The 57671-nt window shown below is 56.4% G+C and carries 47 protein-coding genes, 1 tRNA gene, 1 pseudogene and 2 riboswitches (2 of these 51 cut by a window edge); of the genes and pseudogenes, 17 read left to right on the top strand and 32 right to left on the bottom strand.

All coding sequences use genetic code 11. The features are described 5' to 3' along the window. Both ACE6ED_RS16860 and ACE6ED_RS16865 read right to left on the bottom strand, forming a co-directional pair. Positions 1–730, bottom strand: the 5' portion of a protein-coding gene (locus ACE6ED_RS16860) for an alpha/beta hydrolase (RefSeq protein WP_410828377.1). It extends 209 nt beyond the left edge of the window; only the first 730 of its 939 coding nucleotides appear in the window; it begins with the start codon at positions 728–730; its stop codon lies off the left edge, out of view. A 242-nt stretch (positions 731–972) separates the two neighbouring features. Then, positions 973–1332 (bottom strand): LPXTG cell wall anchor domain-containing protein, encoded by a 360-nt coding sequence (locus tag ACE6ED_RS16865; RefSeq protein ID WP_410828444.1) that lies wholly within the window; start codon positions 1330–1332, stop codon positions 973–975. On the opposite strand from ACE6ED_RS16865, the gene ACE6ED_RS16870 reads away from it, so the two are divergent. Then, positions 1295–2890 carry a hypothetical protein gene (locus ACE6ED_RS16870; protein WP_410828447.1) on the top strand — a complete coding sequence of 532 codons (1596 nt, stop codon included), beginning with the start codon at positions 1295–1297 and terminating at the stop codon, positions 2888–2890. The two genes, ACE6ED_RS16865 and ACE6ED_RS16870, sit on opposite strands and share 38 nt — an antisense overlap. A 56-nt stretch (positions 2891–2946) precedes the next feature. Here the strand turns inward: ACE6ED_RS16870 and ACE6ED_RS16875 are convergent. After that, a pseudogene (locus tag ACE6ED_RS16875) lies at positions 2947–3630 on the bottom strand (choice-of-anchor A family protein); the annotation flags it as partial. A gap of 175 nt (positions 3631–3805) precedes the next feature. Continuing rightward, positions 3806–3894: riboswitch (cyclic di-GMP riboswitch) on the bottom strand. Between the two features lie 578 nt (positions 3895–4472). Here ACE6ED_RS16875 and ACE6ED_RS16880 point away from each other — a divergent pair. Beyond that, positions 4473–4880, top strand: a complete 408-nt coding sequence (locus tag ACE6ED_RS16880) for a hypothetical protein (RefSeq protein ID WP_410828378.1) — start codon at positions 4473–4475, stop codon at positions 4878–4880. 193 nt (positions 4881–5073) lie between these two features. Here ACE6ED_RS16880 and ACE6ED_RS16885 read toward each other — a convergent pair whose 3' ends face one another. The 5 genes from ACE6ED_RS16885 to ACE6ED_RS16905 all read right to left on the bottom strand — a co-directional run bounded on the left by ACE6ED_RS16885 (position 5074) and on the right by ACE6ED_RS16905 (position 8517). Further along, a complete protein-coding gene (locus ACE6ED_RS16885) occupies positions 5074–5562 on the bottom strand; it encodes an ASCH domain-containing protein (RefSeq protein ID WP_410828379.1) in 489 nt (162 codons plus the stop codon). A 78-nt stretch (positions 5563–5640) separates the two neighbouring features. Then, positions 5641–5808, bottom strand: a complete 168-nt coding sequence (locus ACE6ED_RS16890; RefSeq protein WP_410828380.1) for a hypothetical protein — start codon at positions 5806–5808, stop codon at positions 5641–5643. 99 nt (positions 5809–5907) lie between these two features. Then, the gene (locus ACE6ED_RS16895; protein ID WP_410828381.1) at positions 5908–6129 is read right to left on the bottom strand and encodes a phage holin; all 222 of its coding nucleotides are present in this window, start codon (positions 6127–6129) and stop codon (positions 5908–5910) included. After that, on the bottom strand, positions 6130–6993 hold the full coding sequence (locus ACE6ED_RS16900) for a M15 family metallopeptidase (protein ID WP_410828382.1): 864 nt from the start codon (positions 6991–6993) through the stop codon (positions 6130–6132). It abuts the gene before it with no gap. 189 nt (positions 6994–7182) lie between these two features. Beyond that, positions 7183–8517, bottom strand: a complete 1335-nt coding sequence (locus ACE6ED_RS16905) for a hemolysin family protein (RefSeq protein ID WP_410828383.1) — start codon at positions 8515–8517, stop codon at positions 7183–7185. A 390-nt stretch (positions 8518–8907) separates the two neighbouring features. Between ACE6ED_RS16905 and ACE6ED_RS16910 the strand changes: the two genes are divergently transcribed. Continuing rightward, a complete protein-coding gene (locus ACE6ED_RS16910) occupies positions 8908–9390 on the top strand; it encodes a hypothetical protein (protein ID WP_410828384.1) in 483 nt (160 codons plus the stop codon). Positions 9391–9769: 379 nt separating this feature from the next. Here the strand turns inward: ACE6ED_RS16910 and ACE6ED_RS16915 are convergent, their stop codons facing one another. The 6 genes from ACE6ED_RS16915 to ACE6ED_RS16940 form a co-directional block, all read right to left on the bottom strand. Then, positions 9770–11473 (bottom strand): methyl-accepting chemotaxis protein, encoded by a 1704-nt coding sequence (locus ACE6ED_RS16915; protein ID WP_410828385.1) that lies wholly within the window; start codon positions 11471–11473, stop codon positions 9770–9772. 29 nt (positions 11474–11502) lie between these two features. Then, on the bottom strand, positions 11503–12777 hold the full coding sequence (locus tag ACE6ED_RS16920) for an ABC transporter substrate-binding protein (protein WP_410828386.1): 1275 nt from the start codon (positions 12775–12777) through the stop codon (positions 11503–11505). 442 nt (positions 12778–13219) lie between these two features. Continuing rightward, positions 13220–14287: a hypothetical protein gene (locus tag ACE6ED_RS16925; RefSeq protein ID WP_410828387.1), complete on the bottom strand. Its 1068-nt coding sequence runs from the start codon at positions 14285–14287 to the stop codon at positions 13220–13222. Next, positions 14277–14852, bottom strand: coding sequence for a sigma-70 family RNA polymerase sigma factor (locus ACE6ED_RS16930; RefSeq protein WP_410828388.1), 576 nt, complete (start codon positions 14850–14852; stop codon positions 14277–14279). Before ACE6ED_RS16930 ends, ACE6ED_RS16925 begins: the two co-directional genes overlap by 11 nt. Before the next feature lie 322 nt (positions 14853–15174). Further along, a tRNA-Thr gene (locus ACE6ED_RS16935) sits at positions 15175–15246 on the bottom strand. A 171-nt stretch (positions 15247–15417) separates the two neighbouring features. After that, positions 15418–15726: an MTH1187 family thiamine-binding protein gene (locus ACE6ED_RS16940; protein WP_410828389.1), complete on the bottom strand. Its 309-nt coding sequence runs from the start codon at positions 15724–15726 to the stop codon at positions 15418–15420. Positions 15727–16623: 897 nt separating this feature from the next. Further along, a riboswitch (cobalamin riboswitch) is annotated at positions 16624–16852 on the top strand. 178 nt (positions 16853–17030) lie between these two features. Here ACE6ED_RS16940 and ACE6ED_RS16945 point away from each other — a divergent pair. From ACE6ED_RS16945 to ACE6ED_RS16960, 4 genes are all read left to right on the top strand, one after another. Beyond that, positions 17031–19013, top strand: coding sequence for an anaerobic ribonucleoside triphosphate reductase (locus tag ACE6ED_RS16945; RefSeq protein WP_410828390.1), 1983 nt, complete (start codon positions 17031–17033; stop codon positions 19011–19013). Then, positions 19010–19531 carry an anaerobic ribonucleoside-triphosphate reductase activating protein gene (gene nrdG, locus ACE6ED_RS16950; RefSeq protein ID WP_410828391.1) on the top strand — a complete coding sequence of 174 codons (522 nt, stop codon included), beginning with the start codon at positions 19010–19012 and terminating at the stop codon, positions 19529–19531. The genes ACE6ED_RS16945 and nrdG overlap by 4 nt, the downstream gene beginning before the upstream one ends. A 125-nt stretch (positions 19532–19656) precedes the next feature. Continuing rightward, positions 19657–21990 carry a ribonucleoside-diphosphate reductase subunit alpha gene (locus ACE6ED_RS16955; RefSeq protein WP_410828392.1) on the top strand — a complete coding sequence of 778 codons (2334 nt, stop codon included), beginning with the start codon at positions 19657–19659 and terminating at the stop codon, positions 21988–21990. A gap of 67 nt (positions 21991–22057) precedes the next feature. Further along, positions 22058–23089: a ribonucleotide-diphosphate reductase subunit beta gene (locus ACE6ED_RS16960; RefSeq protein WP_410828393.1), complete on the top strand. Its 1032-nt coding sequence runs from the start codon at positions 22058–22060 to the stop codon at positions 23087–23089. Positions 23090–23422: 333 nt separating this feature from the next. Here ACE6ED_RS16960 and ssuE read toward each other — a convergent pair whose 3' ends face one another. Further along, a complete protein-coding gene (gene ssuE, locus ACE6ED_RS16965) occupies positions 23423–23977 on the bottom strand; it encodes an NADPH-dependent FMN reductase (RefSeq protein WP_410828394.1) in 555 nt (184 codons plus the stop codon). Between the two features lie 285 nt (positions 23978–24262). On the opposite strand from ssuE, the gene ACE6ED_RS16970 reads away from it, so the two are divergent. The 3 genes from ACE6ED_RS16970 (at position 24263) to ACE6ED_RS16980 (ending at position 31930) form a co-directional block, all read left to right on the top strand. Further along, positions 24263–24700 carry a GNAT family N-acetyltransferase gene (locus ACE6ED_RS16970; RefSeq protein WP_410828395.1) on the top strand — a complete coding sequence of 146 codons (438 nt, stop codon included), beginning with the start codon at positions 24263–24265 and terminating at the stop codon, positions 24698–24700. Positions 24701–25037: 337 nt separating this feature from the next. Beyond that, positions 25038–26342 carry a serine--tRNA ligase gene (gene serS / locus ACE6ED_RS16975; protein ID WP_410828396.1) on the top strand — a complete coding sequence of 435 codons (1305 nt, stop codon included), beginning with the start codon at positions 25038–25040 and terminating at the stop codon, positions 26340–26342. A 272-nt stretch (positions 26343–26614) separates the two neighbouring features. Then, a complete protein-coding gene (locus ACE6ED_RS16980; RefSeq protein WP_410828397.1) occupies positions 26615–31930 on the top strand; it encodes a 5'-nucleotidase C-terminal domain-containing protein in 5316 nt (1771 codons plus the stop codon). A 319-nt stretch (positions 31931–32249) separates the two neighbouring features. Here ACE6ED_RS16980 and ACE6ED_RS16985 read toward each other — a convergent pair whose 3' ends face one another. The 5 genes from ACE6ED_RS16985 to ACE6ED_RS17005 all read right to left on the bottom strand — a co-directional run bounded on the left by ACE6ED_RS16985 (position 32250) and on the right by ACE6ED_RS17005 (position 39098). Further along, positions 32250–32891: a histidine phosphatase family protein gene (locus ACE6ED_RS16985; RefSeq protein ID WP_410828398.1), complete on the bottom strand. Its 642-nt coding sequence runs from the start codon at positions 32889–32891 to the stop codon at positions 32250–32252. Beyond that, entirely contained in the window at positions 32888–33739 is an 852-nt protein-coding gene (locus ACE6ED_RS16990; protein ID WP_410828399.1) for an AAC(3) family N-acetyltransferase, read from the bottom strand. Before ACE6ED_RS16990 ends, ACE6ED_RS16985 begins: the two co-directional genes overlap by 4 nt. 151 nt (positions 33740–33890) lie before the next feature. Next, complete coding sequence (locus tag ACE6ED_RS16995) at positions 33891–37118, bottom strand: cellobiose phosphorylase (RefSeq protein ID WP_410828400.1); 3228 nt, start codon at positions 37116–37118, stop codon at positions 33891–33893. A gap of 300 nt (positions 37119–37418) precedes the next feature. Next, positions 37419–38444 carry a LacI family DNA-binding transcriptional regulator gene (locus tag ACE6ED_RS17000; RefSeq protein WP_410828401.1) on the bottom strand — a complete coding sequence of 342 codons (1026 nt, stop codon included), beginning with the start codon at positions 38442–38444 and terminating at the stop codon, positions 37419–37421. Between the two features lie 147 nt (positions 38445–38591). Then, entirely contained in the window at positions 38592–39098 is a 507-nt protein-coding gene (locus ACE6ED_RS17005) for a hypothetical protein (RefSeq protein ID WP_410828402.1), read from the bottom strand. Between the two features lie 358 nt (positions 39099–39456). Between ACE6ED_RS17005 and ACE6ED_RS17010 the strand changes: the two genes are divergently transcribed. Then, a complete protein-coding gene (locus tag ACE6ED_RS17010; protein ID WP_410828403.1) occupies positions 39457–40722 on the top strand; it encodes an HNH endonuclease in 1266 nt (421 codons plus the stop codon). Here ACE6ED_RS17010 and ACE6ED_RS17015 read toward each other — a convergent pair. Continuing rightward, complete coding sequence (locus tag ACE6ED_RS17015; protein WP_410828404.1) at positions 40717–40914, bottom strand: YwbE family protein; 198 nt, start codon at positions 40912–40914, stop codon at positions 40717–40719. The two genes, ACE6ED_RS17010 and ACE6ED_RS17015, sit on opposite strands and share 6 nt — an antisense overlap. Before the next feature lie 72 nt (positions 40915–40986). Here ACE6ED_RS17015 and ACE6ED_RS17020 point away from each other — a divergent pair, with 72 nt between their 5' ends. Next, positions 40987–41289 carry a hypothetical protein gene (locus ACE6ED_RS17020; protein ID WP_410828405.1) on the top strand — a complete coding sequence of 101 codons (303 nt, stop codon included), beginning with the start codon at positions 40987–40989 and terminating at the stop codon, positions 41287–41289. A 45-nt stretch (positions 41290–41334) separates the two neighbouring features. Here the strand turns inward: ACE6ED_RS17020 and sdaAA are convergent, their stop codons facing one another. The 3 genes from sdaAA to ACE6ED_RS17035 form a co-directional block, all read right to left on the bottom strand. Next, on the bottom strand, positions 41335–42210 hold the full coding sequence (gene sdaAA / locus ACE6ED_RS17025; protein WP_410828406.1) for an L-serine ammonia-lyase, iron-sulfur-dependent, subunit alpha: 876 nt from the start codon (positions 42208–42210) through the stop codon (positions 41335–41337). Beyond that, positions 42207–42905, bottom strand: a complete 699-nt coding sequence (gene sdaAB / locus ACE6ED_RS17030; protein ID WP_410828407.1) for an L-serine ammonia-lyase, iron-sulfur-dependent subunit beta — start codon at positions 42903–42905, stop codon at positions 42207–42209. Before sdaAB ends, sdaAA begins: the two co-directional genes overlap by 4 nt. Before the next feature lie 186 nt (positions 42906–43091). Beyond that, positions 43092–43508 (bottom strand): GNAT family N-acetyltransferase, encoded by a 417-nt coding sequence (locus ACE6ED_RS17035; protein ID WP_410828408.1) that lies wholly within the window; start codon positions 43506–43508, stop codon positions 43092–43094. 151 nt (positions 43509–43659) lie between these two features. On the opposite strand from ACE6ED_RS17035, the gene ACE6ED_RS17040 reads away from it, so the two are divergent. Together ACE6ED_RS17040 and ACE6ED_RS17045 are read left to right on the top strand one after the other, a co-directional pair. After that, a complete protein-coding gene (locus ACE6ED_RS17040; protein WP_410828445.1) occupies positions 43660–44559 on the top strand; it encodes an SDR family oxidoreductase in 900 nt (299 codons plus the stop codon). A gap of 51 nt (positions 44560–44610) precedes the next feature. Then, positions 44611–45072, top strand: coding sequence for a hypothetical protein (locus ACE6ED_RS17045; protein ID WP_410828409.1), 462 nt, complete (start codon positions 44611–44613; stop codon positions 45070–45072). Between the two features lie 106 nt (positions 45073–45178). On the opposite strand, the gene ACE6ED_RS17050 is transcribed toward ACE6ED_RS17045, so the two are convergent. From ACE6ED_RS17050 to ACE6ED_RS17060, 3 genes are all read right to left on the bottom strand, one after another. Continuing rightward, a complete protein-coding gene (locus tag ACE6ED_RS17050; RefSeq protein WP_410828410.1) occupies positions 45179–47002 on the bottom strand; it encodes an NAD(P)H-hydrate dehydratase in 1824 nt (607 codons plus the stop codon). 100 nt (positions 47003–47102) lie between these two features. Then, positions 47103–47735 carry an NAD(P)-dependent oxidoreductase gene (locus ACE6ED_RS17055; RefSeq protein ID WP_410828411.1) on the bottom strand — a complete coding sequence of 211 codons (633 nt, stop codon included), beginning with the start codon at positions 47733–47735 and terminating at the stop codon, positions 47103–47105. 266 nt (positions 47736–48001) lie between these two features. Further along, complete coding sequence (locus tag ACE6ED_RS17060) at positions 48002–49213, bottom strand: threonine synthase (protein ID WP_410828412.1); 1212 nt, start codon at positions 49211–49213, stop codon at positions 48002–48004. 289 nt (positions 49214–49502) lie between these two features. Here ACE6ED_RS17060 and ACE6ED_RS17065 point away from each other — a divergent pair, with 289 nt between their 5' ends. Together ACE6ED_RS17065 and ACE6ED_RS17070 are read left to right on the top strand one after the other, a co-directional pair. Next, the gene (locus ACE6ED_RS17065) at positions 49503–49829 is read left to right on the top strand and encodes a hypothetical protein (protein ID WP_410828413.1); all 327 of its coding nucleotides are present in this window, start codon (positions 49503–49505) and stop codon (positions 49827–49829) included. A gap of 276 nt (positions 49830–50105) precedes the next feature. Continuing rightward, positions 50106–51014 (top strand): hypothetical protein, encoded by a 909-nt coding sequence (locus ACE6ED_RS17070; protein WP_410828414.1) that lies wholly within the window; start codon positions 50106–50108, stop codon positions 51012–51014. A gap of 37 nt (positions 51015–51051) precedes the next feature. On the opposite strand, the gene ACE6ED_RS17075 is transcribed toward ACE6ED_RS17070, so the two are convergent. From ACE6ED_RS17075 to ACE6ED_RS17090, 4 genes are all read right to left on the bottom strand, one after another. Beyond that, positions 51052–51258, bottom strand: a complete 207-nt coding sequence (locus tag ACE6ED_RS17075; protein ID WP_410828415.1) for a YezD family protein — start codon at positions 51256–51258, stop codon at positions 51052–51054. A gap of 111 nt (positions 51259–51369) precedes the next feature. Next, the gene (gene cysW, locus ACE6ED_RS17080) at positions 51370–52212 is read right to left on the bottom strand and encodes a sulfate ABC transporter permease subunit CysW (protein ID WP_410828446.1); all 843 of its coding nucleotides are present in this window, start codon (positions 52210–52212) and stop codon (positions 51370–51372) included. A 60-nt stretch (positions 52213–52272) separates the two neighbouring features. Continuing rightward, positions 52273–53115: a sulfate ABC transporter permease subunit CysT gene (gene cysT / locus ACE6ED_RS17085; RefSeq protein WP_410828416.1), complete on the bottom strand. Its 843-nt coding sequence runs from the start codon at positions 53113–53115 to the stop codon at positions 52273–52275. Between the two features lie 32 nt (positions 53116–53147). Further along, positions 53148–54275, bottom strand: a complete 1128-nt coding sequence (locus ACE6ED_RS17090) for a sulfate ABC transporter substrate-binding protein (RefSeq protein WP_410828417.1) — start codon at positions 54273–54275, stop codon at positions 53148–53150. Positions 54276–54731: 456 nt separating this feature from the next. Here ACE6ED_RS17090 and ACE6ED_RS17095 point away from each other — a divergent pair, with 456 nt between their 5' ends. Then, positions 54732–57044 carry an alpha/beta hydrolase gene (locus tag ACE6ED_RS17095; RefSeq protein ID WP_410828418.1) on the top strand — a complete coding sequence of 771 codons (2313 nt, stop codon included), beginning with the start codon at positions 54732–54734 and terminating at the stop codon, positions 57042–57044. Positions 57045–57050: 6 nt separating this feature from the next. On the opposite strand, the gene ACE6ED_RS17100 is transcribed toward ACE6ED_RS17095, so the two are convergent. Further along, positions 57051–57671: the 3' portion of a lactonase family protein gene (locus ACE6ED_RS17100; RefSeq protein WP_410828419.1), read on the bottom strand. The gene runs 435 nt beyond the window's last position; 621 of the gene's 1056 nt are visible here — the last part of the coding sequence; its start codon lies off the right edge, out of view; its stop codon occupies positions 57051–57053.

The raw sequence follows: 57671 nt of genomic DNA on the forward strand, positions 1-57671 counted from the left end.
GCTTGAGTGCGGAAGCTTCACCAAAAAAATACCCCGCCTTTAGCTTGGACACCAGACTGGCGCAGGGAATAAAGGGAAAGCTTGGCAGCTTGTACATCCGCCGCAGCTGGTAGGACAACTCGGATTTGACCGAGGTGTAGGCGCAATCGGATACCACCGCTTTGACCTGGGGCGGCAGCGGTTCGCCCGATGTCATCAGCACCGTGGCTCCTCCCATGGAGACGCCGTGCAGCACAATCCGCACATCCGGCCCCACCCGCTGGATGATGTAGTCAATCCACCGCAAATAATCCTTCCGTTCAGGCCAGCCGAAGCCGATATGCTGCCCTTCGCTGGCGCCATGGGCCCGCGCATCGGGCAAAAGCACGTCGCAGCCCAGCAGGTCGCAGTAGATTTTGGCGTAAGCACCCATATCCTTGCCTTTGCCGGTATAACCATGGGCCAGTATGGCGACCCGCCCCTCCGGGTTTGCAGACTTCGCATAATAGGCGCGCAGTTTGAGGCCGTCGCCGGACAGGACCTCAATCGTCTCCAGCTCCTGTTCCGCAATCCACTTTTGTCCCTCTCCCCAGGACCCTCCCGCTACCGGCAGTTCATTGATCAAATCGGTATTGCCGTTCAAAAACTGCTTTGGTTCCCGTTTGATCGCCAGCCGGTAAAAGTAAAGACCGGCCACTACCACCGGCACAGTGATGACCAGGATGATTAGCAAAACAAATCCTATCGGCATGCCGATCCTCCTTTTCAGTTTCCGCCGTCAGCCGTACGGCCCCAGGTTCTCCCGTCCAGTATAATATTAAACCTTATGGAAGGAAAATTTGCAGCCGCTGGGGCAACCCTCCGCTATGCGTATATCTGCCTCTAAAGCCGTACAACGCCAAAAACCGCAGCAGGGCCGCCTTCAAAAGAGCGGCTTAAGCTCTTCAAAGGCGGCCCTGGCGGAAACTTGGAGAAATCCGGTGTGACCGTATATTATTTGTTTTTGCGGGACAGTCTGGTTCTTATAAAGAGGCCTAATCCCGCCAGTGCAAGACCTGCAGCGTAAAACGGCAGCGGACTGGATTCGCCGGTTTTCGGCAGCTGTTCCAGCTCGGGTCCGCCCAGCGGCAGTTCGTCGCCCGGAAGATCGATTACTTTCGGCGTCGGGCTCGGGCTTGCCTCAGGCCGTACAGTAGGTGACGGTGATGCCGGCTGAACCGGACCCAGAGGGATCGGGTCTTCTTCAATAACTACAGGGTCTTCTTCACCGCCCGGTACAGGGCTAGGACTAGGGCTTGGTGAAGGTATCGGCTGAATGCCGGGGCCAACCGGCACCGGATCTTCATCAATCACGATCGTTCCCGGAACGGTCGATGTTGAAGGCGTAGGCGGCACAAACGGAATCCAAGGTGTCGGAGCCGGAGTTGGCGCTGCACTTGGCGTCGGTGTTGGTGTAGGCTCTACGCTTGGTGTTGGTGTTGGTGTAGGTTCTACGCTAGGCGTTGGTGTCGGACTTGGGCTCGGTGTCGGACTTGGGCTCGGTGTCGGACTTGGGCTCGGTGTCGGACTTACGCTCGGCGTCGGACTTGGGCTTGGGGTCGGACTTGGGCTCGGTGTCGGACTTACGCTCGGTGTCGGACTTACGCTCGGTGTCGGACTTGGGCTTGGCGTCGGACTTGGGCTTGGTGTCGGACTTACGCTTGGCGTCGGACTTGGGCTCGGCGTCGGACTTGGGCTCGGTGTCGGACTTGGGCTCGGTGTCGGACTTGGGCTTGGTGTCGAACTTGGGCTCGGTGTCGGACTTACGCTCGGTGTCGGACTTGGGCTTGGCGTCGGACTCGGGCTCGGTGTCGGACTTACGCTCGGTGTCGGACTTACGCTCGGCGTCGGACCTGGGCTCGGTGTCGGACTTGGGCTCGGGGTCGGACTTGGGCTCGGTGTCGGACTTGGGCTTGGCGTCGGACTCGGGCTCGGTGTCGGACTTGGGCTTGGTGTCGGACTTGGGCTCGGTGTCGGACTTACGCTCGGCGTCGGACTTGGGCTCGGGGTCGGACTTGGGCTTGGTGTCGGACTTGGGCTCGGTGTCGGACTTGGGCTTGGCGTCGGACTTGGGCTCGGGGTCGGACTTGGGCTTGGTGTCGGACTTGGGCTCGGTGTCGGACTTGGGCTTGGCGTCGGACTTGGGCTCGGTGTAGGACTTGGGCTCGGTGTCGGACTTGGGCTTGGCGTCGGACTTGGGCTCGGTGTCGGACTCGGGCTCGGTGTCGGACTTGGTGTCGGACTCGGTTTCTCGCTCGGCGTTGGTGTCGGGCTCGGCTTCTCACTCGGCGTCGGTGTTGGGCTCGGCTTCTCACTCGGCGTTGGCGTCGGGCTCGGCTTCTCACTCGGCGTTGGTGTCGGGCTCGGCTTCTCACTCGGCGTTGGCGTCGGGCTCGGCTTCTCGCTCGGCGTTGGTGTCGGGCTCGGTTCTACACTCGGCGTTGGCGTCGGGCTCGGCTCCTCGCTCGGCGTTGGTGTCGGACTTGGTTCCTCGCTCGGCGTCGGCGTCGGGCTCGGTTTCTCGCTCGGCGTTGGCGTCGGGCTCGGTTCTACACTCGGCGTTGGTGTCGGACTTGGTTCCTCGCTCGGCGTTGGCGTCGGGCTCGGCTCCTCGCTCGGCGTTGGTGTCGGGCTCGGTTCCTCGCTCGGCGTTGGCGTCGGACTTGGTTCCTCGCTCGGCTTTGGCGTCGGGCTCGGTTCTACACTCGGCGTTGGTGTCGGGCTTGGTTCTACACTTGGCGTTGGCGTCGGGCTCGGTTCTACACTTGGTGTAGGTGATGGGCTCGGGCTCGGTGTTGGACTTGGGCTCGGCGATGGGCTTGGGCTTGGCGACGGGCTGGGTTCAGGCTCGCCCGGCGGTTGGCCGCAGTAAGGGTTGTCGTGGAGCTCAGCACCGCCCCGGAACGACTGGGCAATCACCGTGCCGTATACCTCACCCCCGGCATGATGAATGTCCGCTTTTGGCGCAAGAATCGATCCCGGGAAAGAGGTGTATCCGATGTTTAGCGAAGCCGCTTCGTAGAAGTTGAACAGGATCTTGTTGTTTTTTCGCAGCTCCATCTGGAAGCTCCCCATCGACACACTGGATCCGCCGACGTTAATAATCAGCGTGCCTCCGGTCGGAATGTCGAACCTCAGGTTGTTGATTCTAGCCGCCTGTTCGGCCGTCAGATGGACTACATTGAACGGCTTCGGCGCTCTGATCGTCATTGTGCCGTAGTTGTCCTCGACCTCCGTGGTGGGCTTAAGGGCGCCGTAATCCTGCGAACGCTGCGTCAGGAACTGCTCCTCCGCCGCAAAGTCGATCGGAGAATCCTGTCTCGTGCCGCCCATGAAGTTTGCGCTGGGCGCATTGGCGATCAGGCTTTCACCGTATACCGCCGTTCCATGGACCTGACCGGTTTTGAATTGAAGCTGCCGGCCGGCGATCAGCACGTCTCCCGCATTGGTTCCATTGCCGAAGATTCGGCCTACGCCGTAGTTCTCCAGCTTGATATCTCCTCCGGCGGCCAGTCTTCCCTCTACCTGATCATTGCTCTGGGTAAAGCTCTGGAACAAAAATGCATTAAAATTTCCGGCGATGCCCAGAACAGGTGTAGGAATATACGGCATTTTCACCGTATCCGCCGCTGCCGGCCGGCCGATTCCGCCCACTGCAAGGACAAGCGCGAGCGTGAGCGAACACGCGGCTTTCCAACCTTTTTTCAACAGTATCCACCTCCAATGATTGTTATATGAAATTAGGACGGAAAACAGAACACAAAAAAGACTGCCAGAATGGTAGATTCATGGCAGTCGGACGATCATGGCGTTAATCACGCTGTAGACTCCTGGACTTTGCGTCCCGTTCTTTCGAACGGTTTGCTCTTATACATGGATTTACGGGATAGGTTATGAAACGGTCGGTTTACAAGAGGGTTCGCAGACGCGGATAACAAGCAGTGCACGTAGACAGGAGCTGCGGAACAGCGGTTATGTATTCTTGTATAACGGAATGCGTCACCAGGGGGGTGCGCGTTCCAAGGGCCGTTAGCGGCCAGTCGACTCTTCTTCATTCGGCAGACAATTCACTGCAACAAAAAACCGTCAAGGAAATTTATCACTCGTGAACTAAACCTAGTTTACGACCGTCCCGGGCGGTTTGTCAATCTATTCCTTTTTTATACGAGAATTTAATATTGCAGCATCCCAGCCCAGCCGGCCACCGACATCCAGAGCGGAATACTGAGCAGCAGTCCCCAACATAATCCCCGGCCCATCCGTCGCTCTTGTTCCATTGTTGTTCCCTCCCGCAATGAGTAAATCAAATTTTAAATTTACAAATTCAATATATACGAGATAGTCTCTTTAAGTTGTGAATAATATCACATTCATAAATACCATTTTTCTTGCATTGATTATTTTACGGATTCATGGTTAAAATACGAATATACGTTCTCATTGGAGTGAAGAATATGCACAGAGCGGAAGGCGAAGACAGCCAGCTTGTCAAATCGTATGTGCTGCTGCCGCTGATTTTGTCGGCGTTTGAGCGCGATGCGAAACTGATTTCCGTTCATCTCCGGACACCGGATCCCTACCTTGACGTGCTAAGCTCCGCTTCCGCTTTGGCCACCAAAGATCTGGCAGAGGTCCGCAAGTCCATGCGCCGCCGCGGCGTTAAGGTATACGAACAGCAGCGTTTGCCGAATGGGATTGAGGCCCGTTTTCTCTGCCGCGGTTATCATGAACAGATGCTGCTGCTCAACGATCTGATCGTCGCCCAGGGGCTGATCCTGATGCGCAAGTATCTGGGGCTCGACATCTCCGCGTATTCCAGCTACCCGGACCAGTTCCGCATCCCCGCCGGGCAGGATGGTTAACTCCGTAAGACACTGTCGCCCAAAAAAAGAGGCCCTGCCAACCGGCAGGGCCTTCAAAGGTATGCACCATATAACACTGGGGGTGTCTGGTATCTGTACTATACCGGACGAACCTGAAATTAGTCTTATAGAAAGCTGAAAAACACCTTAAAAATCTGTAAAAATTCCGTGCGCAGCGCCAACCGGCATTTCCTTATTGCTGCCGCCCGATTCCCAGGCGCTCTATAATATCAGGTTCCTCCCATTCCCACAGCCCTTGCTTGCCGGACGCCGGAATGGGGCTGGAAAGCGGCTGGATGTCGGACAACTGCCAAGCATAACGTTCTTCCGCGTAATCGCCGAACAAAAGCTGCGGCTCCTCTTCCTCCCAGACCAGCCTGTGCCGGCCGCTGTCCAGGACGGTAAGCCCGTTTAATTCATCCGGGGCCTTCTTCACCCGGTAGCACTCTGTCAGCCGGCAGACCGCAACCACCGCGCCGGAGGGTAACTTTCCGCCCCCTTCACCATACGCCTGCAAAAGCGAACGGAACGGTTCCCGCAAGCAGGCCTGCTTGTCCCGTTTTTTGCCCGCATGAATGGCAAGCCAGCCGCGGTAATGCGTCCGCCAGCCGCGTGTTTCAAACCGCTTGTCGCCCTGCGCAATCAGCGATGCCCATGGCTGAATAATCGTAATTGCCTTCATTTGTTATCCCTTCCTGCTTTTTGCTGCATCCGCTGCTGGAATTCAAAAATGTTCACCGATGTACTATGCAGTCTCGCCCTATTCAAACCAGAAGCTTAGCAGACGTTCGCCGTTATCATAAGTCAGCAGGATGCCTTTGTAAAGGTTGTCCACTTCCCCATATCTGCGCAAAAAAAGAACGGAAATGCCGTCAACGGCACCTCCGCTCCCTTCATCCAGCCGGCACCGGACAATAAGCCAATTCATCCGATCCCGCTCTTACCAGTTATCCGGCAACAGCCTGATAGCTGATCCTACAAGGCATCCGGCTTTTATCCGTCATACGCCTCCGCCAGGTACAGGCGCCTACCCTTTGTTCTTGTCGCTATACCCTTTTCCCAGAGCCGGGTTGCTGATAATACCAAGAACGACGAGTACCCCAAGCAGTGCGTTCACCGCGGCTGTAATCTCTTCGTATTTCTCGGGAGCCAGCTGAAATCCGAACACGGCGCCCACCGTCTGGATCACCAGCAGCAATGCGGCGGTCAAGGATACCCAGAGCCCGTAATTTTTCCACTTATTCCCCATTTACTTCCCCTCCTTTCCGGACGGAGGAAGCAGCCCTGCACTGTGAAGCACTTTGAGAAAGCGGTAAAAATCATAGCTGCCGTCCTCCGGCGTATCGATCCATCCCGCCTTGACTGCGGCCTGCACTGCCGGCTTGGCCCAATCCGGCACAGCTTTCAGGCTGGACTGTTCCTCCAGCCGGTTTGCCTGCTCCTGGACCTTTACTATGATCCGGCCCTGTTCCTCGACGTCCTGCTTCAGCACATCCCTGTTTTTGGCGAGCGCTTCGATCCGGGAACGAAGCTCCCCGACCTCCGTCCGCAGGTTGGCCAGCTCCTGTCTCTCGGCTTGCGACAATTCGTCCGCCTCCTCCTCCATTTGGTTAAGCCGTTTCTCCGCTGCCTCCACCCTTGAACGGGGCGGTTCCTTCCCGGCCCGCAGGTCCGCCGTTGCCAGGCCGAAGTCCATCTGCAGGTGCGGGTAGTCTTTGAATCCGCTCCAGTCGCCGCCCCATTCAAAGCCAAGCGCTTTTGCCTGCCGGACCACCTCCGTCCAATCCGCGGTGCGGTCTCCGTCGCCGTCCCGCCTCCTATCCCACGACACCTGCCGCCCGTCTTGCAGCAGCAGAGCAAAATCCACCGCCAGCCCAAAGTTATGGTAGCTGTAACCGCCGCGGGCATTGGTGACGATCGCCCCCGGCTTGGACCGGCCCTGGGCATATAGCGCATTCTGTTCGGCTATGGTTCGCAGCCCTTGGGTAATGACAATCGGTACACCTTCCGCATAACACCGGTCGATCAGCAATCTGGCCGCGCGCTCTATGACGGGGTGCAGGCCGGCCAGTCTGGCGGCAGACCGGCTCCTGACTTGTTCCAGCGTCAGCAACTGCCGTCCCCCTTTCGCATTGCTTGCCCGGGGACCGGGTGAAGCTGCGCCGATCCCCACAATCCATATGTATTAATAAGGCTTACAGGGTGACTCTATAGTTCGCCCGGACCAAAGGGCAGCGGCTGAGATTTGCGCAAAAAAGGCGCCTTTCCCGGCGCCTTCACTATATAGAATTACTCTCAGCGGTTACCCTTTATCTGTACCCTTGGCTCCCCGTTCCTTATCCTCTCCCGCCGGATACACAGCAAGCTTGCGGATGCGGTGCTGGCCGACTTCACGGACAGCAAACCGCCGGCCGCCATACTCAAACTCCGGCCGTTCCTGAACCGTCGGGATGCGCCGCAGCTGGCCGATTACAAAACCGCTGAGCGTATCATACCGCTCCGCCGGCAGCCGAATCCCGATCACCTCCTGGGCGTCATGGAGGGAAAACGTGCCGCTGAACAGCATGCCTCCGTCCGGAAGCATTTCGTACTCCAGCTCTTCCTCATCATATTCGTCGTAAATCGCGCCGACAATTTCCTCCAGCAGATCCTCCATCGTCACAATCCCGGCGGTTCCGCCGTATTCGTCCACGACGATCGCCATGTGCACCTTGTTTTGCTGGAGTTCCTCGAACAGCTCGTTGGTCTTTTTGGAAACCGGGATAAAATGAGGGGTGCTGACCAGCTGTCTCAGGTCCCATTCGGCGTCCTCCCCGCTTCGGAAGTGACGGATCAGGTCTTTAATATGCAGAACGCCGATAATGTTATCAATGCTCTCCTCATATACTGGAAAACGTGTATACTGCTCCGTATCTGCAAGCATTGCCACTTCGTTCCGGCCTGCGTCAGCCGGGATGGCCAGCAGGTCGGTCCGGTGCGTCATAATGTCCGAAACCGTCATGTTGTCAAAATCAAAAATATTGTTGATCATCAGCTTTTCACTGGCTTGAATCGTGCCACGTTCCGCTCCGGTATCGAGCATCATCCGGATTTCCTCCTCGGACACTTCCTCATCATCGGCATTTGGATCGATGCCGAACAGCCGGACAAGCACATTAGTCGATCCGGTCAGCAGCTTGACGAATGGAGAAGTCACTTTGGACAGCACATGCAGCGTGTTGGCCGAAAACATGGCGATAGGCTCCGCTTTTTTCATCGCGACCCGCTTGGGCACAAGCTCTCCCAGCACCAGCTGGAAATAAGCGAGCAGCAGCGTAATGACGATCAGCGAAATTGTGCTGAGAATCGCGGGCGGCACCGGAACGCCCCAATCAATCAGCAGTGCGGCCAAGCCTCCGGCAAAGCTTTCCCCGGCAAACGCACTGGCAAAAAATCCGGCCAGCGTAATTCCGATCTGAATCGTAGCAAGAAACCGGCTTGGCTCCCCCAGCAGTCCGACCAGCAGCTTGGCCTTGTGGTGCCCCTGCTGCGCCATCAGGCGGATTTTATTATCATTCAGCGAAATCAGCGCAATTTCCGAGGCGGCAAAAAAAGCATTGATCAAAATTAAGATAAAAATAATCAGCAGTTCAAACAACAGTTACACCTCCTGAAAATATCGGCACACATGGCCGTCCCCTGTTAAACCCGCAAAAGAGTCTCCGTACGGCGCTTTCCGCCAATTCCTACTTCTTGAGTATGCACATAGAGGCCGAAACGCAGTCCTTATAAACGCATAAAGGCACAGCCCGTCGTTCCACAAAAAAAAGAAACGCAGGCTATGCCTCGATTGATACAGTATAGGTTTGGTTAAAAGAACAGGGCTTGCAGGGCTTCCTTCGGCAGATCCGGCTGCTGTCGGGTTCCTCCGGTCCGGTTGGCATAGCGTAAAACAACCTCTTTCGCGGTCAGATTGGGAGTTATTATATATATAACCGGGCAAGCGTGTCAAAAAACGACCGGCAATACCATTAAAGGGGATGATGCAATGAAAAAAACGCTTCGGTTTCCTCTTCTTCCGGGAATACTGCTGCTTGCACTCCTGCTAACAAGCTGCTATGACCCCATTGAGAAAGTGCGGATTGACACACCAGCCTATGCATACGGAGACACAATGGAGCAGAAACTGAACGTTGTTCTCCAAGGCATCTATCTGCCTGACGACCAGGATTTTAGAGGCTCTTTAACGATTGGGCGGATGACATTTGACCGCATTTATTTTTATCCGGGTGGAGGTTTGTTGTCCTATGCCGGGAAAGAACGGACGTTTATGGGACAGATCTACTTTGATTATCCCACTCTTCAGTATTCCATTGAGATTACCGATCCGAAGCTTTATGAACTGCTGACCGGAGAGGCTGGAGAGAAAAAATCGAAGCTAACCATCAGTTCTCCGGCCGCCAGCATAGAGGAAGCGCGGGAAATTAATGCTGAATTAAAAGAAAAAAGCCCGCCGCTGGTGAAAGAGTAACCATCCATTCTCGGCGGTTATTATAACAGGAGCCTGGTCCGGATAGGGGTAATCCCTCCCCTTGCCGTAGGTAAAAAACTCCTCCTGCTTGACTCTCCGGGTCAGGTTGTAAACCTACTTGGACTTTCGGGTCCACCTGTAAAACAACCAGACCAGCACAACGACAATCGCCATCAGTGTCAGAATAAGTGTTTTTACCGGGCTGCTTATATACAATATGTTCATATAAATAACTCCACCTCCAACCCCCGGCCTGAATGACAACAGAGGCCCGATGGTTCCGTAAAAAAGAATTTTATTGTTAATTATATAGGATTATCCAATAAAATGCATAAAAGGGAAAGAACCCGGTATCTATACCAGGCTCATTCCCAATTGTTTAAATCTTAAACACAGATACCGTCTGATTCATTTCCTCCGCTCTCTTGGCCAACATGTTGGCCCCGGCGGAAACTTCCTCCATGGATGCCGTAGTCTGCTCGACAACGGCGGCTACCGTTTGAGTCGCATCCGTTGCACGTTCGGAGATTTCCGCTATTTTTTTCATGGATTCCACCATAGAAACGGTTCCTCCGCTTACCGCTTTTGCTTCCATTGCGGCATTATCCACTTCACCGCTTACTTCTTCTACTGCATCGACAATTTCGGAGAACACGGTACCTACTTCATCGACGAGCACCATACCTTCATTCAGGGAATGAACCCCTTCATTCATGGAAACTACCACTTCGTTTGTTCTCAAGGTGATATCGCTGACCAAAGCAGAGATTTTGCCTGTTGCTTGGCTGGCCTGTGCCGCCAATTTTCGCACTTCATGGGCAACGACTGCAAATCCCTGCCCGTGTTCCCCTGCCCGCGCGGCTTCAATAGCCGCATTTAATGAGAGCAAATTTGTTTGGGCCGCTATGTCACTGATCAAGGCCGAAATTTGGCTAATCTCGGCAGATTTTTCTCCTAATATATTCACGACTTCTGCAGATTGGGTCACCTTGCTGTGAACATCCCTGATTTGGGATACAGTTGACGTGATGATGGCTTGACCGTTATGAGCCTTCTCCTGGGCTTGGGTGGAAAGACCGGCTACCTTCCCAAACCGCTCGGTAATTTTTTCAACACTTTTAGAAACGTCTACCGAAATATTCAACGTCTCGGCTATACCCGCAAGCTGTGTTTGCGATCCTTCCGCGACTGAAGTAGCGCTTATAGCGATCTGCTCGGAGGCTGTACTTGTCTGCTCCGCACTTGCCGTCAGCTGCTCTGCTGTGGAGGCTACCAGCAGCGAGTTCTCCACCACCTCTTTTAACAGATTACTCAGCGACTCGCACATGACATTAAAATCCGCCGCCAGTTCTCCAACCTCATCCTTGGACCGTATCTGAAGAGGTTCGACCTGCAGGTTCCCCTTGGTTACCAGCTTCACCTGCTCCACAATTTTTAGTATCGGTTTCGTAAACGATTGGGCCAATAAAAGCGAACCGACGATTCCAAGAATCGTACTGATGAGGGTCAAGGAAATCATTAATATTTTGCCTGACTGGTACGAACGGTTCGATAGGTCTGCCGCATCCGTGGCGTACTGCTCGTTAAGAGCCCTCAGTTGATTAACGTTGTCCAATGCGGTTTGGTAAATGGCTGTATTTCCATGAACGATCATGGTTGCCATGACTTTGTCATTTTCCTCCATCGCTGCGGAAACCACGTTTAAATATCGCAGATACATCGCCCATTGGCCGTAAAAGTTGGTAAACAACTCTTTTTCCTCTACGGTGGAGGTATAACTCTGATATTGGTCTACGCTTTCTTCCATGGACTTGATCGCTTTTGCCAGTTCCTCCTGATCTTTCTTCCGGGCTTCCGGGTCCTCTGCGAGAATCATCCGGACGGTGAGTCTGTCGATTTCCGTAATCTGCTTGTCCATTCCCTGAAGAAGAATAAGCGCAGGCAATGAGCGGTTATTGACATGATCCGAGGCCCGGCCCATTTCCGACATTTTTATGATGCCCATTACACTCGATAGTGACAAAACGATAACCAATACGAGCGCCGCGCCAATCAGTTTTTTCTTTAACGTTAATTTAAACACCGTTTCTCCCCCTATGTCCGATCTCGCTGTTAGCGTTGGGCTTTCCAGTAAATGCGTATTTGACGCAGCAGCTCGGCCGGATCGATCTTACCGCGGATGTAGCTTTGAATAGAAGCACCGGTTATGGCCCAATGATCGGGAGGAAGAGTGGTCATAAACGGCAGCGTTTTTCCTGCAGAAATATACGCCTTGATCGATTTCCCCAAAGGATCGGCAGGTTCTAAAGTATTATTTTTGAACGCAGGGATCGTGTTGGTTTTATTGACCAGAAACTCTTGTCCGGACTTTTCGAATACAAGCCAGTTTAGAAACTTTTTGGCTGCTTCCTGCTGCTCAGGCGTGGTAGCGGTTGAGTCGATGAATATATATTTGGTTACACCCACTGTGATCTTAGAGTTAACCGGATCATTTTCATTGTTGTTTAACGGCAGCGGCAAGAAACCATACTCCCCGTTGGCTTTATCACTGTTTTTGATTCCGTCCCAAGCCCAGTTGCCCATAAACCACAGCCCTACTTTTCCTTCTCCCAAAGCCTTGGCTCCATCTTCCATGGTACTGTTCATAAAGGAATTTTTATTGATGTTGTTTGTTTTGAGCAAATCCAAAGTTTGAACCCATCCGGTCATTACCGCGTTGTGGGACAGATTGATGGAATTACTCTGCATGTCCTTAACCAGCTTGGAAAAACCGCCGGGCTGAGCAGCGTAAGACACCGTTAAAAGATGGGAGCCTAATGACCAATCCATCGGTGAAAGCATAACGGGTTCTGCACCCGACTCCTTAACCTTTGTCATTAACAGGTCCAAACTGTTTCTGCTTTTTATCGAAGAAGGGTCAAAAGAGCCCCCGATCGCCTGATCGAGCACTTTCTTGTTGTAAATTAACCCGTAGCCCTCTACTGCAAAGGGAAAGCCAAGCACGGCTTCATTTTTTTTCATGGCGTCCAGTCCGTTGTCGATTGTTTCCGCCACCCATTTCTCATTACTCAAATCAACAGCTTTATCCAGAAACTGCTGTGCGTCGCCCGGATCGAGCATCGACATGGTTGCTGGACTCCCCGAGCCGTACATCGACATCAGTTTTTGATAACCGGAAGTCCCCGCAGGTGCGGTTATGATCTCTAAAGTGACTCCGGGATGCTCTTGGTTGTATTGTTTCGCCATTTCTTCCATCTGAGCTGTTATTTCGGTTTTGGAATTCAGCAATGAGATTTTGGTTGCTTGCTGTGTTTCCTGGGAAGTCGAACATCCCATCACCATAAATAAACATGCCAGCGAAAGCATCGTTTTCAGCTGTTTTTTCATTACATGTCCCCCCGCATTGTCAGCACATTACCAACGAAATTTTGTACTATTTTATGTACTAAGCCTATCCGCCAACTTCACCAACGTGCACGGTGTTTATGTTTGTCGGTGTATAACAGCTTCCATAAATGAAACTTATTTCCTAGTCTTATTTGCACAAATGCACACTCTTCATTTATCGGCGTAATTCCCGAAAACGTGAGGATGTCTGCTCTTGTAATTGCTGGAAAGCACCAAGATGTTGTCCTCCACCTTCTGTAGGCTAAGAAATTCCACACTAGCTGACAAACGAAAAGAAAGCTTCAGACCAGATGAATCAGCCTGAAGCTTTCTTTGTTTCGTTTATTGCGTTTTATTTAACTGTAGCAAACACCATACACTTTAGCAGTTGTAATGAAGTTTACTGTCTGGCTGGCAGGGGGAACAGCCCCAAAATCTCCTCCTACCAAGGCGTTTCCGTTTTGTGTTCAATCATTTGCAATACTTTGGGTTCAACAGCCTGTTTCAATTGTTCCAGCGTATGATCGTCAACAGCAGCTTCACCATTCGGATCGCCTTGGATTTGTTTTTTTGCCTGCGTAGTTGCGATTATGTCCACAACTTGTTGTTTGGAAATCTTTTTAGATGCAGCGATCTCGACGACCGATGCCCCCTTTGCCAATTCTTGTTTCAAGTCTTCTGGACTCATGTCAAGTAAAGCAAAGAGCTTTTCATCGTTTAAAAAGTCATCCGCATAATAGTCAGGCTTGCCGTTTGTCGTGAAAAAGCCTTCTACGGATGCAGCCGGGCCGCCTCCGATCAGAGAAACGCTGATCGTATTCCCTTCAACGGACGCCTGATAAAACGGTGTTTTTGATCCCTTTTCGGTGTAGTTCAATATAAGTATTTTTTTGTCCGGACTCTGCATCGTCTCCATGCTAAACTCGTACTTACTGGAGCTGCCGTACAGTTTGTTAATGAGATCATCTACTTTCAATTTGATTTCTTGATCGGTTAAGGAGATGACCGGTTTCTTCTGAGGCTCCCAATTTTCTTGGTTCACATGTTCGATTCCACCCGCGGCGTTCAAATCAAGCCGGATCTTTTTGCCGTGAGCTCCCTTTTCCTGCAGCACGATGCTTGTTTGAATGGCTTTTCCCTTACTTGCATTCGCAGGGTCTCCTCCAAGCCGGCTGGCGTCGATGATTTCAAATGACTTGGTTTCCGGATAAGAGCGATACAACTTTTCTAGCGCTACTTGGCCAACCGCATCCATCTTGACTTCTTTGGCTGTCATCGGTGTTCTCGTAAGCATTTCAATCAGGGGAGGTGCCGCGAATGCCGCGGTTGGAATCATAATTGCTGCAGCAACGATGCTGCCGATCAATCGTTTTTTCATTGTTTTTTTGCTCCTTTTCTGTTGGACGTATTGAGAATAAGATTGTTCGATTCGTTTGGAAACAGCCGGGGGACATTCCATCGTCTCTGCCTTTTGGTGCAGGTATTCGCTGATTTGATTTTCAATAGGCATTGTTCTCTTCCTTCCTTTCCAATGGGAGATTTCCCAATTGTTTTCTAAGCAGCTGCAGGCCGGCATGATATCTGGACTTGACTGTACCCAGCGGAATATCGAGTAATGCCGCAATCTCCGCCAGCGTATAGTCGTGGTAAAAGCGGAGGATGATCACCGTTCGCTGTTTATCGGTCAGCTTGTGCATGGCCCTCGATATCTCGGGGTCTGTCCCATCCGTCCCCATCGTAGGCTGATCCCAATGATGCTCTTCCCGGGAAAAGGCACGGATACGTTCAAAAATTCGGAATCTCCTCCAGCTTTTCGTCCGGAATCTTTGCACTTGCCGGATAACCAAGCCGTGCAGCCAGAAGTGGAAAGGACGATTCGGATCGTAGTTAGGAAGCGAGGTCCACATTTGCATGTAGATCTCATTCATAATATCTTCGCGATCCTGCGGATGATCCACCAGAAAAGAGACAGTCCGGTAAACATCCTTATAGGTGGCATCATACAACGTATGAAACGCCTGCTGATCTCCTTCCATCATTTTTGTGAGCACGTCGTACATCGATTCACTTTGCATTCAGAGGGCCCTCCTGAGTAAGCAGCTTACACCCTATATTGTCGCCCGATGGAAAAAGGGTTCGTTTTTGTTTTTTGTTTTTTGTTTTTTGTTGGGAGTCTATGAATTGCGGGAAGGCGAGCAGCGGCATAAAAGCGTGTTGTTCTCCCGCAGACTGCACGGTGAGCTCAAGCAATTAGGCCTTTGCAGGAGAGTTTCAGATAACAAAGTAAACACTTTATTCGAGTATAGGTTAGAAGAATGTTAGAAGTGAGGTCATTTAACAAAAAAAGCGCGGCCTCCGATATCTCGGATAACCGCGCCCTGCTTGACTTTGTGAGGATGCTGGTGAAGGGAATTGAACCCCCGGCCTACGCATTACGAGTGCGTTGCTCTACCCCTGAGCTACACCAGCTTATTATGTTTTTTCCGTCAAACAAAAACTATTATACTCGGTTTGAACAAAAACGCAACCCTTTTTTGCCTGGAATGTTCCTCCGTTTGCGGACTTCCGTTAGTTTCCCCCAGCCCCCTGCGTTATACAGCCTGATAGGCCTGCTCCGCTTCCGCTTGCTTGGCCTCACCTTTACTCCGCCTGCAGCTTCCGCGCAACGGATTCCAGCTTCTGTCGGCTGCTTGAAGGCTGGTCGCGCCGGTCGTCGATCTTCACCGACGTGGACACCCGCTGGGCTCCAGCCGCAAATGGTGATTCATGCAGCGCCTCAATGGCCGCCAGCAGCCGCGGTAAGGGTCCTTCGATAATCGTCCCCATCGAGGTCAATTCGTAGGTGATTCCCTCCACGCTTTCCAGTGCGCGCTGCATATCCGCCACAAACCCGCTTAAACTTGTGCTTCCCGTCCCGATCGGGATCACGCTAACTTCGGCAATCGCCATGCTCGTCTCCTCCTCATATGGACTGAACTGAAGAAGGACAGGTGGAGCTAGCACTGCGGCCAATTCAGAACTTCTAGCCCACTATTATTTTCGGAGTTCAATGGTAGTTCCGGATAGAGTGAACGAAGACATACAGGCGGAACAGGGCTGGCACTGCAGCGAATTTGGGACTTTCGGCCGCTGTTATTTTCGGATTTCTTATATTCTACTCAACGGAGGAAATCCGAAAATAAAGGCGAACGCTCCGCTCCTACAGCTCCAAATTGCCTCCGTGACATCCCTGCCATCCTGTATTCAACAGTTCAATCTTTATGGAACGGAGAACTCAAAAAAATGTGCTACGGCTCCTGTAGCTCCAAATTGCCTCCGTGACATTTCCTTTTTCCTGTCATTCAATAATTCAGCTTATATAACGTAGCACATCATTCCTCGTTTTACTCCACTTACTCGTTTCTCATGCTCCAATTTACCTTCCCCAAAATCAACCGCCCGCCTTCGGGCAGGCCCAGCTATATTGTACCAGTTCGCTGCCGGAGCGACAAACCGGTTACGCCATCGCCAACTCTGTTGTTGGACCTGCTGTATGCACTCTATATATCCGACTTTGTCGGAGATTGTACTCGACACAATCAAACCCTATATTCGACACCGCCCGCATTTCGCAAACGGCTGCAATTTCGACATTTACGTGACAAATCCGGCACGGTCCCACCTCCCATAGAACAGGGATAACTGGGGGTGTGAAACAATTTGGGGATGGCTTGTGGATATTTTGCCCACAGGCTGTGGATAAATTGTGGATGAACTGTGGACTACCCCGGTTTGGCGGTGGATAGACGGTGGATAAAAAAACTGTTTACAAACACTATATCTTGGGTTAAATTTATTTAACGACAACAAAATATAGTGGAAACAGGTGCCAGACCCCTAGATAAAGGGTCCAGGCTTAAAAGGGAAACGCGGTGCAAATCCGCTGCGGTCCCGCCACTGTAACCGGACGGCTTGGGGATAACAGACCGCCCCAAACACGTAATCTGACGGCACAAGCCACTGAAGGATCGCCTTCGGGAAGGCGCCGAACCAGATGCCGGGTAGCCAGGAGACCTGCCTGTTTTGACGACACCGCATATCCATACCTGCGAGGAACAGGAAGGTGTCCGCATGCGACCTACATAAGATGATCACGGTAACTTGATCTCCCGGTGGGGAGATTTGATACGCATACGGGCATGTTCTGCTCCCGGCAGAAGATGCTTTTTTTATGAACAGATGCGGGATTCACTTATCGAGAGGAGAGCTGTAGCATGACGCTGCTGGAGAAATCATGGAGTGGACAAGCCTATACGAACGAGCTGTTGGAGGAAGTCATCCGGCTGGGCCGGGATATTATCGACAGCCGGGATCTGGATCTGCTGCGCGAGAACGCCAACCTGAACGGGGAGAGCTTCTCGGGCAAGCTGAGCAAATTCGGCAGCGAATATGCCAAATGGTACGCACGGAGCTTCGTGATGCCGCCTCAGCTGATTCAAGCCGTTCGCGACAACTTCGTCTATGTCCACGATCTGGACCAGTATGCGATCGGGACGACCAACTGCATTTTTATTCCGTTTGAGAAGCTGCTGCGCGAGGGCTTTAATACGGGTAACGGCAGCGTCCGGCCTCCGAATTCGATTATGACCGCTATGGCGCTGGTCGCCATTATTTTTCAATCCCAGCAGAACGCCCAATACGGCGGCGTATCCGCAAACAAAATCGATTATGATCTCGCCCCTTACGTGACAAAATCGTTCGTCAAATACTTCCGCAAAGGCCTGGAGTATTTTGAAGAAGGACAGGCGGCAGAGGAACTCGGCGACATTTCCATGAGCCGCAAGGACTTGGCGGAGCGCTATCCCAAGTCTTTCCGTTACGCCTCCAAAGAGACGGCTGCCGAGACGCTCCAGGGCGCGGAAAGCATGATCCACAATCTGAACACGATGTCCAGCCGGGCCGGCGGGCAGATTCCGTTCACAAGCATCAATTACGGCACCTGCACTTCGCCGGAAGGCCAGCTGATCATCGATTCGCTGCTGACGGCAACCATGAGCGGGCTTGGCAGCGGCGAAACGCCGATTTTTCCGATTCAGATCTTCAAATGCAAAAGCGGGATCAACCAGCAGCCCGGCGACCCGAACTACGAATTGTTCGTGAAAGCCGCCGAATGCTCGGCGCGCCGGTTGTACCCGAATTTTGCGAACCTGGACGCTCCGCTGAACCTGGCATACTACGATCCGGCCGATCCCGACACGGAATTCGCCACGATGGGCTGCCGTACGCGCGTGCTCGGCGACCGGTTTGGACGCAACCGCTGCTCCGGCAAAGGGAACCTGTCCTTTAATACGCTGAATCTCGTACGTCTCGGGATTGAGCACGGCACGGTGACGGGCCGCCGCTCCGCTCCGGATGAAGCGGGCTTTTACGCCGACCTCGACTACTACATGGACATCGCACTGGACGGGCTGCTGCACCGCTACCGGATCCAGGCCGCTCAAAAAGCGAAGGCGTCCGACTTCATGATGCGCGAAGGCGTCTGGGAAGGCGGCGAGCATCTGGGTCCCGACGATCAGGTTGGCGATCTGCTGAAGCACGGCAGCCTGTCGATCGGATTTATCGGAATCGCCGAATGCATGAAGGCAATGTACGGCCGGCATCACGCCGAAGACGAGACGGTATACGGCAAAGCGCTCGCCATTGTCCGGCATATGCGGGCATACTGCGACCGCAAAAGCGAAGAGCTGGATCTGAATATTACGCTGTTCGCCACGCCTGCGGAAGGATTGTCCGGCAAGTTCACCAAAATCGACCGCAAGGAATACGGATCGATTCCGGGTGTGACCGACCGCGAGTACTACACAAATTCGTTCCATGTCCCGGTCTATCATACGCTGGGAGCCGCGCGGAAAATCAGCCTGGAGGCGCCTTTCCACGACCTGTGCAACGCCGGCGCCATTTCCTACGTCGAGCTGAACGGAAATGCGCGGAGCAACCCGTCGGCTTTTGTCAAAATCATTCGTTACGCGCTTGATCAAGGCATCAGCTATTTCAGCATCAACCATCCGATCGACCGCTGCTCCGCCTGCGGGCATGAAGGGGTTATCGGCTCAAACTGCCCGTCTTGCGGCAAACATGAATCCGAAGTCCATATCCGGCGGCTGCGCCGGGTGACCGGTTACCTGACCGGGGATTACCAGACCCGCTTTAACGCCGCCAAGCAGGCCGAAGTCCGGGACCGGGTCAAACATCTATGAATTTGTGCGGTTATTACCCGGAATCAATTAATGAAGGCGAAGGGCTGCGGGCCGTCATCTTTTTAAGCGGATGCCGGCACCGCTGCCCCGGCTGCTTCAATCCGGAGACCTGGAATTTCCGCTACGGCGAGCCGTTCACGGTGGAACGCCAAGCGGAAATCATCGAAGACATTGCCGCCAATCCGCTGCTGGACGGCATTACGCTGGCCGGGGGAGACCCGTTTTTTTCCGCCGGAGAAGCTGCCGGATTTGTGGACAAGCTGCTGCAAAAAGTGCCCGGCTGCTCCGTCTGGGGTTATACGGGCTATACGTTTGAAGAACTGTCCGCCATGACGGACAAGCCCGAGCGGCAGCTGCTGGAACGCTGCGACGTTTTGATTGACGGCCGGTTTGTTGAAGCGCTGAAGGATACGACCCTCCGTTACCGCGGAAGCTCGAATCAGCGGATCATCGATGTCCGGGCCACGCTCGGCAACGGCACAGACGACATCGTATTATGGGAACCCTCCCCCGTCTAACGGACGGAGGGTATTCCGTTCATCTAATACATCAATTTTTGATATTGCAAATTCACAATAACGCATCATTCTATAATCTCACTGCATCACCCTATAATCTCCCGTCCGGAAAGGAAGCGATCCCTATGCCACAACTCGTAGTCAAACCCGATAACCGTCAGCTTGCTTTTGACGAAACCCGCCTGTCCGTTTATGCCGACCGTGTTCTGAACGGCCTCGACAACCTGAACAAAGAAACGCTGCTGCGGGGTGTGAAGTCCAAGCTGCGCCGGGACGAAGTCAGCGGCGAGGAAATCAGCAATGCGTTCACCATGAGCGCGCTGGAGCTCGTCACCAAAGAAGAACCGAACTGGAAGTTCGCCGCGGCCCGGTCGCTTTTGACTTCGCTTTATAAAAAAGCCGCCGTCAGCCGCCGTTACAAAGCCTATCCCGAAGCACCTTACGGGGATCTGTATCCGCTCATTTCCGAGCTGGTCAAAAAAGGCGTGTACCGCGAAGAACTGCTCTCCTGCTACACCCAAGAGCAGATCAACGAGCTTGGCGCCTGCATTGAACCTTCCCGCGACCTGCTGTTCGACTACATCGGCCTGCTGACGTTGACTGAACGCTACCTGGCGCATGATTTTGACGGCCGGGTGATGGAGCTGCCGCAGGAGCGATATATGGTTATCGCCATGTACCTGATGCACCAGGAACCGGAAGACAAGCGGATGGAGCTGGTCAAAGAAGCGTATTGGGCGATGAGCAATATCTATATGACCGCCGCAACGCCTACCCTGTCCAATGCCGGTAAAAAAGTGGCCGGACAGCTCTCCAGCTGCTTCATCGACACGGTCGACGATTCGCTTGAAGGCATTTTTGATTCCAACACCGACGTAGCCCGTCTGAGCAAAATGGGCGGCGGCATCGGCGTATATCTCGGCAAAATCCGCGCCCGCGGCTCCGACATCCGCGGACATAAAAATACAAGCTCCGGCGTCATCCCCTGGATCCGCCAGCTGAACAACACCGCCGTCAGCGTCGACCAGCTTGGCACACGCAAAGGCGCGGTCGCCGTGTACCTGGATGTTTTCCACAAAGACATCCTGGCGTTCCTCGACCTGAAGCTGAACAACGGCGACGAGCGGATGCGCGCGCATGACGTATTCCACGGCGTCTGCCTGCCCGACCTGTTCATGGAGGCGGTGGAAGCCCGCGGACAATGGAATCTGTTTTGCCCGCATGAAGTGAAAAAAGTGATGGGCTGGAAAGACGCCTCCGGCCGCGCGCTTGGTCTGGAAGACTTCTACGATGAGACGCCAGGCCAAGGCAGCTTCCGCGACAAATACGCCGAAGCGTCGGCGCATCCGGAGCTCTCCCGCATCACGGTGCCGGCAATCGACATCATGAAGCGGATTATGAAATCGCAGCTGGAGACCGGTACGCCGTACATGTTCTACCGCGATACGGTTAACCGGGCGAACCCGAACCGCCATGCGGGTATGGTGTTCTCCTCCAACCTGTGCACCGAAATTATGCAAAATCAGTCGGCAACGGTTGTGGAGCAAGAAGAACTGGTCACAAAGGACGGACAAACCCGGATCGTGATTTCCAAAATCCCCGGCGATTTCGTCGTCTGCAACCTGAACTCCATCCATCTGGCGCGCGCCGTGCCGGACAAAGTGCTGGAGCGCCTGATTCCAATTCAGGTCCGGATGCTCGACAACGTTATCGACATCAACAATATCGAAGTGCTGCAGGCGCAGTACACAAACAGCCAATACCGCGCTGTCGGACTCGGCACCTTCGGCCTGCATCACCTGCTGGCGCTTGAAGGCATCCGCTGGGAATCCGAAGAGGCGGTTAAATATAACGACAATCTGTACGAATACATCAATTACCTGCTCGTCCGCTCCAGCATGGAGTTGTCCCGCGAAAAAGGCCGTTATCCGAAGTTCGCTGGCTCCGATTGGGAGAATGGCGCTTACTTCACAAGCCGCGGCTACACAACCGGCGACCGCGAAGGCGAGTTCGTAACGGCCGGGCAGTGGCGGGAGCTGCAGCAGCAGGTTGCCAAGGACGGAGTCCGCAACGCCTGGATGTTCGCAATCGCGCCAAACGGTTCGACTTCGATTATCGCCGGTTCGACGGCCAGCATTGATCCGCTGTACGAGCTGCTGTCCTACGAGGAGAAGACGACTTACAAAATCGCTAACCCTGCGCCGGACCTGTCCGACAAAACCATCTGGTATTACAAGACGGCGTTCCTGATCGACCAGCACTGGTCCATTGACATGGCTGCAGCCCGTCAGCGCCATGTGGACCAAGGCCAAAGCTTCAACCTGTACGTTCGTCCTGACATTAAAGCAACCGAGTTCCTGGAGCTGCATCTGCATGCCTGGAAAGCCGGCTTGAAATCGACCTACTACGTACGCAGCCGGGCGCTGACGATCGAAGAATGCGAATCGTGCGCAAGCTAACCCGTACGCCATATATACGTAAGCAAGTAGAAGATACGTAAGCAAATCGAAGGAGTGTGAGCTGAACATGCAGCTGCAAAAGATTTTTAACACGGAAGCCCCTAACCAATCGACCCGGATTATCGAAGGTGAATGCTCCGGTATTCTGAACTGGAACGACATCCGGATGCCGCATATGTACAAGCTGTACAAAGTGCTGCTGCTCAACCACTGGATCGCCGACGAAATTCCGATGTCGAAGGATGCGCAGCAGTTCCCCCGGCTGGACCCGGAGGAGCAGCGTACTTTCAAGATCAACATCTCCCTGCTGGCTGTGCTTGACTCGATGCAGACGATGTTTGTAGGCGATGTAAAACGTTATTTTACCGACTCCTCGCTGGAGGCCATTTCCGCGATCATCGGACAGCAGGAGGTTGTGCATAACCAGTCTTATTCCTACGTGCTGTCTTCCATTGTATCCGAAAGCGAACAGAAGGAAATTTTTGAATACTGGAAGCATGATCCGGTGCTGCTCGACCGCAACCGTTTTATCTCGGAGATCTATCAGGAATTCCGCGACGAGCAGTCGCCGCAGACGTTTTTCCGGGCGCTTGTGGCCGACCTGATTTTGGAGGGCATTTTCTTTTACAGCACGTTTGCCTTCTTCTACAACCTGGCCCGCGACCAAAAAATGATGGCAACCAGCCAGATGATCTCCTACATTCAGCGCGACGAGAACCAGCACTGCTATTTCTTTGCAGAAGTGTTCAAGCAGCTGCTTGTCGACTTCCCTGAACTGAACACGCCGGAGAACATGGATTATGTCTACAAAACCATTGACCGTGCGGTGGAGCTGGAAACGAACTGGGCCCACTATACGCTCAGCAACGTACGCGGCATCGACCTGAACGAGCTGTCCGACTACATCAAGTACATCGCCAACAAGCGCTTGCGCCTGATGGGACTCGATAAAGCGTACGACGGCGTGGACGTGAACTGCATGCCTTGGATCAAGCCGTTCTCCGACGAAGCGCTGAACGCGACGAAAACCGACTTCTTTGAAGCCAAGTCCCGCAACTACGGCAAGGTTGGCGACGACAACGGGTTCGACGATCTGTAATACGGCTTTATTCTTTAAAAAAAATGCCGCCCGCGCGGCAAAAAAAGCGTCTTCCGCAGCCTCACGGCTGTTACGGAAGACGCTTTTTGGTTTGGTGCGGGTACGGACCGGTAGCGTACACAGCCGGGGGCAGTTCGGGGCCATGCGGGCTGATTAGGCTGGCTCATGCGGACCGCCCATGCTTATGCCAGCCCCTATGCCGTCTGTCCCTGACGGCTGCTGCTCATGACGACTGCTTACCTGCTCATTGCTAGGCGGGCGGGCTTTGGCGGCAGCTCATGCTTCGCTCTTTGCACCCACGCGGTCCCCTCCGCGGCTTAGCGGCCTTGCCGCCTAGCTCTGCACCTTGCGTGCCGCCTTATGCGCGGTTTCCTCCGCGAATTCGGACAGCGCCGCATCCAGCCGCAGCTTCAGCTCCTCGGCCAGCTCCACTCTGCCATCTTCGCCGCGTACCGCCTGCGAATCGACGGCATACACGCCGCCGAGGATATGGCGTGCACCCAGCACCGACAATACCGGTTTCAGCGCATACTCGATCGTAAGCAGATGCGCCAGGCTGCCGCCCATGAAAAGCGGCAGGACGATTTTGCCGGCCAGTCCTTTTTGCGGCACAAGATCCAGAAACGTCTTCAACACTCCTGTGTAAGAAGCCTTATAGACCGGACTGACTACGATCAGCGCGTCGGCTTCGGCCACAAGTCCGTTAGCTTTCACAATCGGTTCACTTTCGAACCGGGTGCCGATCAAATCCTCGGCCGGCAGCTCCGCCACGTTGATCCGTTCCACCTCATGCCCTTCGCGCCGAAGCGTTTCCTCCGCATATTCGATAACCGCATTGATCCGGGAGACCAGGGAAGGCGTCCCGTTGATAACTACGATTTTTGCCATGTTTTCACCCCACTGTGGATTATGTTTCTCCGCGTACGGGACATGCGCCCGCGCATTATTTTAAATTCGTACTAATCGCATCGTAGCAAAGGGGAATAAATATTGTCAAATATGCAGACTAGCCCGGCCCCGCTTCAAACTTCAATTCCGAGTGAGGTATTTCCCCAGAATCAGCAGGTTTACCCGGATACAGCTAAAGGGCGGGATAATCTGGTTATACCTGTTTTTTACCTCCATACCGTAGAATTTAGCTGATACACTGGGGTCATAAGAAGGAGGCCGGAAATGATTACACTCCAGGCAGTAACCAAACAGAATTGGGGAGAATGTGCAAACTTGCAGCCGAAGCCAGAGCAAAAAAAGTTCATCTCGTCCAACCTGTATTCGATTGCAGAAGCTCAATATCTAGAGGGTTTTGTAACCAGGGCGATTTACAAGGATGACGTAATGATCGGCTTTACTCTGTTCGGGCTGGATCCGGACGACGGAAACTACTGGATTTACCGCTTTATGATCGACAAAAGATTTCAAGGACAAGGCCTTGGTTATCACGCCATGCTGCTGGTTATCGACGAGATTCGAACAAGAACAAACAGGACGGATGTTATTATACTGGGGTATCACCCGGATAATGAGCAGGCCAGGAAGCTGTACGCCAAATCCGGCTTTAAAGAACTGGAGCTTGCCACTTGGGGAGAAATGCTGGCGGTGTACCACTTTTAGAACAGGGGCTTCTTGCAAGAAGCCGTTCCACTAGCAAAAGAAAATGAATAACCCGGCGTCTCCCTCTTGTGTCCTCCCTTGTCATCGGCTATACTGGACAGCAATATCAAATCGTGATCAGGCCAATGACCGGCATCCAACCGTGAGGCGTTTGCGACCGGAGGAGCACCCTCCCTAAGTTTACCGGGTTTCGCCCGTTACAGCGAAGACCAAAGCGGATCGGACTTCAGCCTAACCGGCGGTTCGGTCAACCTGGGTGGCACCGCGAGCTGACGCTCCTCGTCCCATGGATGAGGGCGTTTTTGTGTTTTCTAATAGACCAAAAGGAGCGAGCGGTATGCTGGACATCACATGGATTCGGGACAATGAGGACACGGTAAGACAAACGGTGGAGTGGAAAAAAGTCAACCTCAACGTAAGCGAGCTGCTGGAGGCGGATGAGCGGCGCAGACGGCTGCGCCAGGAGACGGAAGCACGCCGGGCGGAACGCAATACGCTCAGCAAAGAGGTGGAGCGTCTGCTGCGTGCAGGCGAGGCTGAAGCGGGCGAAACCGCCAAGCAGCGTGTCCGTGCGGTCAACGCGGAGCTAGGGACGCTGGAAGCCGCGCTGGAGGAAACCGAGCGGCGGTGGCGCGAGCTGATGCTGCAGGTGCCGAACCCGGTGTCGGCCGATACGCCGATGGGGCGGGACGACACGGAAAATGTGGAGCTCCGGCGGGTCGGCGAACCTCCAGCCTTTGATTTTGCCGCAAGCGGTCATGTCGAGCTGGGCGAGCGGCTTGGCCTGTTGGATCTGGCCCGCGGCGTCAAAATCGGCGGCCCGCGCAGCTACGTGCTGAAGGATGCGGGGCTCCGCCTGCACCTTGCGGTGCAGCAGCTGGCCCTGGATGTGCTGGCGGAACGCGGCTTCACGCTGATGGATGTGCCGGTGATGGTCCGGCCGGAAGCTTTGGAGCGGACGGGATTTTTTCCCGCCGGCAGGGATCAGACATATGAGCTGGCGGATGAAAACCGCTGGCTGGCCGGCACTTCGGAGGCATCGCTTGTCTCGTATTACAGCGATGAAATTGTCGATCTGGAGCAAGGACCGCTGAAGCTGGCGGGGATCTCGGCCTGCTACCGCCGGGAGGTCGGTTCGGCGGGACGGGATGTGCGCGGACTCTACCGGGTGCACCAGTTCGCCAAGGTAGAGCAGGTGGTGCTGTGCGATGCGGACAGCTCGGAGCGGATGCTCCAGGAAATTACGGCGAATGCGGAGCACCTGCTCCGGCTGCTGGAGCTGCCGTACCGGGTAGTCGCTGTCTGTGCCGGAGACATGGCGGCCAAAACGCATAAGCAATACGATATCGAGACGTGGATGCCGAGCCGGGACGCTTACGGCGAAACGCATTCGGCCTCGAATCTGCTTGATTACCAGGCCCGCCGGTCGAATATACGCTACCGGGATGCGGACGGGCGGCTGCATTTCTGCCATACCCTGAACAATACGGCGGTCGCGACGCCGCGTATACTGATCCCGCTGCTGGAGAACCATCAGCAGGAGGACGGCAGCGTGCGTATCCCGCAGGCGCTGCGCAAATATATGGGCGGCGCCGAGCGGATTAGCGCCCCTCTCACCGGTGATAACACCGAACCACGCTAAAAATTATGCTGGATGGAAGACGGCCGCCAGGCCGTTTTTTTTTTTTGCGCCGAAACTGGGTTTCCTTGGGCTTATGACACTTTGCGAACAGCGGACCGGCGCACGCTGCGACTTTGGCAGCAGGCGTTTCTCCTCCCTCGGACACAGACGGCTGACCTTCCCCTGCTCTTTTGTGCTTATTTACAATCTTTTAATAAAAAATAGCTCCAAAATAATAGTTTCCTTATTATAATATATTCCAAATATGACTTTACACAGGGAGGAAGTGTGCCATGACTTTTTCTTCACCGTGCAAAAGGACAATCAGCCTGCTGCTCGCATTCCTGATGGTTGTGACCGGGATGTTCCCGGGCATCCCCGCGGGAAGCGGCAGAGCCTACGCCGACGGGCCAATCTCAGTCAGCGAAGCGCTTCAGGCGGCATCAGGCAGTAAAGTCACCGTGGAAGGCTATATCGTCGGCTACACCCAGAACGGTCCCACCTACATCACCACCGGCATCCCCGACAACAACAATCTGGCCATTGCCGATTTTCCGGGCGAAACCGACAAAGAACGCATTATGCCGGTTCAGCTCGCCTCTTCCTTCCGGCCTGATTTTGGACTCAAAACCAATCCGTCGCTGATCGGCACCAAAATTGTTGTGACCGGTTCGGCGGAAACTTATTTTACCGTCAAAGGCATCAAAAACCCCACCGCCATTGAACTGGCGGACAGCAGTAACGCTCCCCAAGTTCTTGCTTCCCCTCCCTCCGGAGCGGTGATTCCCAAAGGAACCGGCATCACGCTTTCGGCCTCCGTTACGGCTAGCGTCTATTACAGTGTGTACGCAGACGGCAGCCCGGACGCTTTTCCGGTCAACCAGCTGTATACCGGACCCATTATCATCAACGACGACCAGGTGCTGATCAAAGCCTACTCCTCTGTCCCCGGGAAAACAGACAGTCCTGTCTCCGAGTTCAGTTATACGGCCAAGACGCCTGTGGACGGGCTGACTATCGCCCAGATTCAGGGACCGGGTCTTCAGTCGCCTTACCGCGACGAGCTGGTTACCAATGTTAAAGGTGTCGTCACTTCCGTCAAAGACTCCGGTACCGCCTACATGCAATCTCTCACTCCCGATGAGGACGACCGGACGTCCGAAGCCATTATGATTTATAAAGCGTCCCACGGATTGAACGCGGGCGATGTCATCACCGTAAACGGCCAGGTAAAAGAGTGGCGCGAAGCCGGTTACGAGGGTTCCCTCGACCAACTTACAACGGAGATTTCCGCCAGCTCCATCACGTTGGAGTCCCGGAACCAGCCGCTTCCGGACCCGGTAGTGCTTGGTGCGGGCGGCAGAACGCTGCCCACGGTTTCGATCGACAGCGATCCCTCCTCCTTTGATCCGTCGACGGACGGACTCGATTTCTTTGAAAGCCTTGAGGGCATGCGCCTGCAGTTGAATACACCGCGCATTATCGGCCCGTACGACTATGAGATTCCGGTTGTGGTCGACAACGGTCCCGGCAATGAAAACGAGTTGTACTCCCCGGCGGGCGGGCTTGTCCTGAACGGTGAGGACTACAATCCGCAGCGCATTCTTATCGCCAAAAAACCGGCTTCCCCTGTCCGGACAGGCCAGCAGTTCGCAGGCAACATTACCGGCATTCTCGGCTACGATTACGGCAACTATAAGCTGCTGCCGGAAGGCGAACTTCCCGCCGTAATACAGGGCACTTCTGCCGATCGTGAAATTACCGCTTTTACGCCCGCAGAGGACAAGCTTACTGTCGCTTCGTTTAATGTGGAGAATTTCTCCGTCAAAAGCGGGCCGGATAAAATCAACAACATCGCCAAAGCGATTGTCACCAATTTGAATTCGCCCGACATTATCGGTCTGCTGGAGGTTCAGGACAACGACGGTTCAGCCGACAGCGGCACCGTGGACGCCTCCAAAAGCTATGAAGCGCTAATCTCCGCCATTCGCACCCAGGGCGGCCCGGATTACGCCTTCACCGATATTGCTCCGGTGGACAAACAGGACGGCGGCGCTTCGGGCGGCAATATCCGGGTCGGCTTCCTGTACAATCCGGAGCGGACCACACTAAAGCCGAGTCCCGGCGGCAAAGGGGATTCGGTCACCGAAGTCACATACGGCCCGCAGGGACTGAGCCATAATCCGGGGCGCATCCGTCCGGAGGACCCGGCATTTACCGCTTCCCGTAAGCCGCTTGCGGCGGAATTTCTTTTTCACGGCCAGGAAGTGCTGGTCATTGCCAATCACTTTAACTCCAAAACTGGCGACTCCGGCCTCTTCGGCAGCATCCAGCCGCCGGTTCGCCCAAGTGAAGCCCAGCGGGCCGAAATCGCCAAAGTGGTAAACGGCTTCGTCAAGGAGGTGCTGACGGCCAACCCCCGGGCGAATGTCGTCGTCCTTGGGGATTTGAATGACTTTCAGTTCTCGAATACCCTGAGCCTGCTGCGTGGCACGGAACTGACGAATCTGGTCGACAGACTGCCCGCGGAAGAGCGGTATTCCTATATTTATCAAGGCAACTCGCAGACGCTGGACCACATTCTGGTGAACAACCGGCTTGCGGATTCGTCTGTGCTCGACATGGTGCATATTAATGCCGACTACATGGTAGAAGACGGCCGGGTGTCGGACCACGACCCGCTGCTGGCGCAGATTGCGCTGGATCCGGAGCCGGAAACGGACGGCTTTTCCCTCCGTATTTTGCATACCAATGATACGCACGCCAATCTGGATACCAAAGACAACAGTCCGGACAATATCGCCAGACGGATTACTGCCATCAAGCAGTCCCGTCAGCAAGCAAAGCACTCTATCCTGGTCGATGCGGGCGACGTGTTCTCCGGAACGCTGTATTTTAACAAATATGAGGGGCTCGCGGATCTTGCCTTCATGAATCTGATCGGCTATGACGCGATGACCTTCGGCAACCATGAGTTCGACCGTGGCCCGTCCGCTCTGTATAACTTTGTGTCCAAAGCCGCGTTCCCGTTTGTCAGCTCGAACATCGATTTCGGCAAGGAGCCGGCCCTCAGCGGGCTGTTCAAAGAAGGACAAACCGCAGGCACGGCGGCGAACGCAGCTATCTATCCGTATATGGTGAAGGAGATCGGCGGCGAACGAATTGGCCTGATCGGGCTAACTACCGAGGAGACGGAGATTCTGGCCAGTCCCGGACCCAATATCCGGTTTAACAACCATGTAGAAAGTGCGCGGGCAGCCGTTCAAGCCCTGGAAGCCGCCGGTGTGGACAAAATTGTCGCTCTTTCCCACCTGGGTTACAACGTCGATCAAGCATTAGCAGATCAAGTAGCGGGTATTGACATTATCGTTGGCGGGCACAGCCATACGAAGCTGGACCGGCCGGAAATCCGGCAGGCACACGGTTACCCGCAGCTGATCGTTCAGGCTCATGAAAAATCGAACTACCTCGGCGAGCTGGACGTTACGTTTAATCCGGAGGGCGTCATTACAAGTTATGACGGGCGTCTGGTGGACCTGAACGCCAAAACGGGCGGCAGCTACACGATTCCGGCTGATCCGGAAGCGCTTGAGCTGCTGAACAAAACGTACAAGCCCGGCGTTGAGGAACTGAGCGGCGCGGTTGTCGGCGAGTCGGCCGTTCTGCTTGACGGCATCAGAGACAACGTCCGCAGCAAAGAGACCAACCTGGGCAACGTGATTACCGACGCCATGCGGATCAAAGCGGAGGCGGACGTTGCCATTCAGAACGGCGGCGGCATCCGGGCCTCTATCGACATCGGCGGGGTTACGCAAGGCGAAGTCATTACCGTGCTTCCGTTCAACAACGATCTGGTGACGCTTGAGATGACTGGCCAGGAAATTATCGACTCGCTGGAAATCGGCGTAAGTACGGTCGAGACGAAGCAAGGCCGGTTCCCGCATGTGTCGGGTATGAAATATTATTACGACTCGACCAAACCGCCGCTTAGCCGCATCGTAAGCGTGCAGATTCTGAAAGACGGGCAGTATACGCCAATTGATCCGGCCGCCATGTATACAGTGGCGACAAATGCCTTTATTGCCGGAGGCGGAGACGGGTATACACCAATGGAGAAGGCAAAAAAAGCTGGCCGGATTAACCTGCTGTATTATCCCGATTTTGAAGTCCTGACAGAATATATAAGCAAGCATTCCCCGATCAAAGCAGAAACCGAGGGGCGTATTACCGATCTGAAGGGCCAGCCGCTGCCAACGGCAGCGCCGACCCAGGCACCGTCTTCTGCGCCGTCCGCAGTGCCTTCGCCAACCCCTTCGGCTTCCGCGACACCGACACCGGCGCCGGATAATGGCGGCGGGGGAACGGGTTCGGCACTTTCACCGTCTCCTGTTCCGTCCGCATCGGCTGCGCCAAGCCCGGCTCCGTCGGCGCAGGCAGGTGTCACAGTATACACGCCGGAACAGCTCGCGGGTAAGCTGGCCTCCGCCGAAGGGAATGTGGTGGAGATCGCCATCGTCGCAGAAGCGGGGCGCGCCGAACTTCGGCTGCCTGCGGAGACCCTGTTTGGCCTGCCGGATGCTGAGCGGAACCGGCTGATCCTGCAGGTGCGGACGGATGGCATGTCCTATTCGCTTCCACTGTCCGTACTTAATGTCAAAGCACTGCAGGCCCAATTTAGTAACGGCAAGCCATACATCGGTATTCGGATGGAGCGGAAACCGGACGGTTTCCTCGAATCGGTGAGAAGCCGATTGTCCGCAGCGGCAGGAGTTCCGAACGCTGCACCGGTAGCCCCTGTTGTCGAATATGCAGTTTTCGCACAGTCTGGCATGACGAACGTGCCGATTAACGATTTTGGCTCAACCTATGTCAGCCGGACGCTTACGCTGACACGCACAGTAGATCCAAACACGGCGGCCGGCGTTATGATCGACCCTGTTAGCGGAGCGGTGGCGTTTGTGCCAACCCTGTTTACGAACCACTCGGACGGCACAAGCACCGCAACCCTCAAACGGGGCGGCAACAGCCTGTATACGATCATCGAGACGCAGCGGACCTTTAACGACATCGGAGACCACTGGGCAAAACCATCCGTTGAACGCCTCGCTTCCAAGCTGATTGTAAGCGGAACGGGCGAAAACCGGTTTGCGCCTTCACGGTCCGTCACCCGGGCGGAGTTTGCCGCTTGGATTGTCCGCTCGCTAGGCATGACGCCTTCTACCGTGCCCGCCGCATTCGACGACGTCCCTGCGGACGCCTGGTATGCCGAAGCGGTACGGACCGCATCCGCATCCCGGCTTATCAGCGGGTACGCGGACGGCAGCTTTAAGCCTGGCCAGCCGATCTCCCGGCAGGAAATGGCCGCTATTCTTGCCAAGGCGATGAAATATGCCGGCAAAACGCTGACGGCCGACGCCTCCGCCCTGGCCCCGTTCTCCGATGCCGCGGGTATTCCGGCCTGGTCCCGGACCTCCGTGGCGGAGATCGCAGCCCAGGGCATCATCCAGGGAATGCCGGACGGCACGTTTGCGCCAGGCAAACCGGCCACAAGAGCCGAAGCGGCAACCATGCTGGAGAAGATGCTGCGTTCGGTGGAATTTATCAATTAGAAACGGGTACGGATTAAGCTGCCCCACCCCGGATGAGGCGTTTTACCGTTGAAACGGAAAACGCAGATCACAAGTAAGACGAATAACCCCTATTCGCAGCGTTTCTGGCGAACAGGGGTTATTTGTGTGTGCGGGCCGATGCCGGGCCGTGTGGTCCAGTGTTAACCGGCTGGTCTATGCGATCGATGGCGGGACAGTGCTTACGGAGCTGCTCCAATTCGCGTCCGATGATAGGCCAGTGCCATCCAATGCTGATCCGGTGACTGCTGCCGAGTCAGGCGAGCACACCCAGCAAGCTGCGCCCCCCGCATCCTGCTGGTTAACCTTCCTTTTCCGCCATATCGGCCGGATAATGGCTGGTGTCGGCATGCAGCCCGATAAACGGTTTTTCTCCGCCAAAATCAACCCGGCTAAGACAAGTAGGATATATGTATGGCAGGTCCCACAGCCGTTCCAGCGGGCGTTCCTCAAAGTGTGCCATCAGACATTTGATCACCACGGTGTGCGTCACAACAAGTACAGTCTGGCCCGGGTGAGCGGCAACAATCGTCTCCAGCTTGGACAAAGAGCGCCGGAGCACATCCGCAAATGTCTCGCTGCCCTCGACGCCAAATGCCGCCGGGTTATTCCAGAACGCCTGGTACTGCTCGGGATATTCCCGTTCGAGTTCCAGGGAGATGCGGCCTTCCCAGCAGCCAAGCCCCATTTCCATAAATTCCGGGGCGGCATTAACGGAAAGCGGACGACCGCCGCAAATAATTTCCGCAGTCCGCATTGCTCTCGAGCTCGGACTGGAATAAACGGCGTCAATATCCACACCGCTGAGCCCCTTGGCCAGCCACTCCGCCTGGGATATGCCAAGCGGCGTTAACGCAGAGTCCCGGTGCCCCTGCATCCGGTGCTCCAGGTTCCATTCCGTCTCCCCATGCCGCGTCAAATAAACTGTCGTTCCCTTGCTCATAAGCGTCCTCCTCCTTCCGGGTGCGGTTCCGTGTCATCCAAGGCTGCCACCCGGTTCTCCTTCATCCATTTCGTCGCGTAATCGATGATCGCCCGCTGCGGAATCAGCATAGCCTCGGCAGACGCAACACGGCCGCGGGAGATCAGCCCTGTCTCTTGGCCGAACTGCTCGCCGATTGTCTCAAAATCGTCGGAGTCCCATTCCAGGTCTCCGAATTTCACCCATTGCCGTTTCCCGTCTATCGACATGGGCGCCGTTGAAGTTTTGGCGCGTTTGCCCGGATAATCGGCCCGCCACTCCGCCAGGTGAATCGAAGTATTGTTCTCGTTCCCTACCCCCAGCAGCAGTACGCGGCCGTCCAGATCATAAATCCGGGCCAACGGCGACTGCTCGCCAAAGCCTTGGTCCAGCGCATGGCTGCCGGTAATGTAAGCGGCGTGCTTGCCCCGGGCGGCAAATGAATATAACGGATGGCCGCTTCGGATTGTCCCGTCCTGCTTCCGGAAATATTCCGGGATAATTCCCATTTCCCACAGCGGCGTGAGATCGGGCGAATAAGCAGGCATTTCCTGACGGATGGTATCCCACCATTCCTCCGGTGCCGGAGGATTTCTCCACCCGGCAGGGTCGGACAAATCCCCGGAATGCGTTGGCATGACAAGCGTACCGTCCGGTCCAAGCGCCTGCTCCAGCGCCAGGATGACAGCGGGCGGCCCGCCCGCGACCCAGCTGCCAAGCGATTTGAAGGAGGAGTGCACAATCAGGGTCATCTCTTCGCGTACTCCTAATTTCTGAAAATCCTCCTTCATTGACGATACGGTAATCAGTTCCCCTTGGATCATTTCCACCAGCCGACATCCTCCCATATATTAACTAAGCGCTATTATAGCAGCAGAAAGATTAGGTCCGCCAGCCTGCCTCAAAGCTGCTGGAACGGCAAAACGGCGGCAGATCATCGATCTGCCGCCGCATATAACCTAATAATCCTTGGCGTTTGCTCTACGCGAGCGTAACGCGAATCGTGCGGATTTTCCCCGAGCGAACTGCTTCGGCCAGCTCTCCTTTAACCGTCGGTCCGTTTATTTCCGTGACTTTACCGCTATCTTCAGTTAACGCCAGCTTCACCGGCACAGCCGCTCCTTCTCCAAAGGTATCGGCCCGGCGCGGATTATGGTAGACAACCTCCGTGCCGCCGAGGAACGTAAACGCAACCTCGCCTTGTTCGTCGAACAGCCAGCCCGGCAGGCTTGGAGTCAAGTGCAGCTCCAGCTCCCCGTCCTTGATCGTAAACACCCGTTTACCCGCCATCATCACCCGCCACATGCTGAGGAATTCAGCGGTCGATCCGCTAAGCCGGGCAACAAAACCTCTGCCGTGCACGCCCGGGTCCGGATTGCCGCCCGTCGCGATAAAGGAAGAATTCTCGAGCGTGCTTCTTCCATAGACGGCAGGGTCGAGGAATGGGACAAGCGAGGTGCGCATCTCTTTGAAAAACTCCTCATATAAGCCAGCCTTCAGCAGCTCCAGCAAATATTTATAGGACATGTGCAGGAAGTTCGATTCCCGCTCCAGCCAGCCAGGGGTAAAGGCGCGAATCCGGCCGATCTCCGGCGATTCCGCGTCCAGACTGACTGAGGTGCGGTACATTTGCGTTACAGGATCAAACAGCTCTGTTTCCCGGATTCCCTGATAAACCTCCCGCGCCTGTTCCTTGCTCTCGAGCGTTTTCAGCCAGCGGGTTGGTCCTTCCAGGAAATGCGGCAATGCATAAGCTCTGAACGCCTGGACCTCCGCCTTAGGCAGCCCGTATCCGCTGATCACCGGCTGGCCCGCCTCGTCGGTCACCTGGGTGAACCGCTCAGCTTCAAAGCGGAAATACGTCGGCGCGATTCCGCCGCCCATCTCCACCGCCAGTTCAATGCCGCGGTTGATTTTGTCCAGCCACTTGCCAAGTGTCTCCTGAACGCGATCCAGCGGCAGCTCCCGCTCTTCCCCTTGAATGCCAAACCGGACCGAAGCCCGGTAGCGCTCACGGGCCGAAGCGACCGAATCCCAATAAGCAAACTGCTCCATCCCGCCTTCAAGCGCCGAATTCACAGCTGCTTCTACATCGCCGAAGAGATCCGCCATTTCCACGGGAAGCTTCACAGACCGGCTGCCGGCCGGAAGCTCCTTCAGCGCTTCAAGCAGGAACAGCACCTGGCGTTTCAGCTCAAACGTCTCGCTCATTCCTGAACCAAACAGGCCGGGCAGCCCGTTCATGGCATCGTTCCAGCCGGGTTTGTTGCCTTCCATTTCCACACCCATGCCATATGGATCAAGAGTGGCAAATTTGTTCAGCGCGAGGCTCAGCATTTTGGCGAACAGGTTCGTCCGGTAGATCTCGCCCGTTCCTCCCTGCGTCCGCAGCCACGCCGTATCCGATGCTTTGCGCCCAAGCCGGTGCAGCTTCTCTTCATCTTCCAGCAGCGCGCCGTATTGTCTCGCCTGTCCGCTGTTAATTACATATTTTTCGCTGCGCGGGAGAACGTAAGCGGGGCTGTCATAAAATGCATAGGATTCGTCTCCGAACAGCAGGGCTTCCTTCCGGTCCGGGAAAATCTCCAGATAACTCTCCACCAGATCCAGGTTATACGTCCAATGGTCGGACCAGAAGCCCTCGCCAAACGAAGCCTCAATTTCCTGTGTGGCCAGGGATAATACCTCGGTCAGGAAACGTTCTTCCTCAACGGCCAGTTGGACCTTGCGGTCGGCGATATAGTTCACCAGACGGCCCGGCGTAAACCGCCGTGAGCACAGCTCCAGCAGCCCAGCCGCATGACCGGGTGCCGCCGTTTCCAGCCATGTCTTCAGCTCGCCGCGCCGGTCCGGCGCAATCTCGAACGTACAGCCCTGTACGCTTAGCGGGTTGTAGCCATCCGCCTGGATGAGGCTGTAGAACATTTTAATGTTAAACGTGCCGACGCGCGGGTTAAAGAAGATATCGCTGCGCCGGTTCTGGTTCATATCGCGGAAGTTGCCGTTGCCTTGGGAAAAATATTCCGGCGCCAGAGAAAAGAAGTTGTAATCCCGCTCCATGTCGCCGTGCTTGCGGGAGAACAGGTGCACAACAAAACCGCTGCGGCCGTTATCGAAAATAAACGGATACCCCCCGCGCAGAAAGTTGTCGAGATAAGACTGGCGGCAATACGCATCAAACAGCGGCATGGACGTGCGGGTGGCGATATCCGCCGTCAAACCTTCCGTCAACGCGGCCGCTTCCTTTGCCTTGCTGGCGATATAAGACGATTGGGTCAGCTGATCCGCTTTGGCGTTGATTTTGGCAATGTCGTTGACGTGTCCGACCAGCGTGCTGATCGTCACGCTTTGGCCGGGAGCCAATGTCCGCACTACGCCGCCGAATCCGCACGGAACCTTGTTCACAGGGTATTGCGGCGCCGCTTCCAGCTCGGCCAAGGACATGGTCCCGAACCGCTCGGGATAAACCAGCGACGTATTGTCCCCAAACAGCACCTCAAAATCGACGATCGGGCGGAGCCGCTCTCCTTCATCAGCAAAAGATAAGTAGAAATGGCCGCTCGTAATCTCGCTAACCTCAGCCTCGTCGCTTACACTGGAACGAAGCTTGTAGAAGGGAATCCCTTTCTCCAGGTTATAGACCTCCATCCAGCTGCGGAGCAGGTTGCCGATCTCTTTATAGGCAGCATTCTCCACCCCGTAAGGCAGAATCTCCGGAAGACCGTCCAGAAGCTCTAGTTCGACCGTATCCGGCCCTGTGTTAACCACTTCGGTCTGACGAACAAGCGCGGCAAAGTCTTCATTGGGCAGGTTGAAGTAACGAACCCGGGTAGTCAGTCCCCGGCCTGCATGGCGCTCTTCAATCCCCAGTCCGTTCGGCTGGATGGTCATCGTCCGCTTGGCCTCCGGATCGGGACGTGCCGACTGGAACGGCTCGTAGATGCTTTGTTCCCCCTTCACCTTGATAAAGGTGCGGAACCCGCTGTGCGTAACGTTTTTGTAAGAGATATTTGCCGGCGAAAATTCCATAATCGGCGAGTTTTTGTCGCGGACGCCAAAGCTGCTGATTCCCTGTCCCCGATTGACATAAAATGTCCACATCGGGATGCCCTTCAGGCCGGCCAGTCCCGGAAGGAAGCTGGCGAACGGCTTCGCGCGGTCATATTCCTCAATGACAAAAGCCCCTTGTTCATAACGATAGCTGCTCAACTTGATAACCTCCTAAAATGGATTGCCGTTTGATTTTGAAGCTGATTACATCGTCTGCAGGTTATGGCGAAAATCTCCGAAACCGGTTTCGGAAATAGGTAAAAAAATATAGAATGCTACAGCCATCCAAATGCCATGAGCTAACAGCATCAAATTGTCCCCGCAATAGGTCCGGCCAGCCGCGGTTAGCGGTTATTATGAAAAACTTATTTCTGCTTCCCGCGGCTACCTTCTTCCCGGTTCCCTCAGAAGAACTGCTGAGGCAGCTAGGAGGGGATCTTATTCAGTGAGTGTCTGCGTTCACTTGCCCCGGGAAGACGTCAAAGCGGCGCATGAGTTCCGAACGACAAGTTCGGCGGGCAGCATCAGCTGTTCCTTAGCCGTCCGGACGCCGTCGATTGCACTGATAAGAATCCCAGCCGCTTCGGCACCCAACAGCTCCGTGTCCTGGCGCACCGTCGTCAACGCCGGGACCAGATAGCGGGCCAGTTCGATATCGTCGTAACCAACCACCGACAGATCGGCGGGAACGGTAAGTCCGCTGTCCGCGGCGGCCGTCATCGCCCCCAGAGCCAGCATGTCGCCGGAAGCAAACACAGCCGTAGGCGGGTCCTCCAGAGCCAGCAGCCGGCGCATAGCATCGTATCCGCCCTCAAAGGTATAAAAACCGCCTGTAACCATATATTCGTCCCGGACTGGCAGTCCCTTGCGGTTGAGCGCTTCTTCATACCCCGCCTGGCGCCCGCTGCCCGCAAACGTGTTGGTTCCGCCCGAGATATGGGCTATCTTCGTATGACCCAGCGATAGTAAATATTCCGTCGCAAGAAGAGCGCCTTGCCTGTTGTCGGAGCAGACCGTATGCGCCTTGGCGGTCTCGTAGTCAAAAATCACGCAGGGAATGTCGCTGTCCAGAAGCTCCTGAAAATACGGATCATCGTAATCGGACAAAAAGACCATCACCCCGTCAACGCCGCGAATCCGGCAGTTCTCCAGGTAGCCGCTTTGGCGTCCGCCTACGTCCTTTGAAATAAACATCAGCGCATAACCTTTGTCGACCGCCACCCGTTTGAAGCTCTCGATAACGGCGCTGAAAAACGGATGCCGGATACCGACCCCTGTGTTCTCAACAAACAGTACGCCGATGGTCCAGGATTTTTTTGTTGTCAGCGTGCGGGCATGCGCGTTGGGCACGTACCCCATCTCCCGGGCCGCTTCGAGGATTTCCTCCCGGGTCTTTGCTCTGACATCCGAATAATTATTAAACGCTTTGGATACCGTGGTCGGCGAATAGCCGGTTCGTTTGGCGATATCGTATATAGTTGTCAACCCGGCACCCCCCGTACGCACACAATCTGAACCGCTTTCGATTCACTGCCATTCTACCTATTTTCCCCGAAACCGTCAAACCTGGTTCTTCCGGTTCCTGCTTTCCCTCCGCCTTCTTTTTGCACCTTGAACTGTCCGGCATGGCCATCAATTCCGCTTACAGTACCCGCGAACCGCAGGAAGAAGTGTAACTGCCTGAATAGCCAACCCCAAGGCGATATAAAAAAGATGCACCACCCCTACGGCATTGAGCACATAAGTCTGAACCGTAATCCAGATAATCTGCCCAAATCCGATATACAGGCTCCAGGCCCAGGCGCTGTGAAGCTCTTTAAACGGGTTCAACCGGTCGAACAATCTCCAATCGGGCCGCTTAAGCAGGCTGTACGCCACCGCCAACGGAAGAACGCCAAAGACGAGAAACAGCAGTACGCCAGGTATCCGGTAATCGTTAAAAAGAGCGCGCTGCATAATTGTTGTCGGCATACCCATGGATTTGCCGTCCGGATTCATAATAAGCAGGAGTCCGCCTGCAACGGCGCCGATTCCCAAAAAAACGAGCAGGCCAAACAGGCCGTATACCATCCCCGGCCGCCGCGCGACGCCTCTTTCTTTTTCCATGCCTGCCTTCAAATCCTGGAGCTTGCCCGCCACTTCGCATCCTCTCCCTAAGCATAGCTTCCCCCTGCTGCCTTGGTTAACGGGGATGCCAGACGTTTAACGTTTATATTAAGGGAAACTCAAGCAGATCTACGAGGACTCTTGTCACAAGCGGGCGGGAGAATTCGCAATCTGTGTGAAACGCCGGGATTTACGTTATACTTAGATTAGCAGTTTTTGCACCATTCGGATGTTTACCCCATTTGGTTGAAGATTCGCGTACCAGCCTGCCCGGTTAACCGAAACGAAGCCTTGGCTTAATTTAAGCATCCAGCTAAGCGACTGTTCAGGAAAACCGGCGCATTCGGCGCAGCCTAAATATCGGTTTGGTTTTTCTTATGCTTATGAACTTATGCGTTCTCTATCCTATATAAAAGTTGAGGTGAAACCGGACGGCCTCCCGAGGCACGCTTCGGCCAGTCTTATGACCGTTACCCATCAGCCATTAACCAAAATATGTGCTTACTGCGGACAGGCGAAGCCGCTGACGGAATTCCGCCGCCGGACCGGTAAGCGCTCCAAATCGCAGTCCCGGCGGGGCGCCTGCCGGGACTGCCGCAAGCTGCGCAACGCGGAGCCGGCCGCTCCCGTGCTGCTGACAGCGCCGCTGTCGCCGCCGGAGCACGGTCCGGTCATGGTGGCCGCGGCGGCGCCAGCGGGCGAACGCCCGGCGCCGAAGAAACGCCGTCGGCGGTCCAAGCGGCGCGGCGCGCAGCAGACGCCGGCCGCCCTGCCGCCTGGACCGGGCGAGGCGAAGCCGCCCCTGGCGGCGCTCGCACAGCCCGGGCAGGCGGGCGGTGCCAAGAGCGCCGGACGGACGGCGCCAGCCGAGGCCAAGCTCGCCTGGACAGCGGAAGCCGCGGCGGCTCCAGCGGGCGAAGGCCCGGCGCCGAAGAAGCGCCGCCGGCGGTCCAAGCGGCTCGGCGCGCAGCAGACGCCGGCAGCCCTGCCGCCTGGACCGGGCGAGGCGAAGCCGTCCCAGGCGGCGGCCGCACAGCCCGGGCAGGCGGGCGCTGCCAAGGGCGCCGGGCGGGCGGCGCCAGCCGGGGCCAAGCTCGCCCAAGCGGCGGCAGCGCCGGCGCAGCCAAACGCCGCGGGGCCTGCTCGGGCGGCCAAGGCCAAGCCCGCGCGGTCGGCGGCGGCCGAAGCGAAACCCGCCCGGACTGCCGACGCAAAAGCAGGCCGAACGGGCGACTCCCGCCGCGGGCGGCCGATGAAGAGCTGGCCAAAGCCCGACCCGGGCGACGTTTCGGCGCTCGTCCCGCTGCCGCAGGGAACGATCCGGATGCGCGGCATTACCGACAAAGGCCGCCGCTGGCACCAGGAAATTGATCCCGAGCTGGCAGCGATCCTTGTGCGGGAACATGCGGCGGTCGTCGTTAACCGCCACACCATCCGCCGCCTGTTTGGGAACAAGGAATTCCGGCGCTACATTTTGCAGCGGGACCGGTATACCTGCTATTTTTGCGGCCTGTACGGCGACACGATCGACCACCTGCTGCCCCGCGCCAAAGGCGGGCATACAACGCCCGTGAACTGTGTCTGTGCATGCAATCTATGCAACCAGACCAAAGCGGACCAGGATGTGGACGAGTTCATGGGCCGAAGCCGGTTATGACGAAATAATCGTTTTTACCCGGCCCACTTGGCCGTCCGTTAAACGAACCTTGATGCCATGCGGGTGCTTGGGCGAATTGGTCAAAATGTCCTTTACCCTGCCCCGGGTCAGCTTGCCGGTCGGCTGATCTTGTTTCAGGACGATATCAACTTCGATACCGGGACGGATATTCGCTCTTATGCTGCCATCCATTAGGCGCACCTCCTTTATGCAGTTCTAACGCTTTTGCTTTTGCATCTATTTTGAAGACAGGACTGAATTGTTATGGCTTTTGGCATCTCCAGAGAAGAACTTTCGGCGTGGAAACAAGCCGTTACAGCAGGCAAAATTGCCTTTTTGACCCATTACTGGCTTGATCCCCGCTTCCCGGGGGTGACCACCGTTACCAAAGTTGGCTGCTCGGATCTCGGGCGGCTGGAAGCGTGGTGCCGGCAGAACGGACTGCCGCCGGAATATATTCACCACCGTCCGCCGTTTCCCCATTTTGATCTGCTTGGCCCCAAGCAGGCCGATATTTTGCGGCGTGAAGGGCTGACCGACCAGATGCGGCGGTTCAATATCCGTTAAGGCAGCTTGGCCGGCTAAAATAAACTCCGCCAAGACTGTCTTCTTTTATTTCTTGCGCAGGTCTTCCATAATCTTGCGTCCGGTAGGCGTCTGCGCCAACCCGCCACCCGCCGTCTCGCGGTGCTTCTCGGGCATGGACGAGCCCACCTCCAGCATCACTTTAATCACTTCGTCCGACGGGATTACGCTGCGCACTCCGGCCAGCGCCATATCGGCCGCCGCAAGCGCCGTCACCGCGCCGAAGCCGTTGCGGACGATGCAGGGGATCTCCACCAGCCCGCCGACCGGATCGCAGATGAGACCAAGCGTATTTTTGAGCGCCAGCCCAACCGCGTGTACCGCCTGCGCCGGTGTACCGCCGCGCAGCTCAGTCAGCGCACCCGCCGCCATACCGATTGCCGAGCCAACCTCCGCCTGGCAGCCGCCTTCCGCTCCGGAAACAAACGAATTGTTGGCGATGACATACCCGATCGCGCCCGCCGCAAACAGCCCGTACACCATCGTGTGATCGTCCCAGCCAAAACGCTTTTGGCAGCTGAGGAACACGCCCGGGATAATGCCGCACGACCCCGCTGTAGGCGTAGCAATTATCCGCCCCATGGAGGCGTTCACTTCCGAGACGGCGAGCGCATAAGCAAGCGCTTCTCCCGCACCGCTTCCCAGGCACGACTCGTCCGCCGTATTGTAGGCGGCAACCCGCTGTGCGTCAAGACCCGTCAGCCCGCTGCGTGAGGTCGTATCCTCATGCAGTCCCCGCTCCACCGCCTCCTTCATAACCTCGTAGTAATCCGCCATTTTTGCAAATTCGCTTTCTTTGGAACGCCCCGACTCCGCGCTCTGCTCTTCGAGCATTAATTCACCGATCCCCAGGCCGCGTTCCTCGCACAGCAGCACAAGTTCACTTAAAGTTGAAAAATTCATTCGTCACCCTTCCCTTCTTCCTCCGGTCCCGCATTCAGATCAATCCGTTTGACGCTTTTGACGGCCGGCAGCTCTTCCAAGGACCGGATCAGCTCCGGCGATGCCGGCTCGTCCAGCTCAAGCACGGTCAAAGCGGCGCCGCTGCGATGCTTGCGGTCAAGCGACATATGGCCGATGTTGAGTTTGCCGCGGCGGATCACCTCCGTGACGTTCGCCAGGACGCCCAGCCAGTCCATATGATGAATCAGCACCGCCGGATATACGCCGGACAGCTTCACGCTGAACCCGTCGATATCCACAATCTCAATATTCCCTCCGCCGATGGAGATGCCCGTCAAGGTAAGCTCCCCTTTACTTCCTGCCAGCCGGAGCCGCGCCGTATTCGGATGGGGGAACAACCCCGTTCCGACCCCGAACACAATTTTCATGCCCGCGGCCTCCGCCTGTTCGATAGAATTTGGCAGTCTCCGGTCGTCAGTTGTATAATTCAGCAGTCCTCCTGCAATCGCCACATCGGTGCCGTGACCCTGATAGGTTGCCGCAAATGAGCCGAAAAACGTCACCTCAGCTTCCCGCGGCATCTCGCCCAGCAGCTGCCGGGCCGCTCTCCCGATCCGGGCCGCACCGGCTGTATGCGAGCTTGAAGGGCCGACCATCGCCGGGCCGATAATGGAAAATACATCTTTAAATCGCATGCAAACGCGTCCCCGCTTTCCGTCTGTCTAACTTCCCTGCCGTTTCTCCAATCCTCAATGGACCTAGTATAAACAGCTCTTCCCGACAACTTGCGCCATCCGGGAGAACAGTGTAGTCCATTCCTCCATACCGTACGGGATTACTGCAAAATCCACTTAAATTGCACAGGAATACAGCGCACATCCTTACGTTGTACGGGAATACAGCGCAATTCCGTTCCGGTATTCCCAGCCGGCCGCTTCCCAAAACCGCCGGCCCGATTCATTCCCAGGCGCCACCATGATATGGCATTTGGCAATCCCCTGTCCGCGCAGCGTTTCAAGGCACCGGGCAGCCAGTTCCCGTCCGATTCCCTGTCCCCGGTGCGCTTCGCCAACCGCCACATGATATAAAAAACCGCGCCGGCCGTCATGCCCGCACAGCGCCGTCCCGATAAGGGCGCCATCGCCGTCCAGACATACCCGGCTGCAGCCCGGATTCCGTTTCAGATAAGCCGCAATTTCTTCACGGCTGTCCGCTTCGCTCAAGACAACCCCGCCGCAGCTTTCCCACAGCCAGTAAGCCGCTTCATAATCTTCCAAAGTCATTTCTCTATATTCCATCTTGCGATCTGCCGCTCCTTTGCAAAAACACATCCATCCCGTTCTCAATGTACTACCAACCCCGTCCTGCCGCAAGAGCCGCTTCATGCGCACGCATTGCTGGGCGAATGCATAGAGTAAATACAGGATAACCAAGGAGGGCATTGATTTGATTGAACCCACATACCCGTATATCGGGAGCCGTACCGTCTGCCGGGAGCAGCCTTTAGCTTTCCCCCCGCAGCATCAGGACCGGCAGCCGGGACTGGAATATCTGATGCGGCCGCAGCCGATCAGCGACAACCCTGCGGTTCCGGGCGGCGGCAGGCTGCGCGGCAAATACGCGCTGATTACCGGAGGCGACAGCGGGATTGGACGGGCGGTCGCCATCGCGTTTGCGAAGGAAGGCGCCGATGTAGCCATCGCCTATCTTAACGAAAGAGAGGACGCTGAAGAGACAGCCCGCCTCGTCCAGGCGTACGGGCGCCGCTGCCTGCGGCTGGAGGGCGATCTCCGGCATAAGACGAACTGCGAAGCTGTAGTCAGGCACACGCTCCAGACGTTCGGCAAACTCGATATTCTTGTGAACAACCATGCGGTGCAATACCCTCAGAGCAGCCTGCTGGATATTACCGAGGAACAGCTGACGGATACGTTCTGCACCAACATTTTGTCGTTCTTTTTTATGACACAAGCCGCATTGCCTTATTTAAAAAAGGGCGCTTCCGTAATTAATACCGCCTCGATTACGGCCTACCAAGGAGACAAAAAACTGATCGATTATTCCTCGACCAAAGGTGCCATCGTATCCTTCACCCGTTCGCTCGCATTGTCCCTGGCCGGTGAGGGCATTCGGGTCAACAGCGTATCGCCGGGGCCGGTATGGACACCGCTGATCCCCGCCACCTTCACTGCCGATGAGGTCAGCGTATTTGGAACAGATACGCCTATAGGCAGAGCAGCCCAGCCTTATGAGCTGGCAGGCGCTTACGTTTACCTTGCCGGGCCGGAGTCAACCTACGTGACCGGGGCGTCCATCCACGTTAACGGAGGAGACCTCACAACAAGCTAAGCTCCACGCCCGCCGTCCGCCGTCCTGATCCCGAAAGGAGCTGAATAGTCCATGAGCAAGCTGAAATATGAAGGTATCTCCTCCGTCCGTCTGTCGGCAGGCATTTACGCGCTCGGCAAACTGGCCGGGGCCGGAATTACGCTGCTGCTGCTGTCTTTGGCCACACTTGGCCTGCCGAGCAGCGGCGGCATTCCCGAAGGCTGGCCGGTTACTCCGGCTCATGCCGTCTACGCTTATGGGCTGGTTGCTTCGCTTGTCGCGGACGCCCTGCAGAAGCTGCTGCCCGCCCGTCCTGTTCTTGCCGCCATCTCCGCTTATCCCTTATGCGGACTGGGTGCCGGCCTATGGCTTGCAGCCGAACAGGGCGGGGAAGCATGGGTCTGCGCGGCCGCGGGCGTCCTGGTGCTGCTGGTCTTTTTGCTGGCCCAATCCGCTTGTGAACGTGTGCCCGCTCTGCTGCCTGTTTTTGCTTTTGTTGTACCGTTGATCTTCCTGCTGCCCGGATTAGGATAACTGCAGGTCCCCGGGGCAGATCCGGAAAAGGCCGTTATGGGGAAGGCTGTTCAGATAAGGGTTGCAGGATCTGCGGTTGCAGGATCTGCGGTTGCAAGATCTGCGGTTACAGCGCATCAATCAGATCCCCGGCGATCAGCGATGCCGGGCAGTTCCGGCGTGCCGCGGCGCGTTCTCCTGCAAGTCCATGGAGGTAGACGCCAAACGCCGCAGCCTGGGCGGGCTTCAGCCCTTGGGCCAGCAGCCCGCAGATCAGGCCGGTCAGCACATCGCCCGACCCGCCTGTCGCCATGCCCGGATGGCCGGTCGTGTTAATGTAGACCTCACCTTCAGGGGTGGCCACTACCGTATGCGCCCCTTTCAGCACCAGCGTGACGCCTCGCCCGGCGGCGTAATTCCGCGCCAGCCCGATGCGGTCGCGCTGCACCTCCGGTGTGGACAAGCCGGCCAGGCGCGCCATCTCGCCGGGATGAGGCGTCAATACAACGCCGGACCGGGGCTGCCAATCCCGCCCGCCGTCCGCATCGGCCAGCATGTTAAGCGCGTCCGCGTCGACGACCAGCGGACCCTCTGTCCGCTCCCAGATGGAGCGCAGCCACGCCGTATCTCCCTCAAAGCGCCCAAGGCCCGGCCCGATGCCAAGCACATCCCGCTGCTCCGCCAGACGGACCACGGTATCCGCCGTATCCAGCGTCCACCTGCCGGCCGCTCCGCCCGCATCGGCCAGCATGATTTCGGGCGCCGCACCCACGGCGTGAGGCAGCAGGGCACCCGGGACGGCCCAGGTGACCAGCCCGCTGCCTGCGCGCAGCGCGGACCGGGACGAGAGCAGGCCTGCGCCGCTCATCGGCAGGCTGCCGGCGGCCATTAATACGTGGCCGTAGGTGCCCTTGTGCCCGTCGGGAGAGCGCCGGCGCAGGGGGTCTACGCCGAGCCGCGTACGGAGCACCCCGGGCGTCAGCCACCAGGTGCGGATTTCGGCCGCGTCCGCCAGGGAGACCGGAATCCCGATGGAGCGGACGGCCACCCGCCCGGCATACGCAGCGCCGGGGAACTGCATTAAGCCCCGCTTCAAAAAAGCGAGGCAGACCGTCACGTCCGCCCGGATGCAGGGGGTATGGACCGCTCCGGTATCGGCATCAAGGCCGCTCGGAATGTCGGCGGCAACAATCGGCCGGCCGCTCTGCACGGCGGCCTCGATCAGCTCCGCGTAAGCGCCCCGGGGGGCGCCGGCCGAGCCGGTGCCAAGCAGCGCGTCGACGATGCCGGTGCACGCGCCGAAGTCCACCGCGTCCCGGCCGTACACGACGGCCGGCAGCCCAAGCGCGGCGGCGGCGTCCCGCTGCCGCGCGGCTTCGCCGCCGAGCGTCTCCGGCGGCGAAGCGTACACCAGCGTGGCGGCGACGCCCGCCTCGCGCAAATACCGGGCGGCGGCGATGCCGTCGCCGCCGTTGTTGCCCTTGCCGGCGAGGATGAGCCAATGCTCGCCCTCAGGGCGTTCGAGCATCAGCGCACGGTCGCCGCTGATGCCATAATCGCCGCTCACGTACGCAGGGTTCGGGCGCTCGCCCGAATCGCCGCAGATCAAGGGCGAACCCAAGGCTGGAAAGCCATTGCCGCGGTTGCCGTTCCCATCTGGTGACCAACCCCAGCCCGGCACTCCCGACACGCCTTCTGCCCCAGATTCCCCTGGCCTTATCTGCACTCCTGCGACTCCCTGTGCTCCTGCCACTCCCGGTTCTCCTGCCATTCCAGGCGCTCTTGACGCGCCCGTTACTGCTCCGCCAGCGTTCCGCCTCCGGCATAAGGCGATGACTTCTTCAGCGATCGCTCTCCCTGCATTCTCCATCAACGCAATGGCGGGAATCCCGATCCGTTCGATCGTCTCCGCATCCAGACGCCGCATCTCCTCCGCAGTTACCACATGCATTTCCTTTGCTCCTCCCGTCCTGGCCCTCATCCGTTTCTTCCGCTGCCGTTTTTATTTTACAATCTCCCGCCAAAAAACGGCCCATCTCCCCGCCTCAGCTTCAATAACCAACCGTGAAACGGGCGCGGCTGAAATTCTGTTCCTCCAGTTCGTCCACCACCGCCACGGCAAAATCCTCCGCGCTGATCGCACTTTTTCCGTCCTCATCCACCACAAGCCGGTCGAGCCCAATCCGGAACTGGCCGGTCCGGCGCCCAGGTTCGATCACCGCCGCAGGGCTTACATACGTATAGTCAAAATCAGAATTCCGGTAAATTTCATAAGCGTCGGCATGCGCCATCGCCAGTGACCGGACTTCCGCCGGGAACCCAACTGTATCCATCAGCCGCTCCCCGCTTTCTGTCAGCAGGCTTCCGGCGCCGCCAATTACAAGGAGCCGGGATGCCCCTGCGGCGCGAACGCCTTCAAGCAGCGAACGGGCCGACTCCGGCAGCTCTTCCTCCCGCCCGAACGGCGGACCAAATGCGCTGACCGCCGCTTCATGTCCTTTTGCCGCGGCTTCAACCGACTTCGGGTCCAGCACATCCGCCGTCACCTTTTGCAAATTCCCGTGTTCGAGCTCAAGCTTGCCAGGGCTGCGCAGGGCAGCTGTCACCTCATGTCCCCGCCGCAGCGCCTCCTCCAGAATCCGGCCGCCGATCATGCCGGAGCCACCAAACAATACGATTTTCATCGCCCATCCTCGCTTTCCTGTTGGGTGGACGGTCGCCCGCCCCTCACCCATAATTTATCCGATATCTCTCCGCCGAAACCGCGGCCGCGGCAAAAAAGCCCGCTGGGGGCCGATCCTACTATCTCAGCTTCGGCTTAAGACCTGACGGCAGCGACAAAAAAGAAGCGGCCATGTCCGCCGCTCCAGTCCTTTAGCTGGCCGATCCCTTGACCGGCCATGCCTTTCTCAGCCGCCTCTTTCGCAATCACACCCTTCCCGTCAAATCCTCACCCGGGAATCCCTTCTCCCCGGCGAATCAGCGGCGGCTGTGCGGTAACTGTGCCAGGATATTTCAGTCCTGCCCCGGTATTCAGCACCACGACAGTATCCTCTTCTTCGATCCAGCCGTTCTCCCGCAGCACCCGGGCCGCAGACAGCGCAGCCGCGCCTTCCGGGCAGACAAATGCGCCTTCCATCCGTGCCGCCCGGTGCAGCTCCTCCAGCAGATCCTGGTCCGAAACCGCAATCGCCACCCCCTCGGTGGCATACAGGGCTTCCAATACCAGAAAATCCCCCAGCGCTTTGGGCACGTTAATACCAAATGCCGCTGTCGCAGCCCCTTCCCAAAATTCCGAGACAGGCTTCCGCTGCTCCCAAGCCCGGACGATCGGCGCGCAGCCTTCGGCCTGCACCGCTACAAAGCGGGGAAGGGGCCCTTCCAGCCAGCCAAGCTCTACCAGCTCTTGCAGCCCTTTGTAAATTCCGATGAGTCCCACGCCACCGCCGGTCGGATACACGATGACGTCCGGCATCTTCCACCCGAGCTGTTCTGCCAGCTCCAGCCCCATAGTCTTTTTCCCCTCGATCCGGTACGGTTCTTTCAGCGTGGAAGCATCGTAAATCCCCGTTTCCGCCACCCGGCTCTGCACAAGGCGTCCCGCATCGCTGATGAGGCCTTCCACCAAATAGACCTCGGCCCCCGCGGCGATGCATTCACTGTGGGTAATAGCCGGCGCATCCTGGGGCATCACGATAGTCGCGCCAATCCCTGCCCGGGCGGCGTACATTGCCCAGGCCGCCCCCGCATTCCCGTTGCTGGGCATGGCAAAACGCCGGACGCCCAACTCTTTAGCCTTGGATACACCGACGGCTGCGCCGCGTGATTTAAAGCTGCCGCCCGGCAGCAGTCCTTCATCCTTCATAAACAGGCGGGGAATTGACATGTTTGCGCCCAGCGACAGCAGCTTGAGCAGCGGTGTCATCCCTTCACCCAACGAGACGATACAGTGCTCCTGTTCCACAGGCAGCAGTTCATGATACCGCCACAGCGTCGGCTCTCTGCGGCTGATCTGTTCAGGCGTGACCTCCGCCCGCAGATCGTCCAGCCGGTAGCGGACAAGCAAAGGAGAACCGCAGGCACACAGCTGCTGAAGCTCCCGGTAATCGTATGACGCACCGCAGGATGGGCAGCTTAAGTGCGAGATGTAGCTGAAAGACATCATCATTCCCCCTATGGATGTGGATGCTTCCGCGGCTTACGGTGAGAAGCCTTGATGTACGCTTCCCCGCTGTACGGCGGAAAGCCCCTGCCTGAATTCGAGGATCAGAGCAAGGGCTTCAAGCAGCGGTATTGATTTATTGTTGTTATTGTAACGCACAGTTCAAGTTAGAGTAAACAGATATGTCAGGTAGGCTTTTTCAAAACTTTCTGGCTGTATTCGTCTTAGGACAGGGAAGAAGGCTTGAATCGGGGAGTAAGATGTGGAATAGTTAGGATGAAAGCCGATATTGAAAGGGGATTTGCTTATGTCGCCTTTGGCCAAACTGCTGAAGTGGATTACCTTTGCGTATGAAGCGTTTCTGGCTTTTCCGATTGTAGGCGGCATTTTTATCGTCGCCAATGCCTGGACCCCGCTTGGGGTAGCTTTTGTGCTGCACCTTGTAACTTTGTTTGTGGTATACAGGGAAAGAGGTCCCGTCATTGGAAACGCAGCAGGGATTGTCACTTCGATGCTTGCGCTTATTCCGTTTCTCGGCTGGTTTCTGCACGGATTAACCGCTCTTGTGCTGCTGTTTGAAGGAATTGTCGTCTCACGCCGTCCTCCGCGGTACTAACCCTCTTTATCTATCGGCCTGTCTGTCGATCTGTTGATCTGTTGATCTATTGGTCTGTCGATCTGTTGGTCGGTCTGTCGGTCTGTCAGTCTGTCGGTCTGTCGGTCTATCAGTCTCTGGTCTGTTCGATCTGTCAGTCTGTCGATCTATCAGTCTCTGGTCTGTTCGATCTGTCTGTCAGTCGGTCTATCAGTCTCTGGTCTGTTCGATCTGTCGGTCTAGTCGTTCTATTGGTCAGTTTGTCTGCCGGTCAGTAGTAGGCCGGAGGAGCGCAGTGTGAAGGGGCGCGGAGTGGGGCGTGGAGTGAAGGAAGGCAGGGCGGAGGAACGCCCGTATAACTGGTCCGGAGGAGGAAGCATGGTGCCCTTATCACTGCTAACAGAAATCCATACACAGCAAGCAGTCTTGGCGGGGATTGGAGGTACGGCGGCGGCTGTACTATACGGCTGGTCAGCCGCCCGCCGCAGGCATGCGGTTCAGGAGCGGCTCGCACGGGTCCGCCGCCTGCTGGAACCCTTATGCCTGCTGTCTGGACTACTGGGCACGCTGCCGGACCCGCTTCCCTCCGGGTCGGCGGAGGAACGGCGGCTGCTTAGACTGGCCGGTCTCTGCCGGTCGGCTCCCGGGCTGAGCCGCCATCTGCTGGACCACCTGGAAGCCTTCGTCCGCGATCTGCCGGTACAGCGTCCGCCCCTATCTTTACGGCGGGCTTTGGAGACGGAAATTGAAAGCCTGCGCGAGGAACAGAGCCGGCTGGTCCGTTCGCTGGATGCGCCGGGCTGGGCGCAGGGCTTCTGGCTGCTGGTCCGGCCTGGCGTAAGTGTCGCATTGGCCGCAGCGGTGATTCTGTTTACGCTGCAGCTCTACACAGCGCTGGATTCCGGCCAGTCTCCAGGCATCCCGGCCGCCTACTACTGGTTGCGCTGGGCAAGTCTGCTCGTATCGGTTCTCTCGCTTTACCGTTTACTTATGGAGAACAGCCGGTCTTTAACGCCTTTTCGCCGTGTGCTGTGCCTGTTAATGGCAGCTTCTGCTGTACTGCATGTCCTTGGTGAAGCACCAGCGCCATACGTTTTACCCATACAGCTCGTACTCTTTGGAAGCGGTTTTGCCTTCACACCGGGCAAATCCTCCCGGCGCAAGCGCCCTTATGCCGGAAGCGATGAGCCGGGGGAAGAAGACTGAATCTGGCCTTGTTTAGGCCTGGTAGACCGGCTGAACTTTAAACCGCGTTAGAGCCGCCGCCCGGGCGCTCCGTTTCCTCCGCCCGGACCAGCGGACTGTTCGGAAAACGCCGCCGTTCCGTCCGCTCCACCTGTACAATCTGCCCCTCATGTACGACAATTTGCAGTGATCCGAACTCCATGTTGTCCAGCAGACCTGCGATTCGCTCCAGCCATACTTGATCCACTTTCAGCGGCTTAGCCATACTTCGGCCTCCTTATGTTGGGTTAGTTAGACATAACCGGCAGCTGCAGACTTATCCTTATTATCCACCCAAATTACTTGGTTTTAAATTATCACGACTGGAAATCTCCTGTCAATCGCTGTTTTTGCCCGCAAACCAGCTTTTTAGAATCATCGTAGCGACGGCCAGCATGAGCAGCAGAGAGGCGACTGCAAACGAAGCCGAGAACTGGTATTCATTGTACAAAATCTCAACGTGCAGCGGGAGCGTGTTGGTCTCCCCGCGAATATGCCCCGAGACGACCGACACCGCTCCGAATTCGCCCATGGCCCGCGCATTGCAGAGCACAACGCCGTACAGCAGTCCCCATTTGATGTTGGGAAGCGTAACCTTCCAGAACATCTGCCACCCCCTGGCGCCCAGCGTCATGGCGGCTTCTTCCTCCTGCGTGCCCTGCTCCTCCATCAGCGGAATCAGCTCCCTGGCCACAAAAGGAAATGTAACAAACAGCGTGGCGAGTATAATGCCGGGGAGGGCAAACACAATTTTGATATCATGCGCCTCCAGCCACGGACCAAACCAGCCCCGCGACCCAAATACCAGCACAAAAATCAGACCGCCAATTACGGGCGACACGGCAAAAGGCAGATCAATCAGCGCCAGCAGCAGTCCTTTCGCCCGAAAGCGGAACTTGGTGACCGCCCAGGCGGCGGCCACACCAAATATCGTATTCAGCGGCACGGTGATGGCGGCGGTAAGCAGCGTCAGCTGCAGCGCGGACCGCGCATCCGGATCGGTTAGCGCTGCAAGGTAGACGCCCCAGCCCTTTTTCAGCGCTTCGGTCAGCACCACCGCCAGCGGCAGGACAATGAGCCACAACAGAACCAGCATCGCCAAAGCGATCAAAACCCATTTGGCCGCATGCGATTCACGGACCGCCTGAGAACCGGGAGTCCGGGTTCTTACGGACCGCATTGGTATCGTTCCAGCCATAGGTATTTCCTCCTCCTTCATTCCTCATCTATACAGCTGCAATCACGAATGCCGGATCTTCCGCTGCAGTAAATTGATCAGCAGCAGCAGCGCAAACGAAATCAGCAGCAGCATCAGGGCTACGGCGGTTGCGCCGGCATAATCGAACTGTTCCAGCTTGGACATGATGAGCAGAGGCGCGATTTCGGTTCTCATCGGCATATTTCCTGAAATAAATACGACCGACCCGTACTCTCCAATCCCTCTGGCAAAAGCGAGCGCAAACCCGGTCAGCAGCGGAGCATACAGCCCCGGCAGCACCACCGACCGGAAGATCCGCAGCGGACGGGCGCCAAGCGTCGCCGCCGCTTCTTCCAGCTCCTGCTCCATTTCCTGAAGCACGGGCTGGACCGTCCGGACGACAAACGGAATGCCGATGAACATCAGCGCAAGCGTGATTCCCGCCGGGGTAAACGCCAGCTTGATGCCAAGCGGCTCCAGCAGGGAACCGACCCATCCGTTCGCGGAATACAGGGCGGTCAAGGACACGCCTGCAACCGCGGTTGGAAGAGCAAACGGAAGGTCGATGAGCGCATCGGCGATTTTTTTGCCGGGAAAATCATAACGGACCAGCACCCAGGCCAGCAGCAGTCCCAGAAAGGTATCGATCAGCCCTGCAGCAGCCGCAGTGGTAAGACTGACCCGGTAAGAGGCCAGCACCCGGGGATGGACCGCCGTATCCCAGAAAGTACTCCAGGTCAGCCCAGTAGAGTTAAACAAGAGGGCCGACAGCGGAATCAGCACGACGAGACTCAAATACAGAATGGTGTAGCCCATGCTAAGCCCGAATCCCGGCAGCCTGCCGCCGCTTTGGCGCGGCAATTTCCTAACCGTTGATGTAGACATCCCGCCCGTCGCCCCTCTCCATTAACCGTGTCTCAGCTTCCCGGCACATAAATCTGGTCAAAGATCCCGCCGTCGTTAAAGTGCTTTTCCTGGGTTTCTTCCCATGTTCCGAACTTCTCCTGCAGCGTAAACAGCTTGATTTCGGGGAACCGGTCTTTCACCTTTTCCCGGACCGCTTCCAGTGTCGGCCGATAATAATTGTCCGCGGCAATCTGCTGTCCTTCTTCGCTGTACAGGTATTTCAGATAGGCCTCCGCAACTTCCCGGGTGCCCCGTTTGTCTACCGTTTTATCGACAACAGCCACCGGCGGCTCCGCCACAATACTTTGGGACGGATTCACAATTTCAAATTTATCGGGTCCCAGCTCCTCCACCGACAAATAAGCTTCGTTTTCCCAAGCGATCAGCACATCGCCGATTCCCCGTTCAACAAAAGTCGTCGTTGCTCCCCGCGCGCCGGTATCCAGGACAGGCACATGCTTAAACAGCTCTTTTACGAATTCCTGGGCCTTTGCCTCATCGTTGCCGTTTTGGTCCAGCGCATACCCCCAGGCGGCAAGGTAATTCCAGCGCGCACCGCCCGAAGTCTTCGGGTTCGGCGTAATCACTTCGACACCTTCCTTAAGCAGGTCAGGCCAGTCCTGGATCCCCTTCGGGTTCCCTTTACGGACAAGAAACACGATAGTGGAAGTATACGGCGAGCTGTTATGTTCAAACTTGGACTGCCAGCCTTCATTGATCAAACCGGCTTTTTGGATCGCGTCGATATCGTACCCGAGCGCTAAGGTCACTACATCGGCTTCGAGCCCGTCGATAACGGAACGGCTTTGCTTGCCGGAGCCGCCGTGGGATTGTTTGACCGTTACCTTTTGACCATGCTCTTGTTCCCAGTAGGCTGCAAATGCTTTATTGTAGCTCTCATACAATTCTCTAGTCGGGTCGTACGATACATTCAGAAGTTCAACGGGCTCTTTGGCGGCTGCGGGGGAGGCGGAGGTTTCCGCCGTGCTTGCTGCACCTTCTGTGGGTTTAGCAGCAGCTTCATTTGTCCCAGCGTCCCCCGCGTTGTTCCCCCCGTTTCCGCAGGCCGTGAGCCCCAAAGCCAGGATCAGCAGCATTCCAGCCGCCGCGCGCAGTTTTATTTTGTTCCGATTTCTCATTTCCGGTCACTCCCCCAAAATGTAAGATCATTTTGCATCCGCCGTACGCAAAAAGACGGAAAAACGCACACAGCATGCCGAACCAATAGGCTTCTTTCTCCCCTGGCATGTTTTGCGGCGTTCCTCCGTCTGTACGGTAAGAACATATTTTATTATTCCTACCTAATTAGTAGGTTATATTGACATCATAAGGATGCTAGCCCAGTCTGTCAAACCTTTTTTGGTGAAAAAAAGCAAAAAAATAGTCTCATCAAGACCATGCATAGGCACAGCTTACCCGCTGCCTTGTTTTACGCAAAATACCAGAACAGTTCATCCGGGCGCCCCTTGTAAACGAAGACACAAAGTAATATTATTGCTACATCTTATGGGAAAATGGGTTGGCCGATGCCTGATGAAATGAGAAAAAAAGCGCAAAGCGGGCGGCCTGCGGAATGAATTGAGGGGGATACAGCAATGGGTTTGGGACTGGAGCGGGGCGATGCGCCTCTTATACCGCAGAGGCCCCCGGCATCCCGGCGGTTAATCGGGACACTGAAACAACGAATACAAACGGTTTACCGTTATGATACACCGCTGTGGAGGCTGGCGATCGGAGGAAGCTGGACGCTCAGCTTCCTTGCTTTTGCAGTCACCGTACTCGGTATCCCGACCGGCTTCGGAATTGCCGTCGACCTTCTGCTTGCGGCCGCGGCCAGCACCTTGACGCTGGCTGTGGCTGGCAATGTCCTGGCCCTGCTGCTCGCCCTCGCCGCAATCCCCGTTCCACGGCTTTATACCGGCTGTGTGCTGTCGAGCGCGGGCATCGTGTTTGCCGTCTTCTACTTTGCTGAGGTCGATTCAGCGGCTGCGGGCGTCATTGCCGCCGGGGCTTCGCTTCTTGGCGCGGTCACGGGTCTGTTTTTCGCCCTGCTGTACCGCCGGCGTTTCCTTCCGGCCCTGGCTATCGCCGCCGCTGCAGGCCTGCTGACGCTCCTGCCGGTGGATTGGGCCAATCCTGCCGGCACAGCGGTTCCGCTCCAGCAGGAGCCTGCCGGGACGGTGCTGCCAGTCTCCGCCGCCAACCCGTCCCTTCCAGGCGGCTTTGCTTATACCACCTTCACTTACGGCAGCGGCAAAGATCTGCATCGGCCGGAGTATGGTGAGGCGGTAAGTCTGCTTTCCTCTTCAGCCGATGCCTCTGCATACATTACCAAGTGGCCCCGGCTGCGGTCGCTGTTCTGGGGATTCAGCCAAAACGCGCTGCCGCTTAACGCCCGGGTCTGGATGCCGAAGGGGGACGGCCCTTATCCGCTTGTTCTGCTTGTCCACGGCAATCATATGATGGAGGATTTTTCAGACGGAGGATACGGCTATTTGGGTGAACTGCTTGCGAGCCGGGGGTTTATCGCCATATCGCTGGACGAGAACTTTGTCAATTATTCGGCATGGTCCGGCATTCCCGACAATGACATGAAAGTGCGGACCTGGCTGATTCTCAAGCATTTGGAGCAGATCTCCACCTTTGCCGGCCAGCCGGGCAATCCGTTTTATGGCCGTGTAGACACCTCGCGGACCGCGATTGTCGGCCATTCCCGGGGCGGCCAGGCGGCCGCTATGGCCGCGGATGCGCGCCGCTGGTTCAAAGACGACCCCGTGCTGGCTGCCGCGGACCGGTTCCGTATCGCTGCAGTAGCCGCGCTGGCGCCAACCGACAAAAATGTGGATGACCGGCAGGCGAAGCTGAGCAATGTGTCGTATTTGACGCTGCAGGGCGCACGGGACGGGGATGTTCATATTTTTTATGGCGACAGACAGTATAACCGGGCGAGTTATTCTCCCGGCTCAACCGCCTTCAAAGCGTCGCTGTATATTGGAGATGCCAACCACAGCCAGTTCAATACAGATTGGGGACTAACGGATCTTTCCTTGCCTGCCGGCCTGTTTCTTGACCGCAGCCGCATCATGGACGGTGAGGCCCAACGTACGATCGCCAAGGTTTATGTATCGGCGTTTATGGAAACGGCGCTCCATGAGACGGAAGATTATCTGGGACTGTTCCAGGATTACCGCAGCGCCAGGCAGTGGCTGCCGGATACGGTCTATTTCAACCGCTACGAAAGCGGCGGGTTTGCACCGCTGGTCCGTTATGACGAAGACCGCAATAAAAGCACGGCGGGGACGCTCGGCACCATTTCGGCCGAAGGGCTCCGCTGGAATGAAGAGCCGGTCCGGGACCGGCAGGCGAACAGCAAAGGCACCTTCGGCGCTGTGCTGGAGCGGGGGCCCGGCTCCACTGGCGAGGCGTATTACCGAATTACGCTGCCCAGTGATTCGGGAATGGGAGCGGCGCTGTCGGGGGCAAGGGGAATTGCCTTCTCCTTGTCCAACCGCAGCGCAGAGATTACGGATAAAGAACCTGCAGCCTCCCCGCCGGAAACTGCTCTGCCTGTCGAGGTCGAACTGACGGACGCGAGCGGTGTATCCGTACGCCTGCCGCTGGACCGCTTCCGCTCTCCTCAGCCGCTGCCCTTTACCCGCTTCACCTGGAGCCCCATGCTGGAGGAGCGGGTATCGGACGGCAAATATGGAGATCCGCGGGAAGCGGTATTTCAGACTTACCGGCTGCCTTTTGGCCTGTTCCGGTCGGTTTCGCCAGCTCTAATGCCTGAGAGACTGGCCTCCATCACCTTCCATTTCCGCGGGACTGCTAAAATCATGCTGGACGATGTCGGCTTTTACCGCGACGTCAGCCGGGAACCGGGACTGGAAGGGGCTGCCGCACGTTAATCTCCGTTATTGCTGCGGCAACGGAACAACACATGCCGGAGACGGAATCTCCAGTTCATAACCGGTTGGTATAAGCCGGCCCGTCTCCTTGTCTATCCGGAAAGAGACGAGATTCCCGCTGTTCTGATTTGCCGCCACCAGCAGTCCGCCGACCAGATTAAAGTTGCGGGGGGTCCGCCCGCCTGACGTCTGCCAGTCCGCGGCCTCCAGCAGCCCGGTGGAGAGATCCGCATGAAACAGCGCCAGGCTGTCATGCCCTCTATTCGATACGTACACAAACCGGCCGCAAGGTGAGGCTTTGATTTCCGATGCGGTATCGTCGCTTCCTGCCGCATACTGTGCGGGGATCGTCGGCAGATGCTGCAGCAATTTCAAATCCCCGTTAACCTCGTCATTTGCAAACACGGTAACCGTATTGCTCAGTTCGTTCACCGCGTAAATCCACTTCCCGGACGGATGCACGGCCAGATGCCTTGGTCCCGAACCGGGCGGCAGTTCAATTTCGCGGTGGGTGACCAGCCGGCCGTTCTCCAGCCTGTAAATGAGGATTTGATCGAGCCCGAGATCACATACGTATACTCTCTCCCCCTGCCGGTCAGACAATACCGAATGAGGGTGAGGCCCCTC

This window comes from Paenibacillus nanchangensis (assembly GCF_046543445.1).
In the GTDB taxonomy this organism is placed as follows: domain Bacteria; phylum Bacillota; class Bacilli; order Paenibacillales; family Paenibacillaceae; genus Paenibacillus_AQ; species Paenibacillus_AQ nanchangensis.

Coding starts and splice junctions, on each gene's coding strand:
- ACE6ED_RS16870 (WP_410828447.1), top strand. CDS start 1,295: ATGCCGGGGCCAACCGGCACCGGATCTTCATCAATCACGATCGTTCCC.
- ACE6ED_RS16880 (WP_410828378.1), top strand. CDS start 4,473: ATGCACAGAGCGGAAGGCGAAGACAGCCAGCTTGTCAAATCGTATGTG.
- ACE6ED_RS16885 (WP_410828379.1), bottom strand. CDS start 5,562: ATGAAGGCAATTACGATTATTCAGCCATGGGCATCGCTGATTGCGCAG.
- ACE6ED_RS16890 (WP_410828380.1), bottom strand. CDS start 5,808: ATGAATTGGCTTATTGTCCGGTGCCGGCTGGATGAAGGGAGCGGAGGT.
- ACE6ED_RS16895 (WP_410828381.1), bottom strand. CDS start 6,129: ATGGGGAATAAGTGGAAAAATTACGGGCTCTGGGTATCCTTGACCGCC.
- ACE6ED_RS16910 (WP_410828384.1), top strand. CDS start 8,908: ATGAAAAAAACGCTTCGGTTTCCTCTTCTTCCGGGAATACTGCTGCTT.
- ACE6ED_RS16920 (WP_410828386.1), bottom strand. CDS start 12,777: ATGAAAAAACAGCTGAAAACGATGCTTTCGCTGGCATGTTTATTTATG.
- ACE6ED_RS16925 (WP_410828387.1), bottom strand. CDS start 14,287: ATGCCTATTGAAAATCAAATCAGCGAATACCTGCACCAAAAGGCAGAG.
- ACE6ED_RS16930 (WP_410828388.1), bottom strand. CDS start 14,852: ATGCAAAGTGAATCGATGTACGACGTGCTCACAAAAATGATGGAAGGA.
- ACE6ED_RS16940 (WP_410828389.1), bottom strand. CDS start 15,726: ATGGCGATTGCCGAAGTTAGCGTGATCCCGATCGGGACGGGAAGCACA.
- ACE6ED_RS16945 (WP_410828390.1), top strand. CDS start 17,031: ATGACGCTGCTGGAGAAATCATGGAGTGGACAAGCCTATACGAACGAG.
- nrdG (WP_410828391.1), top strand. CDS start 19,010: ATGAATTTGTGCGGTTATTACCCGGAATCAATTAATGAAGGCGAAGGG.
- ACE6ED_RS16955 (WP_410828392.1), top strand. CDS start 19,657: ATGCCACAACTCGTAGTCAAACCCGATAACCGTCAGCTTGCTTTTGAC.
- ACE6ED_RS16960 (WP_410828393.1), top strand. CDS start 22,058: ATGCAGCTGCAAAAGATTTTTAACACGGAAGCCCCTAACCAATCGACC.
- ssuE (WP_410828394.1), bottom strand. CDS start 23,977: ATGGCAAAAATCGTAGTTATCAACGGGACGCCTTCCCTGGTCTCCCGG.
- ACE6ED_RS16970 (WP_410828395.1), top strand. CDS start 24,263: ATGATTACACTCCAGGCAGTAACCAAACAGAATTGGGGAGAATGTGCA.
- serS (WP_410828396.1), top strand. CDS start 25,038: ATGCTGGACATCACATGGATTCGGGACAATGAGGACACGGTAAGACAA.
- ACE6ED_RS16980 (WP_410828397.1), top strand. CDS start 26,615: ATGACTTTTTCTTCACCGTGCAAAAGGACAATCAGCCTGCTGCTCGCA.
- ACE6ED_RS16985 (WP_410828398.1), bottom strand. CDS start 32,891: ATGAGCAAGGGAACGACAGTTTATTTGACGCGGCATGGGGAGACGGAA.
- ACE6ED_RS17010 (WP_410828403.1), top strand. CDS start 39,457: ATGCGTTCTCTATCCTATATAAAAGTTGAGGTGAAACCGGACGGCCTC.
- ACE6ED_RS17015 (WP_410828404.1), bottom strand. CDS start 40,914: ATGGATGGCAGCATAAGAGCGAATATCCGTCCCGGTATCGAAGTTGAT.
- ACE6ED_RS17020 (WP_410828405.1), top strand. CDS start 40,987: ATGGCTTTTGGCATCTCCAGAGAAGAACTTTCGGCGTGGAAACAAGCC.
- sdaAA (WP_410828406.1), bottom strand. CDS start 42,210: ATGAATTTTTCAACTTTAAGTGAACTTGTGCTGCTGTGCGAGGAACGC.
- sdaAB (WP_410828407.1), bottom strand. CDS start 42,905: ATGCGATTTAAAGATGTATTTTCCATTATCGGCCCGGCGATGGTCGGC.
- ACE6ED_RS17035 (WP_410828408.1), bottom strand. CDS start 43,508: ATGGAATATAGAGAAATGACTTTGGAAGATTATGAAGCGGCTTACTGG.
- ACE6ED_RS17045 (WP_410828409.1), top strand. CDS start 44,611: ATGAGCAAGCTGAAATATGAAGGTATCTCCTCCGTCCGTCTGTCGGCA.
- ACE6ED_RS17050 (WP_410828410.1), bottom strand. CDS start 47,002: ATGCATGTGGTAACTGCGGAGGAGATGCGGCGTCTGGATGCGGAGACG.
- ACE6ED_RS17055 (WP_410828411.1), bottom strand. CDS start 47,735: ATGAAAATCGTATTGTTTGGTGGCTCCGGCATGATCGGCGGCCGGATT.
- ACE6ED_RS17060 (WP_410828412.1), bottom strand. CDS start 49,213: ATGTCTTTCAGCTACATCTCGCACTTAAGCTGCCCATCCTGCGGTGCG.
- ACE6ED_RS17075 (WP_410828415.1), bottom strand. CDS start 51,258: ATGGCTAAGCCGCTGAAAGTGGATCAAGTATGGCTGGAGCGAATCGCA.
- cysW (WP_410828446.1), bottom strand. CDS start 52,212: ATGCGGTCCGTAAGAACCCGGACTCCCGGTTCTCAGGCGGTCCGTGAA.
- cysT (WP_410828416.1), bottom strand. CDS start 53,115: ATGTCTACATCAACGGTTAGGAAATTGCCGCGCCAAAGCGGCGGCAGG.
- ACE6ED_RS17090 (WP_410828417.1), bottom strand. CDS start 54,275: ATGAGAAATCGGAACAAAATAAAACTGCGCGCGGCGGCTGGAATGCTG.
- ACE6ED_RS17095 (WP_410828418.1), top strand. CDS start 54,732: ATGGGTTTGGGACTGGAGCGGGGCGATGCGCCTCTTATACCGCAGAGG.